51 protein-coding genes, 3 pseudogenes and 1 CRISPR repeat array (1 of these 55 running past the window's edge) are annotated in these 57,671 nt (G+C 40.6%); of the genes and pseudogenes, 29 read left to right on the top strand and 25 right to left on the bottom strand.

All coding sequences use genetic code 11. The features are described from left to right. From cas5e to HMPREF0494_RS06750, 15 genes and pseudogenes are all read right to left on the bottom strand, one after another. Window positions 1–270, bottom strand: partial view of a type I-E CRISPR-associated protein Cas5/CasD gene (cas5e, locus tag HMPREF0494_RS06815; RefSeq protein ID WP_007124218.1) — the 5' end (the start) only. It extends 441 nt beyond the left edge of the window; 270 of the gene's 711 nt are visible here — the first part of the coding sequence; its start codon is at window positions 268–270; its stop codon lies off the left edge, out of view. Then, entirely contained in the window at window positions 251–1,342 is a 1,092-nt protein-coding gene (cas7e, locus tag HMPREF0494_RS06810; RefSeq protein ID WP_040458877.1) for a type I-E CRISPR-associated protein Cas7/Cse4/CasC, read from the bottom strand. Before cas7e ends, cas5e begins: the two co-directional genes overlap by 20 nt. Before the next feature lie 2 nt (window positions 1,343–1,344). Continuing rightward, the gene (casB, locus tag HMPREF0494_RS06805) at window positions 1,345–1,932 is read right to left on the bottom strand and encodes a type I-E CRISPR-associated protein Cse2/CasB (protein ID WP_007124216.1); all 588 of its coding nucleotides are present in this window, start codon (window positions 1,930–1,932) and stop codon (window positions 1,345–1,347) included. Next, window positions 1,932–3,668 carry a type I-E CRISPR-associated protein Cse1/CasA gene (locus HMPREF0494_RS06800; RefSeq protein ID WP_148466422.1) on the bottom strand — a complete coding sequence of 579 codons (1,737 nt, stop codon included), beginning with the start codon at window positions 3,666–3,668 and terminating at the stop codon, window positions 1,932–1,934. The genes casB and HMPREF0494_RS06800 overlap by 1 nt, the downstream gene beginning before the upstream one ends. Continuing rightward, entirely contained in the window at window positions 3,661–6,390 is a 2,730-nt protein-coding gene (locus tag HMPREF0494_RS06795) for a CRISPR-associated helicase/endonuclease Cas3 (RefSeq protein ID WP_007124214.1), read from the bottom strand. Before HMPREF0494_RS06795 ends, HMPREF0494_RS06800 begins: the two co-directional genes overlap by 8 nt. 153 nt (window positions 6,391–6,543) lie before the next feature. Beyond that, window positions 6,544–6,877: direct repeats of the CRISPR family, unit length 28 nt; unit sequence GGATCACCCCCACATACATGGGGAATAC. A gap of 203 nt (window positions 6,878–7,080) precedes the next feature. Next, entirely contained in the window at window positions 7,081–7,818 is a 738-nt protein-coding gene (locus HMPREF0494_RS06790; RefSeq protein ID WP_007124213.1) for a DUF6994 family protein, read from the bottom strand. A gap of 146 nt (window positions 7,819–7,964) precedes the next feature. After that, window positions 7,965–8,516 (bottom strand): cysteine hydrolase family protein, encoded by a 552-nt coding sequence (locus HMPREF0494_RS06785; protein WP_007124212.1) that lies wholly within the window; start codon window positions 8,514–8,516, stop codon window positions 7,965–7,967. A 258-nt stretch (window positions 8,517–8,774) separates the two neighbouring features. Next, window positions 8,775–10,712, bottom strand: coding sequence for an RNA-directed DNA polymerase (locus HMPREF0494_RS06780; protein ID WP_007124211.1), 1,938 nt, complete (start codon window positions 10,710–10,712; stop codon window positions 8,775–8,777). Between the two features lie 1,398 nt (window positions 10,713–12,110). After that, a pseudogene (locus HMPREF0494_RS06775) lies at window positions 12,111–12,386 on the bottom strand (hypothetical protein); the annotation flags it as partial. 1 nt (window position 12,387) lies between these two features. Beyond that, the gene (locus HMPREF0494_RS06770) at window positions 12,388–15,363 is read right to left on the bottom strand and encodes a type III restriction-modification system endonuclease (RefSeq protein ID WP_007124208.1); all 2,976 of its coding nucleotides are present in this window, start codon (window positions 15,361–15,363) and stop codon (window positions 12,388–12,390) included. A 4-nt stretch (window positions 15,364–15,367) separates the two neighbouring features. Next, window positions 15,368–17,305 carry a site-specific DNA-methyltransferase gene (locus HMPREF0494_RS06765; RefSeq protein ID WP_040458876.1) on the bottom strand — a complete coding sequence of 646 codons (1,938 nt, stop codon included), beginning with the start codon at window positions 17,303–17,305 and terminating at the stop codon, window positions 15,368–15,370. 370 nt (window positions 17,306–17,675) lie between these two features. Then, window positions 17,676–18,041: an SEL1-like repeat protein gene (locus HMPREF0494_RS11765; protein WP_225430191.1), complete on the bottom strand. Its 366-nt coding sequence runs from the start codon at window positions 18,039–18,041 to the stop codon at window positions 17,676–17,678. Beyond that, complete coding sequence (locus tag HMPREF0494_RS11630; RefSeq protein WP_225430188.1) at window positions 17,932–18,279, bottom strand: tetratricopeptide repeat protein; 348 nt, start codon at window positions 18,277–18,279, stop codon at window positions 17,932–17,934. The genes HMPREF0494_RS11765 and HMPREF0494_RS11630 overlap by 110 nt, the downstream gene beginning before the upstream one ends. A gap of 10 nt (window positions 18,280–18,289) precedes the next feature. Then, window positions 18,290–18,535 carry a hypothetical protein gene (locus tag HMPREF0494_RS06755; RefSeq protein ID WP_007124204.1) on the bottom strand — a complete coding sequence of 82 codons (246 nt, stop codon included), beginning with the start codon at window positions 18,533–18,535 and terminating at the stop codon, window positions 18,290–18,292. Window positions 18,536–18,557: 22 nt separating this feature from the next. Next, window positions 18,558–19,439: a restriction endonuclease gene (locus tag HMPREF0494_RS06750; RefSeq protein ID WP_040458875.1), complete on the bottom strand. Its 882-nt coding sequence runs from the start codon at window positions 19,437–19,439 to the stop codon at window positions 18,558–18,560. A gap of 179 nt (window positions 19,440–19,618) precedes the next feature. On the opposite strand from HMPREF0494_RS06750, the gene relB reads away from it, so the two are divergent. Together relB and HMPREF0494_RS06740 are read left to right on the top strand one after the other, a co-directional pair. Next, complete coding sequence (gene relB / locus HMPREF0494_RS06745) at window positions 19,619–19,846, top strand: type II toxin-antitoxin system RelB family antitoxin (RefSeq protein WP_007124202.1); 228 nt, start codon at window positions 19,619–19,621, stop codon at window positions 19,844–19,846. A 2-nt stretch (window positions 19,847–19,848) separates the two neighbouring features. After that, window positions 19,849–20,124, top strand: a complete 276-nt coding sequence (locus HMPREF0494_RS06740; protein ID WP_007124201.1) for a type II toxin-antitoxin system RelE family toxin — start codon at window positions 19,849–19,851, stop codon at window positions 20,122–20,124. A 424-nt stretch (window positions 20,125–20,548) separates the two neighbouring features. Here HMPREF0494_RS06740 and HMPREF0494_RS06735 read toward each other — a convergent pair whose 3' ends face one another. Genes HMPREF0494_RS06735 through HMPREF0494_RS06700 form a run of 8 tightly spaced genes read right to left on the bottom strand, consistent with a single transcriptional unit; the run spans window position 20,549 to window position 31,446 of the window. Continuing rightward, the gene (locus tag HMPREF0494_RS06735; protein ID WP_007124200.1) at window positions 20,549–21,151 is read right to left on the bottom strand and encodes a hypothetical protein; all 603 of its coding nucleotides are present in this window, start codon (window positions 21,149–21,151) and stop codon (window positions 20,549–20,551) included. Continuing rightward, window positions 21,151–24,168: a type I restriction endonuclease subunit R gene (locus tag HMPREF0494_RS06730; protein WP_007124199.1), complete on the bottom strand. Its 3,018-nt coding sequence runs from the start codon at window positions 24,166–24,168 to the stop codon at window positions 21,151–21,153. Before HMPREF0494_RS06730 ends, HMPREF0494_RS06735 begins: the two co-directional genes overlap by 1 nt. A 9-nt stretch (window positions 24,169–24,177) precedes the next feature. Further along, the gene (locus HMPREF0494_RS06725) at window positions 24,178–25,440 is read right to left on the bottom strand and encodes a restriction endonuclease subunit S (protein WP_225430186.1); all 1,263 of its coding nucleotides are present in this window, start codon (window positions 25,438–25,440) and stop codon (window positions 24,178–24,180) included. Then, window positions 25,427–27,526, bottom strand: coding sequence for a type I restriction-modification system subunit M (locus tag HMPREF0494_RS06720; protein ID WP_007124197.1), 2,100 nt, complete (start codon window positions 27,524–27,526; stop codon window positions 25,427–25,429). The genes HMPREF0494_RS06725 and HMPREF0494_RS06720 overlap by 14 nt, the downstream gene beginning before the upstream one ends. Window positions 27,527–27,576: 50 nt before the next feature. Further along, window positions 27,577–29,868, bottom strand: coding sequence for an AAA family ATPase (locus HMPREF0494_RS06715; RefSeq protein WP_007124196.1), 2,292 nt, complete (start codon window positions 29,866–29,868; stop codon window positions 27,577–27,579). Between the two features lie 19 nt (window positions 29,869–29,887). Continuing rightward, the gene (locus HMPREF0494_RS06710) at window positions 29,888–30,541 is read right to left on the bottom strand and encodes a hypothetical protein (RefSeq protein ID WP_050759647.1); all 654 of its coding nucleotides are present in this window, start codon (window positions 30,539–30,541) and stop codon (window positions 29,888–29,890) included. A 13-nt stretch (window positions 30,542–30,554) separates the two neighbouring features. Continuing rightward, window positions 30,555–30,812: a hypothetical protein gene (locus HMPREF0494_RS06705; protein WP_007124194.1), complete on the bottom strand. Its 258-nt coding sequence runs from the start codon at window positions 30,810–30,812 to the stop codon at window positions 30,555–30,557. Window positions 30,813–30,849: 37 nt separating this feature from the next. Next, on the bottom strand, window positions 30,850–31,446 hold the full coding sequence (locus HMPREF0494_RS06700; RefSeq protein WP_155802464.1) for a hypothetical protein: 597 nt from the start codon (window positions 31,444–31,446) through the stop codon (window positions 30,850–30,852). Between the two features lie 431 nt (window positions 31,447–31,877). Between HMPREF0494_RS06700 and HMPREF0494_RS06695 the strand changes: the two genes are divergently transcribed. The 27 genes and pseudogenes from HMPREF0494_RS06695 (at window position 31,878) to HMPREF0494_RS06565 (ending at window position 55,309) form a co-directional block, all read left to right on the top strand. Next, the gene (locus HMPREF0494_RS06695; protein WP_007124192.1) at window positions 31,878–32,336 is read left to right on the top strand and encodes a sigma-70 RNA polymerase sigma factor region 4 domain-containing protein; all 459 of its coding nucleotides are present in this window, start codon (window positions 31,878–31,880) and stop codon (window positions 32,334–32,336) included. 81 nt (window positions 32,337–32,417) lie between these two features. After that, window positions 32,418–32,621: a hypothetical protein gene (locus HMPREF0494_RS06690; RefSeq protein WP_007124191.1), complete on the top strand. Its 204-nt coding sequence runs from the start codon at window positions 32,418–32,420 to the stop codon at window positions 32,619–32,621. After that, window positions 32,605–32,922 carry a hypothetical protein gene (locus HMPREF0494_RS06685; RefSeq protein ID WP_040458874.1) on the top strand — a complete coding sequence of 106 codons (318 nt, stop codon included), beginning with the start codon at window positions 32,605–32,607 and terminating at the stop codon, window positions 32,920–32,922. Before HMPREF0494_RS06690 ends, HMPREF0494_RS06685 begins: the two co-directional genes overlap by 17 nt. Beyond that, window positions 32,919–34,058, top strand: coding sequence for a DUF2800 domain-containing protein (locus tag HMPREF0494_RS06680; protein WP_040458873.1), 1,140 nt, complete (start codon window positions 32,919–32,921; stop codon window positions 34,056–34,058). The genes HMPREF0494_RS06685 and HMPREF0494_RS06680 overlap by 4 nt, the downstream gene beginning before the upstream one ends. Before the next feature lies 1 nt (window position 34,059). Then, on the top strand, window positions 34,060–34,611 hold the full coding sequence (locus HMPREF0494_RS06675; RefSeq protein WP_007124188.1) for a DUF2815 family protein: 552 nt from the start codon (window positions 34,060–34,062) through the stop codon (window positions 34,609–34,611). A gap of 55 nt (window positions 34,612–34,666) precedes the next feature. After that, window positions 34,667–36,602 (top strand): annotated as a pseudogene (locus HMPREF0494_RS06670) (DNA polymerase). A gap of 84 nt (window positions 36,603–36,686) precedes the next feature. Continuing rightward, the gene (locus HMPREF0494_RS06665; protein ID WP_225430182.1) at window positions 36,687–37,073 is read left to right on the top strand and encodes a DUF7768 domain-containing protein; all 387 of its coding nucleotides are present in this window, start codon (window positions 36,687–36,689) and stop codon (window positions 37,071–37,073) included. 2 nt (window positions 37,074–37,075) lie between these two features. Further along, window positions 37,076–39,331 carry a phage/plasmid primase, P4 family gene (locus tag HMPREF0494_RS06660; protein WP_007124184.1) on the top strand — a complete coding sequence of 752 codons (2,256 nt, stop codon included), beginning with the start codon at window positions 37,076–37,078 and terminating at the stop codon, window positions 39,329–39,331. A gap of 213 nt (window positions 39,332–39,544) precedes the next feature. Then, window positions 39,545–39,826, top strand: a complete 282-nt coding sequence (locus HMPREF0494_RS06655) for a VRR-NUC domain-containing protein (RefSeq protein WP_007124183.1) — start codon at window positions 39,545–39,547, stop codon at window positions 39,824–39,826. Next, on the top strand, window positions 39,807–41,162 hold the full coding sequence (locus tag HMPREF0494_RS06650; RefSeq protein WP_007124182.1) for a DEAD/DEAH box helicase: 1,356 nt from the start codon (window positions 39,807–39,809) through the stop codon (window positions 41,160–41,162). The genes HMPREF0494_RS06655 and HMPREF0494_RS06650 overlap by 20 nt, the downstream gene beginning before the upstream one ends. Next, window positions 41,159–41,626: a hypothetical protein gene (locus HMPREF0494_RS06645; protein ID WP_007124181.1), complete on the top strand. Its 468-nt coding sequence runs from the start codon at window positions 41,159–41,161 to the stop codon at window positions 41,624–41,626. Before HMPREF0494_RS06650 ends, HMPREF0494_RS06645 begins: the two co-directional genes overlap by 4 nt. A 123-nt stretch (window positions 41,627–41,749) precedes the next feature. Next, window positions 41,750–42,151 carry an HNH endonuclease gene (locus HMPREF0494_RS11760; RefSeq protein ID WP_455583562.1) on the top strand — a complete coding sequence of 134 codons (402 nt, stop codon included), beginning with the start codon at window positions 41,750–41,752 and terminating at the stop codon, window positions 42,149–42,151. A 119-nt stretch (window positions 42,152–42,270) separates the two neighbouring features. Further along, window positions 42,271–42,813, top strand: coding sequence for a P27 family phage terminase small subunit (locus HMPREF0494_RS06635; RefSeq protein ID WP_007124180.1), 543 nt, complete (start codon window positions 42,271–42,273; stop codon window positions 42,811–42,813). Then, the gene (locus HMPREF0494_RS06630; RefSeq protein WP_007124179.1) at window positions 42,813–44,039 is read left to right on the top strand and encodes a site-specific DNA-methyltransferase; all 1,227 of its coding nucleotides are present in this window, start codon (window positions 42,813–42,815) and stop codon (window positions 44,037–44,039) included. The genes HMPREF0494_RS06635 and HMPREF0494_RS06630 overlap by 1 nt, the downstream gene beginning before the upstream one ends. A gap of 72 nt (window positions 44,040–44,111) precedes the next feature. Beyond that, on the top strand, window positions 44,112–44,732 hold the full coding sequence (locus HMPREF0494_RS06625; RefSeq protein WP_007124178.1) for a hypothetical protein: 621 nt from the start codon (window positions 44,112–44,114) through the stop codon (window positions 44,730–44,732). A 2-nt stretch (window positions 44,733–44,734) separates the two neighbouring features. Beyond that, the gene (locus HMPREF0494_RS06620) at window positions 44,735–44,941 is read left to right on the top strand and encodes a DUF5049 domain-containing protein (protein ID WP_007124177.1); all 207 of its coding nucleotides are present in this window, start codon (window positions 44,735–44,737) and stop codon (window positions 44,939–44,941) included. A 67-nt stretch (window positions 44,942–45,008) separates the two neighbouring features. After that, window positions 45,009–46,607 (top strand): terminase large subunit, encoded by a 1,599-nt coding sequence (locus HMPREF0494_RS06615; protein WP_040458871.1) that lies wholly within the window; start codon window positions 45,009–45,011, stop codon window positions 46,605–46,607. A 28-nt stretch (window positions 46,608–46,635) separates the two neighbouring features. Next, a complete protein-coding gene (locus tag HMPREF0494_RS06610) occupies window positions 46,636–47,901 on the top strand; it encodes a phage portal protein (protein ID WP_186433499.1) in 1,266 nt (421 codons plus the stop codon). Next, window positions 47,898–48,569 (top strand): head maturation protease, ClpP-related, encoded by a 672-nt coding sequence (locus HMPREF0494_RS06605; RefSeq protein WP_003671987.1) that lies wholly within the window; start codon window positions 47,898–47,900, stop codon window positions 48,567–48,569. Before HMPREF0494_RS06610 ends, HMPREF0494_RS06605 begins: the two co-directional genes overlap by 4 nt. An 18-nt stretch (window positions 48,570–48,587) precedes the next feature. Then, entirely contained in the window at window positions 48,588–49,766 is a 1,179-nt protein-coding gene (locus HMPREF0494_RS06600; protein WP_007124174.1) for a phage major capsid protein, read from the top strand. A 16-nt stretch (window positions 49,767–49,782) separates the two neighbouring features. Next, complete coding sequence (locus HMPREF0494_RS06595) at window positions 49,783–50,061, top strand: head-tail connector protein (RefSeq protein WP_007124173.1); 279 nt, start codon at window positions 49,783–49,785, stop codon at window positions 50,059–50,061. Beyond that, entirely contained in the window at window positions 50,061–50,444 is a 384-nt protein-coding gene (locus HMPREF0494_RS06590) for a phage head closure protein (RefSeq protein WP_003671993.1), read from the top strand. Before HMPREF0494_RS06595 ends, HMPREF0494_RS06590 begins: the two co-directional genes overlap by 1 nt. Continuing rightward, a complete protein-coding gene (locus tag HMPREF0494_RS06585; RefSeq protein ID WP_003671994.1) occupies window positions 50,431–50,844 on the top strand; it encodes a phage holin family protein in 414 nt (137 codons plus the stop codon). Before HMPREF0494_RS06590 ends, HMPREF0494_RS06585 begins: the two co-directional genes overlap by 14 nt. Continuing rightward, window positions 50,841–51,719: a GH25 family lysozyme gene (locus tag HMPREF0494_RS06580; RefSeq protein ID WP_007124172.1), complete on the top strand. Its 879-nt coding sequence runs from the start codon at window positions 50,841–50,843 to the stop codon at window positions 51,717–51,719. Before HMPREF0494_RS06585 ends, HMPREF0494_RS06580 begins: the two co-directional genes overlap by 4 nt. A 92-nt stretch (window positions 51,720–51,811) precedes the next feature. After that, window positions 51,812–52,045, top strand: a complete 234-nt coding sequence (locus HMPREF0494_RS06575) for an SHOCT domain-containing protein (RefSeq protein ID WP_007124171.1) — start codon at window positions 51,812–51,814, stop codon at window positions 52,043–52,045. Window positions 52,046–52,080: 35 nt separating this feature from the next. Next, on the top strand, window positions 52,081–53,739 hold the full coding sequence (locus tag HMPREF0494_RS06570; protein ID WP_007124170.1) for a recombinase family protein: 1,659 nt from the start codon (window positions 52,081–52,083) through the stop codon (window positions 53,737–53,739). Next, window positions 53,732–55,309, top strand: a complete 1,578-nt coding sequence (locus HMPREF0494_RS06565) for a recombinase family protein (protein ID WP_007124169.1) — start codon at window positions 53,732–53,734, stop codon at window positions 55,307–55,309. Before HMPREF0494_RS06570 ends, HMPREF0494_RS06565 begins: the two co-directional genes overlap by 8 nt. 65 nt (window positions 55,310–55,374) lie before the next feature. Here HMPREF0494_RS06565 and HMPREF0494_RS06560 read toward each other — a convergent pair. Together HMPREF0494_RS06560 and HMPREF0494_RS10995 are read right to left on the bottom strand one after the other, a co-directional pair. Next, window positions 55,375–55,628, bottom strand: a pseudogene (locus HMPREF0494_RS06560) (MarR family transcriptional regulator); the annotation flags it as partial. Window positions 55,629–55,639: 11 nt separating this feature from the next. After that, a partial coding sequence (locus HMPREF0494_RS10995) for a lectin-like domain-containing protein (protein ID WP_007124166.1) occupies window positions 55,640–57,671 on the bottom strand: 2,032 nt, incomplete at its 5' end.

Here is a 57,671-nt window from a genome sequence, read left to right as displayed (position 1 = left end):
GTAGGATAGACTCCGCTTTCCATTTTTCTGGTTATACTCGATCGTTTGAAAATCAGTTAAGGTCCGGCCCGGCTGGTCAATCCGAACCGCCATTTTCAACTCATTTAACTGTTTGATTCGGGAGTCATTCCGTCGGTAACCCAGCGCGGCTGCGATCAAACCGATAACCGCGCTTTTAGAGGGACAGTGATAACTTGTTCGCCGACTAAAAGTTGCTTCGTTACCGTACGATTGTAATGGTCCCGCCAGCTTAATCGTTAAGGTTTTCATCGCTAACCCTCGATTCAATGACTTCGGTAATCTTACTTACTAAGTCATCAACATCAGCCGCTTTTGTACTAATCTTTGATTCTTTATTCGTCACTACAACACTAGCAAGCGGCGTTTGGACAAACTGCTGGGTATCTTGATATTCTTTTTCCAACTTCGCCACTGATGGCTGCAGGTAGCCATGACGGGACTTAACCGCTTCTTCAAATGCTGAGACAAGGTTAACTGGCGTATCTTCCCGCACCGTCACCAGGACGTATTGCGGAACCGTCTTGTTGGCAAAGCTGTTTTGCTTCCCCGTAGGCATAGATAGGACAAAATCCTTCACAAAGAGTTGGAGCCCCTTAACAGCTGTATCAACATCTCCAAGGCTTTGAACTAACTCATTGACGTTAACGTTAGCATACCGGTACAGTGTAGCTGAGTCGTATTCAATCGTCCCAATCATTGCCGAGCCGGATTCGTCATCGGCCTTTTCATCATCAACTGCCGTGTAGTAGTCATACTCAGGGACAATTTCATGAGTCGAAATGGCATGGGCAACCTGGCAAGCAGCGTCAACGTTTAACGATGGATCATCCGCAACCATGCGGCCAAAAAGTGCCATGTCTAGCGAATGATCACCCTGGAGGGCTTCCTTTACCGCCTTACTATCCAACTCGTCATTTTGGCGAACATACTCAGCCAGCTTTGCAATCTGCCCGTGGCTCAGCATTAACAGTGCTTTCGTCTGGTTAGTTTTCTTATCGAGTTTAATCTTAGCCTTATTAAAGACGTCCACAGCCTGCGCCATTGCTTCATCCGACGATAAGTTTGAATCCTGCTTCTGCAATTCATTTGCTAATAACAGCGGGCCACGCATTGTCCGAATACCGGCTAACCATTCCGCATCCGTACTCTGTTCCTTAAACATCATTCTAACGGCACGTTTCCAGCTTTGCGAAGAAACCCGTGACCGGACTACGCCCCCGTAATATGCTGTTTTTGGTGCACCGGTATCGTCCCGGTTGATGTTCGATGAAGGAACCGATTGTAAAACATTAATATCAACATATAAATTAGGCTTGCTCATAGTTATTCTCCTTTTTCAGCGATTTGTTTTTCCGAATGCCAGTAGTATTGCTGCCCCCACTTTAAGCTAACCTCGCGGGCGCTCTCATTACTAAATTGAAGGTAGTAGAAATCTTGACCAAGTTGAGCAAAGTTAATCAACTCTTGCGATGTGTGACTCTTCAAAATTGAGGTAAGGTGACCAACCGCGTTAATGACACTGCCGGGGTTAGTATTCCCGAGGACGTTTTGGACCCGGCGATCAATTGCCGCGCGGGTCGTCGGGTCATTATGCAGCTTAGCTAGGGCTTTAAAAAGGGGCTTCCCATCGTGATCCTTGTCCGCATATTCACAGCAGTCTTGATTTCCCTGCTGGTAAACAGCGTAACAATGTAAGGCCGCAAAAACTGCCTGTTCAGCAGCTGTTGGTCGCCCGGTTGTACTTAAGTCATTCTCTTCCAAAGCATCTAATAGTAATGGCCACACAACCGTTGCTTTTTTGTTCAAAATATCATTAGTATTTCGCAGTGCTGCTAACACCGCCTTGTTGGGATTACCATTCCCCCAAATTTGATGAATAATCCGGCTTGTAGCAGTTTCAATCCGCGCCATTAGCTCTTTCCTCCTTTAATTCCCAGCACCTTGTTGACAGAAGCTCTAAAGATCCGGTAATAGGTAAAGATATTGTGCTGGTCACCATCAGCATTTTTGACCCTTCCCCGAATATCCTGCGGAGTTGCTGAGTTCAATAATTCGTCAGCCGTTTGCACGGCGATCTGCTTAGCTGTCTGTTTCCAAAGGTTAACTTTCTCATCACGTTCGTCATTATTGGTCAAACCAGCCAGCCATTCTCGGAAGGGCTGGTTTAGACGTTCGTAAAAACGCGCGGATACTCGATTGGCAAACGCACCGTCATCTTTTACACCACGAAGCTCCATAATGTGATTTGCAAAATACCAGACAAGCGCACCAACTTTTTCAGTCATCTCAACAGTGTTCTCAATAAGCTTTGGCCACTGAAGGCGCTTAAGCGGGTTGGGATCAAATAAGACATCAGCATTAATTTGCATTTCGTCAGCAAATTCCGCGGCGGGTGATTGCGACGTTGCGTTACCATCGTTAATCAGGCCCACTGTGGTGAGGTGCAGGGCCAAATCAGCAGGAAGCATTTTTGTACTTCGTAGCATGTGGAGCCAGGTGACTATTCCCGGTTCGCGCTGACTATCCTTTTGAGTATCGTCCTGCTGAACACTAATATACTGACCAAAATTACGCCACATCGCCTTGCCCAGTGAATTCAGCCAGCGTAAATTTGGTTGCCACTCATTGTCCTTCTTATTAAATTTCCACGTAGTCATCGGTTCCAAAAAGGCTTCGTGATTATTGAGCTTTGGCAACCCTGCACTAAAAATCAACGGTCGTCCATTATCCCACTCAATATGGATCACCCGTGACCAAAGTGTGTAAAGTTCAGCCAGGTTTCCCGGTACGATTCCTGTTAGTCGAGCTTGAATGTACTCTTCGATTGGGACTTCCCAGGCTGGGTGCTGATCCATGCTTTCAGTCTCTGAGTTAACACCCTGAGGAATCAATACTAAGTTCAGCATCAGCGTTTCAAAAAGGTTGCTCCCAGTCGCAAAAACTGGATTAAGGCCGTACAGCCAGCCAGGTGAAACAGGAAATTTTTCCTTAGCAACGACCTTGGTCTTATCAGTGACCGCCGTAAAGTTTTGGTAGGTAATCAGCCAGCGGGCTAACGATGCGAGCGAAAGGTCATTTTTATGCGGTGATGTATTAGGCGAGAAAATATCCGGCTTGTTATTACTTTCTGAAATCGTCCGGTTGATCTGCTTAACCGCCACGGTTCCCTTCCCCTTGGCAACGACTTTATTTTTCGGCACTAGTGAATCGTACTGGGCCCGCGTAGCCTGGTAAAAAGGATGATCTGCGTCCAAAAGGTCAAAGCGGTCAGCGTACTTTTGCAGGTAGCGGGTCACAATCTCTGTAAAATGCTGTGCATGGTACAGGTCTTTCCAAGTTTGCCGCAAACCATCTTCATCGTCATCCTCAAAAGTTTTCCCTTCAAAAGGCACCGGTTGCATCGTTTGCCCATCAATTTTCAGCCACTCATATGGCTCACCATCTGCAGTGTAGCGCGAGTACACCGTAGTCAGGATTGCAAGCAAGAAACGCAAAAGCGCCAGGTCCTGTGATTTCATCTCACCAGCAAGTTGCCGATAGTGGACAGCGTTTGTAAATAGTTGTTCTAGTGATACGGTCCGTTCCCGGTTATCTTCGTCAACTACCTTGATCCAGGGCTCGGTCACTAAATTGAAACTTTTATTCATTTTCTTCTTCCTTTTCATACTGCAGGCCCAATTTGGACGAATAGTTAAGCTGCCATCCCAGCAATTCAGTAGATAAGTGTTCATCTAACGGCAAAGCAAGCATCCCCTTTAACCACCGGCTGTCTTGCCAGCTGTGATAATACTTCTCCGTCCGCCGTTCCAATTCGTTAATCGCCTTCGTAATATCCGGTGTTATCCGGTTAGGCAAACGGATTACTTGCTGTGCAATCTCACTTTCATCAACATCGTCCATACTTCTCCCATCGACCAGAAAATCACCGACCGACGTATGCTTAATCATCACTACTTCAAGTGTTTCTTTAATATCACGAACGGCTGCTTCTGCTGCTGCATCATCGTTTGCTATCCCTTGCTGCTCACGGTCGAGCCATCCATAGAGATTCTCATGGGCTTTAGGAGGAGCGATTTGGTAAACTTTCGCTTTCCTTTGGGCAATTTTTTTATTCTGTTCCGCTTGTGCCCGCGCTTCTTCAATCCCAGAAACTTCTTCGTCCGTTGCGGGGTCATAAACCGCCTGAACTAACGGGGAAATATCAGCTGGTAATTTAACAACTTCCGGAAGAAAGTAATCGGTCTTCATCAGCCAGTATTTTTCGTAAATCGCTTCGTTAGCATCGCCGTAGTCACCAAAGGCATTAATTCCCAATACATAGGTAGTTGGCGTTGCAAGGCTGGCCGGCCGCTGAATGTCATGGCGGTGCAATCGCCCCATCCGTTGGAGAATCAAATCAACCGGCGCAATATCGGTAAACAGCACGTCAAAATCAATATCTAACGATTGCTCTAGTACTTGGGTCCCAATTACAACCAACTTTTCTGGCCTCTCAACGCCCTTGCCGATCTCAGCTTGAAGCCGTTCTTCGAGCTTGGTCCGGTCCGGTGCCAGGAAAGCAGAATGCAAGACAATTTGTGGTAAGTCAGCTGGCAACAGGCGGGAAAGCTCCTGAGCTCGTTTCACGGTGTTGACGATTACCCCCGCAACGCCACCATTCTTAATGCTGTTAACAACCTGATCTACTAGCTGCTGATCATCACAATCTAGGCGGACTACCTTAACCTCCTGGGATTTAGTAGACTTCGGGAACTGATCGAATTGCTTTACTTCCGGTCCGTCGAGGTAAGTCAGTAGAGGATAAGCTTGACTATCCTGCCAGGCATTATCGGATTGTCCAAGTTGATGGCCATATTTACCTCGGTAATAGGCTTCTACTAACTCAATTCGTTTTTCCTTCGGTAGGGTTGCGGATAAGGCAATTACCGGAATGTGATAAACCCCTAGCCACTGTAAGGCCCGCATTAAGTAGGAAGACATATATGTATCGTAGGCGTGAATTTCATCAATAATGATAATTTTACCGCTGAGGCCCAGGTGCCGGAGAAAGAGGTGCTTTTGCTTTAAACTCATCAATAGCAGGTGGTCAATCGTTCCAATTGAAAAATCAGCTAACATTGATTTCTTGCCAGAAAACCAACCGTTAACCACCACTGAGCTTTGGCTGTCGATATTTTGGGCGTTAGGGAGACTCTGCATTTCATGATTAAACTGGGCCTTCCCGTGCATTAAGCGGATGGGCAGGCTAACGTTCTCTTCCTTAGCTAGTTCGTCAACCCATTTGTCAACCCGACTGAACATCGCGTTACTCGTTGCCTGGGTTGGCAAGCCCATAAACAGGCCGGCAGATCCGGTTATAAAAGCAAGCTGTTCGGCAGCCGTTAGGGCAATTTCCGTTTTGCCAATTCCCATCGGCGCCTCGACAATAATGATCCCCGGGTCGGCAATTTGACCAATTACTTCTGACATCAGGTGTTGAACTGGCCGCGGGCTGAAGTGCCAACGCTTATTGTATTGCTGATCAACATCAGGAATCATTTGCGGTGTCCAATGGCCGCTAATATCCCAAGTTGTAATTGCTTGTTCAAAGCGCTGCTCCATCTCTAAATCGATGAAGTCTTGGTCAAGGCGAATCAGTGGGAACATTACTTGGCTCTGATCAGTACCCAAAAATTCACTAGAGGCCATCCAGTCGGCCATAATCAGGAGTCCCGTTAACAAAACTGCCTGGGACTGAGTAATTTCCGGAACTTCTTCTAAGCTGGCAAAGCCGGTTAGTGACAGGCCATAGTCTATCAATTCATGCTGCGTTTGTAGCCATTCAGACTGCAAGTCTTCATTTCTATCGGATTGAAGATAGTTAGCGGTGTACGGGGCAAGCTGGTCACTCATCGAATCAAAGTACTCACCAACAGGTTTACCGTGATGGGCGCCAATAATTGCACCGACAGATGTGTTCAGTCCTGATGTTTCTAAGATGGTCTCGCCAGCTAATGCGTGAGGGGATTTACTTCTGAAGGCCGGTTCATATTCCGCAAGTTTTTCAAAACCGCTTCGCAGGAGCTGCTCTATCAGCTGATCGTCCAGTTCATAATCACGATTATAGGAAGGCTTAGTTTGAAAAGCCGGCGTGGCCTTGCCAATATCATGAAAATAACCGACAAAGTTAACCAGTTGTTCAATTTCAGACGTCGTCAGATCTTGCTGTAAAACCTGTCGTTGGCTGTCATTTAACCAATGGGTGTATAACCAGTTGATAACATTTTTAGTATCAACCAAGTGCGCAACTAGTGGCAGCCAGAGTTCCTGGCCCTCCCGATTTTCCTTCTTTGCCCATAATGAAAGTGCCTGTTTTGACAGCTTGCCCATTTTATAACTCCCCCATGAAAACGTTTCACAGTAATTTTAGCAAGGACCAAACCTAAATGCAATGTGAAGGCAGGCACTAGAAGTTTTATTATTTGATACCCCCATGTGCATGGGGAATACACGACTTTGCCGTCTAAAAGAAGCTCTTTGAAGGGATCACCCCCATACACATGGGGAATACTGGGGATGGCCTTTCCCTTGTGGTGAAGGTTCGGGATCACCCCCACATACATGGGGAATACATCAAGCGGGGTGACCAACCAGCAGTTGGTAAAGGATCACCCCCACATACATGGGGAATACGAAGAATTAAAGCAAGGGCAAGACTAGTTACATAGGATCACCCCTATACACATGGGGAATACCGATGAAGTTCTCACAAAATGAACTAGAAGCCAGGATCACCCCCATACACATGGGGAATACACTGGTGGCGATGGTGGCCCGGGGGCCGATAAAGGATCACCCCCATACACATGGGGAATACACTAAAAGATCCCTAACAAATCAAGCTTTTGATCTAAGTATACCTCAATCTTTATTTAGTTTGCTGATCTAGCATACCGCTTCTTGATTAATTTCTATGAAGTTTTATTTCGCCCATTTTTGTAATTAAATGTGAAAGATATTTAAACCACTGCACACTAATTCGAACTAAGTTATCACTCAAGTGCCCTTTGGGATTTCCTCTTAATTAAAATATCCCCGTCGAATTAGAGACATCAATGAATCCATATAGACTGGTACCGAAGCCGCTAGCGTTTTCCTATCAGGAATTCTTTCAATGATTTTCGTTTGCTTGCTGGTAATGTCTAAAACGTTATATTCTTCATCGACAAAACAATTAAGCTGAAAGCGATCGATAAATGCCGGAAAACTATGCTGAAATTGCGATAACCATAGGCCAGTCAGCTCTTTTTCATACGCTGGAGATAGCAATGTTTTTTCGCCAGCAAAGTACTCTTTTAAGTCGAATAACGTTAAATCAATTCTATCCCCATACACCGAATGCCGGAGAGTGTTAATCGTGGGTAGTTTATGTCTGGGCCATAGGAAATGTAAAGATACTTTGCTCCGAACCAGTTCATATGCCCTTATCCAATCCTCAAAGGCAGGATAATATTTTTTCAAGCATTTCCTACCACAAATAATGTCTGCACCTAAACGAATTTTGTTTTTCCCGATAGTATCAACCAAGCAATATCCACTACCCTTCTTAGCGATGGGTAATCCATACTTGATACTCAATGCAGAATACAAAGTCCGATCACCTAAATCACTATCTTGATATAGCGCTTCCTCTACCTTATTCACGTAATTAGGAAATTGCTTTTTCAAATCTTGGTAAAAATCACTGTGGTAAAACAATTGAAGCCTGCTGATGTTATGTTGATATCCTTGAAGTTTAACTTTTTGATTACTATCCATTATCTTTATACTATTGCGGTCCAGAAATCCTGCTACTTTTGGCTGGGTGTTATTTTAATTAGCATAGGAAAAACACGGACATTGATTTCTAAAATTTCAAAATCAATGTCCGTATTTTCGCATCTTAACTTTTACTATTTTCCCTTCTATTCAACAATGGTGGCGCCGAGGCTGCCCTTGAAGTGGTCAAAGGCCCACTCATCACCGTGTGGCGTGAAAGTAGCAACGCCGCGCTTCGGAATCGTCAGCTGATAGTCAAGATTGTAGGCACCAATGGCCGTATGGAGGACGCAGATGTCGGTGCAGACGCCGCTAATCCACAGGTTGGTAATCCGGCGCTCACGCAGGTAATTATCCAGGTTGGTGTTTTGAAAAGATGAGTAGCGATTTTTAGCAAACTGGTAGACCCGTTCGCTGTCCTGATGGTCCTGGAACCATTCACCAACTTTGCCGTAGAGCGTACGTCCCGGCGTTTCAACAATATTATGTGGCGGAAAGAGCTTAGATTCCGGGTGAAAGGGGTCGTGCAGGTGATGAGCATCGATAGGAAAGATAACATAGTCACCATTGTTATAGAAGTGCTCCGCCAGGTCCGCAAGATAGGAATCAAGCTGCTGGGCAGGTTTGCCAACGGTCAGCGCACCATTATCGGCAACGAAGTCATTAGTGTAGTCAATAATTAATAATGCTTTGGGCATAATTGGGCCTCCCAAATTTTTATTATTAGTTTAGCACTTTTACTCTGGTTAAAGACAGAGTTCCACCAGTTCAAAAGTAATGGTTCCACGCGAATAAGAGGACGGATTACAGGTTAGCGACCTTGTTATGAAAAACAGTACGGTCTTCTGGCATTCGATTTTCAGTTGGCTCGCCTTTCAAAAGGTGAAGAGCGCGATATGTACCCCCAATAGTTGGAAATCGACTCTGGGGGTATTGGTACGCTTTAACTACCGACATTAAATATCATTACTTCTATACATATATGAGTAATTAAATTTCACTTCTTGTTTAATAAGTTTATAAAAGAAATTATCTACTATTTGGCCTTTTTTATCTCCACTGCTAATGTCTTCAGGGTTAGACATTTCATTACAAATAGAATAGTTCATAACCTTATTATAATTTGTATGCTTCTCATAAAATGAATCTACAGACTGCTGAAAGTCCATATTGTATTTATATAGAGATAAAACATAATATCTGACTAACCAGTGATTATTAGTAAATAAGCCTGGGCCAAGTTCTACATCTAAAAAATTTTGCAAAGCTTGTAACGTCATTTCTATATTTTGGGAATTGCTGGTTAGATGGTCTAAATAATTAGACAGCAATAGTAATGCGGTAAAATCATCAATGCTTATGTAATCGCTATTCTTTTCTTCACTTAATAATAAGCAGATATACTTATTTGGTAAATGTATTCCAACCCTTTTAAGTAATAATAACTTAATATATGCCTCTTGATTATAATTATTTTGAATATCGAACTTTATAGACTGAAGCACTTTATTAAAAAAATCTTTTTGATTAAGTTTGATGAATAAATATCTCTTAACAACCGAAGTATTAACTTTTTTTTCGATAGATACTAGCCTATCAATTAGCCTTATCAAATAGATACCTCTTCTCGAATCAAGTAAGACCCACTCGAACAGTATATCTAGAATAGATGCTTCGTTTTCTTCACCCCTTAATGTTAATGCATGAAGTGTATTTTTCAGCATCTTCTCTTTCTTACTTCTAAATAAATCATTAATAAAAAAATTGATTCCTGTAAATACTAGTTTACCCGTTCCTTTAATGTTTTGCTTTTCTTCACGATTAGCTAACTTTAAATAGTCTATAAGAATTGTTTGAAGTTGATTTATAGATAGTGCTTCTTCTTTCTCAAATCTATCAAAATAGTTTAAAAGTAAAGAGTCTTGGTTAGTATCAACATAGGATATATTACTAGTCTTATCGACGTTAATATTTAGCTCATACTTATCTGCTATAATTTGTAACGCTTTTCTAATTGTAACAAGATCTTCATCATAGTTATAACCAAAGGTAAAATCATCAACATATCTATGAAAGCTAATTTTATGATTCTCCATTTTCCCTAACTCTCTTCGTAGTTCCTCATCAATATAGGCCATACAATATTCCATTATTATTCTTGTGACAAGGCTACCAGTAGGGACACCATGGGTTTCATCATTCTGCTCTAGTTCAATAACTTTGTCTAAAAGGTTACCTAATAGTGTTTGATGATGGTATCTTTTAGTAATATTTTTTGAATTAATGATCCAGGCTATTGAATGTGTATAAATAGTATGATAAAAACTCGAAAAATCTGCCTTATAAAATTTTGTATACCCATTTAATAGATTTTCTTTTATTAGCTTTGTCTTCCTGTATGTATAAGGATTAACATTAAAAAAGCGCGACGTACTATTAATATCCCCAATTAATTTTGAAATAATGCTTTCTCTATTATTAATTAATACTGAAACAACCGTCAGATAAGAATAAAGATTCGGAAATTTCAGTTTTCTTCTCACATTATCACTTTTAGGAATTGTAAATACTATAGGTGTCGTTGAAGAAGCGTTAGTACGAACAGCTTTTTTGTCACTTCTATAATTATCACCTTTTATCTCAGTTATCACCTTTCCGTCTTCATAGGGGCTTTTATAGGTAATATATTCCTCAGATTTTACTAAGTCATATATTGTTTCATCATTTAATATATTTAAATTAAATGACTCGGGGTCAATTACATCGTCCTTACCATAAAAATTAGATGCTTTTTCTATCCCATAAACACTTTTATTTTGAAAATCAAAATAGCCATTAATTATTAAATACTTCCAGCTGAATATTTTTTTATAAAATTGCTCTTGTTGAACCAATGTGTTTTCCTCCCCATGTTATAAAATAAGGCCATCGCTTCTTCTCAAATTTCTGTATCAAGTCTTTAGATTAACTTTATTGATAGTGTCCTGTCCTTAAAACTGAAATATTCCTAGTCTAACCCCTCACTTTAGCTCATCTGTAATTCCAACTTAATATTAATATATAGTACACCTATCTCAATTCATCAGTGAGCCTTATCTCACACTTTCCGTCAACTGAGTCTCCTTCTAATAAGCTATTACTTAGTGGGATTTGTACGTTCGATATACTCTTTTCCGAAGTTTTAAAGTATTTTTAATGGCGTTACCTAGCAGGCCCTGTGGTGACGTAATCCTATCTCTAAAAATTGTTAATTTAATGTTTGCACTTTACATTTTAACAGCCGATCGTGGCGAAAAGTTAGGCTTGCAAGGCAACTTACTTTTAGTTTTGAAGGCTAGCGCTACAATATCGTGTTTTTCTTCCATAAAGGAACTCCCCCTGTACTGAATTTTATATTTTAAGTATAGGAGGATCATTCGACCGTGCCTAGACATACTGTTATTGACTACTTACATTAAACACTCGACCTCCTACCAAAAAAAGCAAAAAGTGTACTAATCCCCATCATTCAGAAAGGGAAAAGTACACTTCTAATCTATCAAGGATGTCGTCACCTCAGCATTTATTAGATATTTATATGTGCTTTCAAGGTCGGTTACACTCTCCACATACAGTGACTGGTTTCTGCCAATTGCACATTGAGGATAATCGGCTATGCGTCGCAGCTGACTATGTCTGTGTAATGGTAACTTTTATGTCTGCACAACCATTGTGCACCATGGATTTAAAAATTTTCCGCATTATTCAGTGGTAAGAGTGCTAAATGGTCTGTGAAAATGTATAATTAGGTATATTAGTCCAACTTGTCTGCGAAAATAAACTATTTAAGTACAAAGCTTTTCAATATGGTAAAGGCTTATTATTAATATTTGTCTTAATATATTCCAGCTCTTTTTGTACTTTTCACTAAAGTCCTCAAGATCTAATGAAATTACGTCATCCATATATTTTAAGTTCTCAGGAGCAGATGTCCAGTCGTTAGTAGTTACTAGTATATTTTTCTTTGCTTTTGACTGTTTAAATTTCTCAATAAATACCCTTCTACTCTGAGAATCTCTTAATTCTTCTTGAATTGAGTAAAATAAAACAAAATCACAGTCATCACCATATGAAAATTAAATATCTTGATTCCATTTAGTATTTTTAACATATGTCCCATTATCAATATTCTCTTTACTTAATTCATTCAAATAGAAATAAGGGATATCCCCTAACCTAGAATCAACTTTAGCTCGTTTCATACCGCCAACTACAATTATGCCTTCATGCATTGCCTCATTATTTCTAATATTCTTCAATGTAAGGAAGCTTACTTGCTCTATCAACTTAGCAACAAAATTATTATATTGCGGGTTTTCCCGATCATTTGCTGGATGTAGTTTCTCACGATACTGCGAGATTCCAGTTGCAATCCGGCCATTCTTATCATTGTAATAAACATACTCTAGTGGAATCCGATAAACATCCAACGTTTCTGAGCTAACCCCGTCAATCTTAATTGGCAACTTGGGCTTGGCACCAGTTTTCTCTAACTTTTCCTTTTTAGCTAATTCAATTAGCGACAACATCTCAACTTAGCTCCCCATTTTCCAATTTATTAATTAAGTCATGCACTTCTTGTTCGCTAGTTGCCATCCGGTAATAAACCCCTGACTCCTTAAGATGATCAAAATACTTTTGTTGAATAATATGAATCTCTTCGTCACCTAGACGCATGTTTCCCGCTTTAGTTTCAATCACTAAGTAAATCGGCTTGTTACCATGCTCAATCTTAAAGATGAAGTCCGGTGTCGTTGTTCCATTATCAAAACGTGGAATTTTAATAGCTCTTTTGGGCAGCTTCCCAAAAACACTAATCTTAGGACCATACGATCGATTTAATATCTTTAATTCTGGATCAGCACTGTCGTAACGCAGCGGTGGTCGATCATATAAATACTTCTCATCAGAAGTAGAGTTAGACTGATAAACACCCAACACACTAGCTGGTACTGAATCCACAAATTCATGCTTTTTAGCATTGTAAATCGAAGTTGATGCCGAAAAAGCTAGTGGTTCGTAACTATATGAAGTCTTAATTCGCTCATTGATTTGATTGTTAAAAGTTCGAATCAGGTTGCCGAGGGTCTTCTCATTAATATAATTGGTATTATTTCTCAGCCTCTTAATTGCCTTAATCATCAGGTTATTCAGCAAATTAACTGGCAAGTCAGTTTGCTTGGCCAAGGTTTTGAGAAATTTGCCATAGTTCATGGTCAAATATTCAGCACTATAATCCGCTTGCGTCTCTTTGACAGCAGCATTGCCACTAGTAGTATCAACTTCTTGATGAACCATTTGTGGACGCTGCAAAACAAATACTTTATTGTCACTGTCATTGAAAACATTGCGAGCAACTGTTTCAGCATCCTGGTTGACCGACGGATCAAACTTGATCATTTGGCGTTTAGATAACTGCAACCATAAGTTCTTCAATTGTTGCCAATTTTGCTTGCGTAACTTAACGGTTGTACTATCTTTCGAATTTTTATCTCGAACCTTATCTTTGGCAACCTTGCTTTGCTGTTCAAGTTCTGGATAAAGTTGACACAAAGCGTCATAACCTGACATAGTTTGTCCATCCAATTCGACATTGTTTTTGAACTTGTTGGACCGGGTAATAACGTTATGCTCATCAAGATCGTCAAGTAACTGATCCGCATCAAATTTAGGATCAGTTTGTTGCTTAGCCTTAACAATTAACTTAATCATGTCGCCAGTTAGTTCTTCTTGGTTTAATTGAATTGGAGAGTCAGCATTAATTTCACCGACTAATTTTTGAGCAAAATCACGCTCATCATAACCAATTAAGAAAGAAAGACGGCTCGGCCATTCATCCTGATTTAGGCGATGACCAGTTTCATCAACGGGCAGCCGCAAACCACGACCGACTTCTTGAATCTTACTGATTTCTGAACCTGAAGTCCGCAGTTTGGCGATCGTGAAGACGTTTGGGTTGTCCCAGCCTTCCCGCAGCGTCCACTTGGAAAAGAGGAAGCGCCGAGTCAGCCAATTACCATCTTTATCTTTAAAGCTCAGTAGTTTTTCCTTGTTGCTTAAAATGTCTTCCACTTCAGCCTGAATATCAGCGTCTGAGCTGCCACGATCCTCACTGAAGTAGCCCGCATAGACGTCCTGATGTTCGGACTGAAGGCTCTTTAAGGTTGCTTGTAAGAATGAGCGATATTCTTGTTCACGATCATCTACGGTTAATTCATAATGATCAATTCGTTTCTTGAGCTTCTCAATTAAGATTCTTTCAAAGTGCTGAGCCAACCAACCTTTGCTGTTGTTTTCTCCACGGAAGCTAGAAATACTATCGATAAAAAATAACGATAGAGTTTTGATTTTTGGTGGATTGACTCCTGAGTTTGGCCGTAAGAAGTTTTTCTCTTCTGCATCAAAATGGCAATCCAACGCCTGTGAGATGATTTCATCCTGGTAATTTTGGGCAAAAGTATCAGGAATGAGCTTCATGTCTTTTGATAAAGCTAGTCCATTAGATAACTCTCGATCAGTTCCACCTGCGTAAGTAATATTACCTTCAAAACCTGCATCAACATCAGCGAGATTTTCGCCAACGCTTAAAGAGTATTCCTTCTTACCCTTAGCAAGAATCAGCTCTTTTGCCTTAGCCTGCTTAACCTTATACAAGTTGTTTGCCTGCTCTTCCGGCATATCTGGGTAGTCAATATCAATTCCCTTGACTAGGCCTTGGTTAAAACTATCAACAGCATCGAGATTGAACTGTGGTTCACCACGGTAATAATCGACTTTTGTAACTTTATTTTTGCCACGCCCAGTTGTTGTTTCTGGGAAAGTTGCACCAAAGCGCACAATCAGCTGTGGCTTCATCTCCTTGATATCTTCATAGAACTTCTTCCCGCGTGGGAAACGTTGGGGTTCATCCATGATTACCACTGGCCGGGTTGCAGCAATGGCTTTAATTGGTGAAGTTTCCCCACCTAGTAAGGTTTGATCATAATCATCGCGGTACATCGACTTAGAGTGCAGCATCCCCTGGTTAACCAGTAACACTTCAATTTGATTAGCATTCTGCCGTGTGGCTTCCACAAATTCGGATAATTGAGCTGGGAAGTTTCGTCGCCCTGAGCGCGCACTAAAATCACCCGCGTTAATAACGTTCAGTTGAACTCGGGTATTTTCATAGAATTCACTAAAGTACTGCTTAGCGTAGTCACTGGTAATGAAGTTACGGGTACCTTCCTTAATACTTGGACTGGGAACAGCAATAACAAACTTAAATAGTTTATACTTTTGATGGAGCTCATACATCATCCGGGTATAAACATAAGTCTTACCGGTACCAGTCTCCATCTTGATATCAATATTGGCTTTATCGTTGTGACGGTACCTGATTAAAGGATTGGCATAAATATAGTTAGCATTCGGATCATTGGACATGGTATCCATGCCGGGAAAAGCTTTATCAATCGCAGCTAATGCGTCAGTTTGGTGTTGTAAAGTCTCTAGTTTAATCTTCATAGCATTAGTACCTCTTGATTAAATTAACTTTACTGTCTAACTGCTTTAAGCCATTTTCTAATTCACGCATTTCTGCAACATTAAAGGAATAGCCAAAGATAACGACACTCTGTACTTCCAGCTGGTGGGTACCTAGTTGATTGAGTAATTCCTTGGTCTGATTGGCTCTCCAACCTTCATTAATTAGGTAAAGGCGACTATCGACTAGGTGTGCCTGATAATTGCCAAAATGTAGTGTTTGAATATCGGTATCGAAGGAATAGCCATCTTGAGCAAGCCAGGTTGTTAAGATGGTTTGCTCACCCCTAGCACAGCCTGAGACATTCAGGCTGGCACTGGAAAAGCCTTCCACCATGTTGGTAAAAAGATTAGTATTATTTGGATCAAAGTCATCAATATCCTCAAGAGTTTGCTTAGTCGGCTTCACTACACGATAATGCTTGAAACTCCCGTTAAAGTCCTCAGGAAGGGTTAAATCGTTGTCCGCTTTAATCTTCTTGGCAGCACGACGGATTCGTTCACGAGAAATTTCGTCAATGGAACGAAAGCCTGCATCGTATGCTGCCTTACCACCCTTAGTTGGGATTTCTTTGCCATCGCTATTTGTGTGGTAGGTCTTTTCTGGTAGTTGAACCATGATGAACTTGCGATGACCACCATCTTCTGCATTAAGTTGCATCACAGCATCAGCAGTAGTGGATGAGCCGGCAAAGAAGTCTAAGATTGTTTCGTAGCCACTACTAGTACTAAGTGCAACTATTTTCTTGATAAAAGAAGTTGGTTTAGGGGTACTAAATATTTTTTCATTAAAAAGACTTTGAATCTCTTTAGTCCCGTCAGTTGATGTTCCAACATCTTCCCATATAGATTTTGCAGTTTGACCTTTATCCATCACTTCAAAATAAAATCGCTTTAATTGTGGCTTCGATGTGCCATTTTTTCCAAAAATTATTCTATTATCCCTTAGCAGATCTTCATACTCATTAGGACCAGTCCGCCAGCATCTTCCTTTCGGAGGCAGAAACTTTTTGTGTGTATTTGGGTTTTCAATTTCGTAAGTCAAGTTAGGACGAATTCCGGGAGAATCAAATGGATCTGCCTTCCATACTCCTCTTAAATCATTGTCCGGATTACTAAAACCATTCTTGGACAAAGGAAGCTTGAAGTTACCTTTATTATCATTAAAGATCTTAAAGTTTTTTGAGTATACGAGAGTACTATTATGATTTAACGAAATAATAGCGTCATTAGAAACGGATTTCCTTGAATTCCAAATTATGTTACTAACAAAATTGTCTTCCCCAAATATTTCATCGCATATTTCTTTTAAGTTAGACAATTCATTATCATCGATTGAAATGAATATTGTTCCTTGATCAGATAATATTCTCTTAGCCAGGACAAGTCTAGGATACATAAATGTAAGCCAAGCCGAGTGACTGGCTTTACCCTGAATACTTTTCATACGTTCAACTTGCTCATCAGTTATTCCAAACATATCCTTTAATTGGTCATCACTATATTCAAAAGAATCAGGATAAACGAATCCATCGCTCCCCGTGTTATATGGGGGATCAATATAAATTACATCAATCTTGTTGGCGTACGATGTTTGCAGGTGCCGCAATACTTCAAGGTTGTCACCAGTAAAGAATAGGTTCTTACTGTTCTTCCCCTCACCGTTATTCTGTTCCTCATCCGGTACAATCACACTCGTCGGCATTTCACCCGCTTGCCGCCGGGCATAATCTTTACCAATGAAATTCAGCTGGTAACCTTCGCTAAGTTCATTAATATTCTTATCCTTCAGTTGAGACTTGAATTTATCTAAATCAAAAGACCCATCTTTAGTAAAAAATTCTGGCAGCTTTTCCTTAAGTTCACTTAGGAATGCTGAATTAGGCTGAACATTCTGGTTAAACTTTTCGCTATCCCTAAGCAAACTCAACACCACCTTTCAGTGATGCAGACACACAAAAAGAGTCTACTAACTCCTTAAAACTCAGTAAACTCTGTGCAAATTGCTTGACAAAAAGACGTTGTCTTAAATAATTAACGTGTGTTGTGTTGTGTTGTGTTGTGTTGTGTTGTGTTGTGTTGTGTTGTGTTGTGTTGTGTTGTGTTGTGTTGTGTTGTGTTGTGTTGTGCATAATCACAAAGTTCCCCCAATGCATTTTGATTTTAAAATATTTTGCCGCTATTAATTATACCGAATACTCCTTCGGCCTCACAAGTTTCTGAAAATCTAATGTACGCCATTTGCAAACAGCATATAAATTGCTTGAAGCATGATAAACTTTTTCCATACTCATTCAATCTAATTGAATTCCATCGGCAATTTCATTATCAAATTCGTTAACAATTGCGGAGCGCAAATCCTCAATCTTTTTGGCCAGTGATTGCCAGTTAAATTTATCATGGGTACGATCGTAATATGAGTAAGTAAGTGCTTCGTTAATGTATGATAGGGCTGCAAAAATATCTCTTGACGTTCCAATTCCATTAAATAGACATAAAGCCAAGCGATAATAGATATCCGCTTTAATATCATTATCATTATCGCTATCATCATATGCTAGCTGGGATTCCGCCTGCTGGTAATACCGGTATGCCAGCAGCGGCTGCTTTTGAACAAAATTTCCCCAGTAATAGGCATCCCCCAACCTTGTAGGAAGCATTTGCATTGCCATTGATAGAAGCCAGGTTAAAGCAATAAAAAGCATTTTCAGGGTCACGGTTCCCAGTCCGACCATAAGCGTAAATATAGCCGAGATTACAAGCCGCTTGTGGGTGACCTAGGTCTGCAGATTGCCGATAGCATTTTTCTGCCTTATCATAATCGCTTTCCCGATAAGCCTGAGCACCAATATTTAGCAGTTCTTCGGCTTTCTTCTGAATTTCAATTTCCTTATTCATGAATATCCCCCTAAATCGATAACAGAATCAAATTGAGTAAAATATCTACCATAAATGCAACCACAGCGATAGTCAGCCAAAAGGTCACTTTTTTGCCCTCATTCTTAAAAGCTTTCATAAACACTCTCATCATAACCAGTGACCCAATTATGTTAACAACATGACTAGTTGCCTCGTTTTTGATCCAAATTTCACTAAACAGCAGCAACATAACTGCCGTGATTGTCCAAATTAAAATCCGCCGTTCCTTGCCCATTGACTACTCCTCCAAAATGATTCTAATCCTTCTCCAAATAAAAACTCTTTAACCGGTAAGTCGTCACCGGTTCGACATAGTAATTATACTTAGCAACCAAGTTACAAATCTCATCACCGTTAATCAGCGTAATAATCCGGGTACCTTGTCGCGCCGTCTTCACGGCGTCCCGCGTAAATTCCGAATTCGTGATGAAAATTCCAAACTCAGCATTATACTTATCCATCGCGCCACGGAACTTATCAATTTCTGGCGCTGAAACTTTGCCCTGCCAACGCTTTGCCTGTAATGCTACCCGGGTTGTTCGATAGTCGTCTGAACGGACGTAGCCAAACCCGTCGAGACCTCCATCAGCAACATACGGAGTACCAATGTTATCATCAACATCGATTCCCATCCTCTTCAACAAGCCACGACAAAATAGCTCAAACTTCTTGGGGTTCATATTCTGCAAAGCGTCAAGAAGTTGCTTGCGCCATGAATCTTCTACACTATCCTCCGCCGTTTCATCTTCTACTTCAGTGACAACATCCTTTTGAACCTTAGTGTTTCCTGAAACCTTATTTATAAACGGACGAACATCCCTAGCTGCATTAAAATTCGCTAGGTCTACATTCCGTCCTTTTTCGGACAACTCTAAAACGTGATTGTCATCCGTATGAATATAACCTGTAGCAATCAGGTACTTAACTGCAAAGTTTGAGGTATAGGCAAACGGCTGATACTGTTCCCCACTCTTCTTTAAAATTTTAACCTCATCAACAGTCTTTTCCGAAATTGCATCTGAATTATCACGAATTTCCTGCCGAATATCTTTGCGGGTCACCTGACCACCCAAGCGGTGCATCGCCTTCAAGATTTCCTTCATTGTCAGATTTTCAATATTAATTTGTCGATTAGCCATTGTGCCTTCCCCATTCATCTATACTTATTCATTTTAATATTAAGAAATAACCATGAGCTTTGCAAATACAGATTGTAATCAATGTTTCGACCTCTATTAATATTACTCAAGCACATTAGAACGCATTTGCATTCTGATGTGCTATAATCTAAATAAACTATTTTAAGGAGGATCCACCAATGGCAACTTCTACCAAGTCAACTACCATCCGTTTTGATACTAATGTACTTAATTTAATCCATAAGCAGGCAGAGCTAGATGGTGAAACCCCTACTGACTACATGCGAAAGGCTGTCCTAGAAAAGCTGGAAGATAGTCTGGATTATCAAGATGCCGTTAATAACATCCGCGCATCACAGGGTCAAACTGTAAGTCGAGACGACGTGATGAAACAGCTAGGGCTTTAGCAATGAAATATACGTGGAATTTCAATCAAAAAGCCTTTAAAGATTTCAAAAAGAATCTTGATAAACCTGTGCAACTCCGAATCATTAAATGGCTCGACTCACATATCGAGGGGAGCAATAACCCGCGTGTCTGGGGTAAAGCACTGGAAGGAGACTTCGGCACACTTTGGCGATACCGTGTGGGAAGCTATCGGATAATTGCTGACATCCAAGATGAGATTTTTACCGTCGTTGTCGTAAAGGCTGGAAAAAGAAATGACGTTTATAAAAGAAGATAGTAAAAGTGGGTCAATTCCATCACTCCAGGGAATTGGCCCACTTTTCTGTCTAATAAGTTTTAATTCCTCTCTACTACCGTCACTCTCTCAGCGGTTCGGTTTTAGCCAATCACTTGTCGCTCTCACTCCTCGTTCCTGGACACCTATCGCAGGGAGCGTTTCTAAGCTTTCACGCTCCTGTTAGTCGCGTTCAAGCACGGTTACGGATTCAACATGCCACGAGCTGTTGTGGTCAATTACACATTACCGAATAACCGCTTCGCTCACCAATTATCTTTGCTTAATCCAAAACATTGTATTTGTTAACTCAATTGCATAATGCCAAGTATTGCCTTGCTTTTGAGATGAGTAGCAATTTCCAAATTATTAGTGATTTGCGGGAACGCATAAATTCTAAAAAATGATTTAAGATGTTTGCGGAAACCTAAATGCCAAGTTTCATTTGAAGTATTAACCCCATAATTGTAATTGCAACATCTGCCCCTTTATCCAATACAAAAGAAATGATAGGTTTTACCTTTTCCCATTTTTTCTTTTTTGATATTTTCTCATTATTTATTTGTTCTAGCTCATCAATTTTTGCCTTCAGTTCTTCGGTCTCGGCCTCATTTAACCCTGGCATTTCCTCTATTTGCTTCCTAGCATCCTTAAATGAAAGATTTATATTAATGTCATTGGAATTTGAAACAGGTACATTCACACTAATATCCTGTGATATCTTTGAATTTTGAGGAGTTGGAAAACTGCAAAGGTACCCTTCTAGTCTTCCCTTCATGATACATAAGTTGCTAAGATACGATTCTTTCCCCAGATAATTATAAGAAAAGCCGTCAGCATGACTGTACCCATACATACTTTTCCCAAATCCTGGTATATATGTTGAGTACTTGCCATCGATCTTTATATGAATGCTCTTCATTTTCTCTTCATCATCCGACTTAATGGCTTCTGCAATGGCCTCTATATCTGGCTCAACTATCTGGACTAAATCATCTCTATTTTCAATTGGATGCATAATTTCATTCATTATTGTTTAACCTTGCTTTCACGTAGTGACTTGTATATTTCCTCAGCAAAAGTCCCCAAAACTTCCTTCTTAATATCATTATTATTAAGCAGCAAAGTGAAAAAGTCTTTATTGTGTTCAAGCCCCTCAATCAACATATCGTCAATATGATCAAAGTAAGATAGTTCAAAGTCATGCTCATTATTATTTTCGGCACTGCTCCTTAAGTTATCTGACTTCATCATTAGATCCCTAATTTGAAGCATGGATTTAACAGCAACGTCCTTATCAAAATTAGATCCAGTGGTCTGATTAATTTCTTCAATAATTGCGGATAGTTTTTTCTTTTTATCCTCACTAAGCACAACATCATCCGCCATCGGCAGCTTTACCACTGGATTTGATCGTTTCGTGCCTACTACATGTTGACCTGTCTTTTTCTGAGTAAACTTGCTGGCTTTTATTTTCCCAGTCAGGTCATATCCCTGTCCTGGTCGACTAATATTTACGTACTTCATTAAATAAGATACATAATTATATAATTTCTGTAATTCTTCATCTTTAAGGCTAGATACTTGCAAAAGGAATTCATAACAGCGCACAAAATGCTTTAATGTAGTCAAAACTTCACGTTGAGAATTTTCGTCTAATTCTTCTATCTTCTTTTCCGTAGCGCCAAAGTAGAAATTAAGGTTTTTCTTATCTCGACTTTGAATTTTTGCTTTATGAAGAATAATATTTGCACCCTCAACATTTTGCGGATCAATTATATAAAATCCGTCAATTTTCTCTACTAAGTTATAAACTAATTGCGGATTAACCGTATCCGCTAATAAAGTAGTAGTGTAATAAGGAGCAAAAGCGGCCTCAATATCCTTATAGTCATTAACAAAATCCAACACAAATGGAGTCTTTTCATATGGCGGGCAGATACGATTTAAGCGAGAAAGGGTTTGTACTGCATTAACTCCGCGCAATTTTTTTATGACGTACATAGCAGATAACTTAGGCTGGTCAAATCCTACTTGATATTTATTAGCCACTAACAAGAAACGATATCCGGATTTATTAAACTCTTTAGCCGTACGATCTTCTGGTAAGCCATTCATCGAAGCTTCTGTAAATTCTTCTTTATTGTCATCTGAGTTAACCTTACCCGAAAATGCAACAAGCATCCCCATATCATCATAATGATGGTCGTTAATATAATTTTCAAATGCTTGTCGATACTTAACTGCTGCTTTACGAGACGACATAATAACCATTGCTTTAGCTTGATTACCTAATTCTGACATCACATGTTCTCTAAAATGGTCAATAATAATTTTTGTTCGTTGAGCAATATTTTGATCATCTAAATCTATTTGCTGAGCTATTTGTCGTTTGGCATCAGCTGTCTTTAATTCTGGGTCATCAGCAATCTCTTTATTAAGTTCATAGTACGTTTGGTATGTTGTGTAATTAGCTAAAACATCCAGAATAAATCCTTCTTCAATAGCCTGCTTCATACTATATAAATGGAATGCTCGATAATTTCCATGTTTATCTAAACGCCCAAAAAGACGAAGAGTAGTCGGTTTAGGTGTTGCTGTAAAGGCAAACATACTTACATTCTTTTGTTTTCCCGAACTTTCTATTTCTTGTACTAATTGATCTTGAACATCTTGCTCATAAAATTTGTCGGATGAGGATAAGGCTTCGGTTACGGCCATCATATCTTTGCCAGCAGTTGATGAGTGCGCTTCATCAATAATAACAGCGAACTTCTTATCTTTCAGTGCAACATCAGATGAATTACTATCATCTTTAATCAAGTCGACTACATATGGGAATTTTTGGATTGTAGTAACCACAATTTTAGTGTTGCTTTCCAATGCTAGCTTAAGGTCCTCAGACGTGCATCTATCATCCATGACACGAATAAGGCCCGCTTTGTGTTCAATACCCATTATTGCTTTTTGCAACTGCCGATCAACGACCACCCTATCCGTCATAATGATGACATTGTCAAAAATAATCTGATTATCATTGTCATGAAGACTAGCTAATCTATGTGCAAGCCAAGCGATAGAATTCGTTTTTCCTGACCCTGCTGAGTGCTGAATTAAATAATTCTGGGATGTCTTATTGATCTTCAAATCAGCTAAAGTTTTGCGGATCACATCCAACTGATGGTATCTTGGAAAAATTAATTGCTGGCGTACCTTTCTCTTTCCAGTTAGTGGATCTCTATTTTCCTTGGTCTCAATAAAGATAAATTTAGTAATCAATTCAACTAAAGTTTCTTTTTTAAGGATATCTTCCCACATATAAGAAACACTATATTTGTCAGGAAACTGTGGATTCCCAGCACCAGAATTTACACCTTCTCCCTTGCCCATATTGAAAGGCATAAAGAATGTTTTTTCATTTGCCAGCTGGGTAGTCATGTAAACCTCTTCAGTGTCCATAGCAAAATTTACTAGGCAACCTGCTTTGAAGAGAAACAAACGATCCTTTGGATCTCGAGTTGTACGGTATTGCCTGATTGCATCTTCATAATTTTGCCCTTGACTATTGCTTTTTAGTTCAAAACTAATTGTGGCAAAACCATTTATGAAGATCACGAGATCAATTCGTTCTTTGTTTTCTTTATCAGCATATACTTCTTGCATTACCGAAAAGATATTTTCGGAATATAGTTTTGAAAGCTGAGGATTAAAGTTAGTAGCTGGTTTACTATAGAGCAAAGTCAAATGTTGATTGTTAACATCAACACCATGTTTTAATGCAGAAAGCAGACTTCCTTTCTTACTAAGAATACATTTATTGATAGTATTTATAATTGTCTCTTCAGTATCCTCTTTGAATTGCTTAGTTAATTCTTCTAATTTTTCTGGCTGAGTATCCTTTAGAAATTGAAAAAGTAATTCTGGATCCATAGCAAACTTTTTATCAAAGTTACTATGATCCCTTTCGACATATCCATCTTCTTCAACCAAGTGATTAATTATTTCTTGTTGATATTCATATCGTTCATTTATTTGTCCCCGCATCATTAATCATCCTCATATTTGTGGTACTTGTTTCTTACCAGTTACATATTCGAAAATAAGTGAATTTTTGTACTTTGTAAGCAAGTCTAATTGTCTATTCTTTTCGTTAATTAATGCTCTAATTTCAGCACATTTTTGGTCTAGATAGTCAGAAATATCTTTTTGCTCATTCTTAGTAGGCAGTGGAAATTTTAAATTAGCAAGAGTTGACCACCTAGTGTCAGCAGTTCGTACTCTAATTCCCTTTGCTAATGCATTGAAAACTCCTAGATATGCACAACACCTTAAATAATATTTCAAATAGTTTTTGTTTTCAGATGAGTCCATAACGTTCAACACAGGTGAAGCCTTTCCACGCGAATCAGAAATTCCAATTGCTCCAGCAAATCCATCCATAGCGTGCACTACTAGATCTCCAACGTCTACTCCTTGGTAGCCAATTTCTTTTGTTGATATAGTGAAACCATCAGTACGCCGTTTTTTTCTAAGAGTTACTTGTCCATCACGAAAACAAGTAATTACCTCATCATCTTTTTTAGTTGGTCTATCCAGCAGGGTTAAAATAAATTTACCCTTAACAACATTCCATTTTTCGGGCATTGTACCTATCCACTCAATACCACTATCTTTCGTTGGTACATTTGAATCTAATCCTTTTGTTACCACACGGATAATGAGACTGTGCTGATATTTCTTCAATGTATCAATCTCATCATTAATCTGAGACAAAAGTTTATCAATTTTGCCACATTTTTTATCGAGAAAATCGGTAATTCTCTTTTGCTCCTTCATTGGTGGGAAAGGAATTTTTATCTTTGATAGTATACTAAAATTTAGTATCTTTCTTACCCCTCCCCCCATATTGTGGAATGCTTTTACTGAATCATAACTTTTTAGCAAATATAATAAATACTTCTCATTAATATTATTCTTCGCTCTAATAACTATATATGCTGAAGTAATGGCACCTGGGAAAGTTACAAAACCTACTCGTTGAGTAACAAAATCAAAATTCAAATTTAATCCATTGATAACTATATCTTTAGGTTTTACAACCTTATAATTTTCAATAGTTTTTCTTAAAGATGAATCTTCTTCAATACTAAAGTTCTTTTTCCTAACGATAGTCCCATACGTAAACTTCAGTGCTACTTTTTGGGAAATATTATTATTTTTCTTTCTTACTTCCTGGGATACATAATAAATCGGGACAGAATCCCAATTATCTGGGATTTCACCAACCCATTTTATCCCACTATCTTTATTTACTTGCATTTGCATCACCTGTTTTATCAAACAAATTATTCATCTCCACAGAAATTGATTGTTCCAAATTATCAATCATATTTTGTAGCTTCTCTACAGACTGTGGCATCTGATATCTATAGAAGTATCTAGTAAATGGGATCTCCGCACCTGTTTTAATAACGGGTTTCTTTTTACCCAAATCTTCTTCAAAAAAGGCTTTTGCATCTGAAATAAAAGGTAATACCTCTTTAGCCATATATTGTTCAATTGGAGTTTTAATATTAACGATTTCTGTATCAGCAGTATCCTTATCATAAATAATATTGCCCTTTTTATCGTTTTGAATTTCAGCAGATTTATCCATCTGTGATAGTCCATCAACTACCTTTTTAAGCAACTTCTTATCAATAATGTTTGAAAGTAAATTTTCTGCAACTGGTGCAAAAGATTCAGGTGATTTATAAATCTTATCTGAAATGTTATCCCTGAGAATAGAAATCAATTGATCATAGATTGGCTTGTTTTTCTTAAATTTAGTTAACTTCTTTACATCACGGGCGGATAGCTTTTTGTTGCTCTCCTGTAGTTCATTGAATTTAACAGGATCAAAAAAGCTGTTCAAATTAGGGAGCATTTTTTCAATACGTTGTTCTGTAATAGCATAGCTACGTTGCAGTGGCTGCATGACAGTGTATTCACGATAAATGAATTCAGTATTGTCATGAATTTGTGAGATATCATTCTCCACGAAGTCCGTATATAACTTAGTAATTTGCTCACGATTTTCTTTTGAAAACTCGTTCTTTTTCTTTCCCAAAGGTTTCCTGAGTTTTTCATAGATGTTCGTTGCATCAATAAATTGAACTTTACCTTTTCGCTTCTGACTCTTGTTTTTGCTTAGAATCCAAATATAGGTTGCTAACTCTGTGTTGTAGAAAAGGTCAGTCGGCATCGCCACAATAGTATCTAGATAATCATTTTCCAACAGCCAACGACGTACCTGCGATTCACCAGAAGCAGTATTACCGGTAAAAAGCGATGAACCATTTTCAATGATAGCCGCTCTCCCGTTATCATCTAATTTGCTTAAAGCGGATTGAATAAATAGTAATTGGGCATCATTAGTCTTAGGCAAGCCTGCCGGCCAACGGCTACTCTCCCCTTTTAAATATTCTTCTTTAACTGACTCTTCCTGACCTTGCTTTGCATCTTTCCCACCCCAAGGAGTACCAAATGGTGGGTTTTCTAATACAAAGCGCATTTTTTGATCCGGAAAGCAGTCTTCCTTCAGGGTATCTGCATGTTTAAAATTATCGATATTTTGATCTTTGATTAACATTTCAGCTAGTCCAACGGCATATGATTGACCCATTAATTCTTGACCAAAGAGATGCACATCAACAGTAGGATTCAAATGCTTTAAATAGGTATATGCTGTCGATAACATACCACCGGTCCCACAAGCTTGATCCAAAACAGTGACAACCTTGTTATCTTCTAAAATATCTTCACTACCTTCGGCAAGTAATAAAGAAACACAAAGTCGGATGATGTCACGGCCAGTGTAAAATTGCCCAGCGTCAACGTTCTGATAAAAACGGGCAATTAAATTTTCAAAGATGTATCCCATTTTGATGCTATCAAATTTAGCAACACTTAAATCAAGCTCAGAGAATGCTTTAACTACGTTATATAGGCATCCACCTTTATCCATTTTGTCAATGTTACTTTCAATATCTAAATTTCGGAGAATTTCTTGAACATCTGCCGAAAAGCCAGCTAAATATGATTTGAAATTAGAATTAATATTATCAGGATCATTACATAATTCTTGCAGATCGAATTTACTAGTGTTATAGAATTGAAATCCACTAATCTTGTACATCGCCCTAGCTGGGTATGTTGGCATTGCTTCATATTGTGCCAACACTTTATCTTTTGTCGGCTCTAACGCACACTCAAATCTCCTGATAATAGTCATCGGAATAATGACATCTCCATACTTATCAGGCATGTAGGTACCACGTAACTTATTGGCAATAGACCAAATAAAGTTCGCCTCACTAGTAATATCTACTGGTTGTTCATCCCAAGAAGTATCAATCTTTAACATTTATTGCTTTCCATCCTTTACTATTACTCTACAACTAGACAATAATTTTATTATGCTTCCTCAAGCATCATATTAAAGTGCTGCTCTTGTCCCATGCAACTGAAGATCAATTTAAATATTTTTCTATACTGATCTATATTCTCATCTGAATCACTATCAACAAAAAGTAAGTCATCATGAATTCCAGAAGTAGTAGCTGATACATGAGCTAACATTGACGATACCAGTTGATATCGTTCTGTGCCGTCATCTTTGCCTGAAAATTCATCTCTATGGTCTATCAAAACCCTCTTTCGTATATCATCACCTGTATAGCCGCAAATTTGTAGAAAATAATACTCTAAAATACGTTGAATAACATTCATTAATGAAAGACAACTTTTTGTTTCTTTATATTCCTGCCATAAAGCAGTGTAGGCATTTTTGATAGGATTAACATTCACTTTTTGAGTAGGACAATTTGGATCAATTTTTTCACACAGCTTAATTTCTGAACAATTATCATGCTTTGTGATCAAATAAAACGAAACATACTTATATTCTTTCGCACGAAGATAAGTTATATCTCTTTGAAAAAATGCATTATGTGTAAAAATAAAAATTTGTTTAATTAAGTCACCTGAAGCTAAACCTTCCCGATTATCAACATTATTTCGACAAATCTCGATTAATTTACGTATCTCAGAACCGATAATAAACATAGTCCCACTGTCCATGCTGGTTACTGGATCATCAATGATTACTATTTTCTTTTTAATTTCTTCGGATGTACTATTTTTTCCATATACTTGCTGCAAAAAGTACATGAAAGCGATGAAATTACGTTCACCCTCGCTAAGATTTTTAGCAACTTGACCAGATTCAGTTCTTACAATTTCATAATTACGAGTTAGTGTACCTGACACTTTCTGTTTGGGAACAAGTCTAAATCCTTGAAATCCAGAATCTTTAAGCATCAAGTTTATATGATTCATTGCCGTTTCAGTTTCAACTGTTTGCTTATTAAGCCGTTCTATTTTCTTCTTAAAGCTACTTATACTATCAAGAGCTGTTTGCACCACATGCTTTTTATTTTGGATGCTTTTATTAATTTCTTTATTGACTAAATCAAATTCTTCTATATCATCATTTAATATGTTAGCTAGGTATTCGAAAACCTCATTCTGACATTCTTCACGCTTTTGATTACGAGAAGTTACAATTTCATTATTCTCAGTTATTGAATTATTGAATTTTTCAATTATTTTAGAAAGACCCTCCAACAAGGGAGTCACTTCTTCTAAAGCTACGATTTCTGATGGCTTTTTTATTTTCAATTTAATTTTTTCGATATTCGATGCAATTGTTGACTTAATTAGTTGAAGCTTATCATTATATTCTTCTATTTTAACAGCAGGGTATAATGGATCAGGCTTTTTCTCTAATGGTATAAATAAATTATTTGCGATTCCACGATACCTTTTCAAGAAATCACTTAACTCTTGTATGCTATTTTCATATTGCTCATCAAAGCTTTTAATAAATTCTGATTCAAAATCCGAATCCAGTGGTTGGGAACAATATGGACACCTACCATCCGCTTTTGTGTGAAATTGCTCATGTCCCCGTCGTGCCCATTCTGTTGCACCTATTTTCTTCAAAAAATCAGCCAAATTCGTGTTAGAAGAATTTACAATTACTTTAGATAATACTTCATTGCCAGAAACATTGTCTAAACTAGTAATGTCTTGAATTTCATTAAACATTGGATAAGGTCGTGCAGATTTAGAATAAGCGATCGAATACAACTTACTCAATCGCTTTAAATCATGTTCTTTGGCATTATGTTTTCTTACTTCATCAAGGAAAATTTGCTTTGAACTACGATATCCGCTTTGTGTTTTAACAAATTGTTCACGAATTGATTTTGACTTTTTCCAGCATTTTGACTTTAGTCGTTCTTCTAATTTATTATGTTTACCTTCTAATTCTTCTATGCTTAAATTTGCATCATTAATTTCTTTCTTGCAATGTTCTTCCCTTTCTAATAACGAAGCAATTTCTTTTTCAATGTCAGCATTCTTTTTATTCACGGTAAAGACGCCCGGTAGTCCATTATATTCTTTGATATTTTCGTCAATATAATTTTGGTCGTATAGTAAAATCTCATAATCATTTTGGTTGTTGCTATACTTAAAAGTCACCCCATTGCCTGACTTTATCGTTTTGGCAATAGTAGATTTTCCTGTACCATTGTTGCCAAAGAAATAATTAATAAACGTTGGATGGATTGCCGGTGAATTCTTCTTAAAGGTAGCATCACTTATAGCTACACTTGTGATTTCTGATCTCAGTTTTTCCATGTTATATCTCCAAAATAAGTTAATCAGGACGCGGCATCACAGTTATGCCAGCCTTGTCAAAAGCGTTAAAAATATTGATCTTATGCACATACCATCCTGTTAAATTCAAATCTGTCAGCATACAATCTGTATTAATACCAAAACAAGAAGCATTTTGCTGGTCACCCAACTTGTTCTGTTCAAATGACCCTAACGAATGAAAAAGCACTCTTATTACATTTTCTTCTACCAAAACGCCAGTTATACGGCAATACCATGCCGACTGTGAAAGACTAGTTTTACCATAATATTCAGTATTCCTTCGACAAACAATAGCAGGGAAGGTTTCCAATTTTTCCTTTCCTTGATCAGAAAGTTCTGAACATGAATTAAATATTTCGATAGGAACCATATTGGAAAGCAGTGACCGATTCGCAGGAATTATTGCAGAACCACCAACTAATACATCCGTAACTAATAATTGATAGTAAACTTTGCTAAATGCCTGAACAGCCATTAAATCCTCAGTTTCATAATTCTGAGATGACGAATCATGAATATTAAGATTAATAGTCCCGCCTTGATTGTTTGTAATGTTGATGTTTTTTTGACCATTTTGTTCTAATTGATTAAGCGGCATACCACTTATTTTAGTAGAGGTTATATCATTATTCTGAATTAAATCATTACTCAATTATTTTCATCCCTTATAATTTAAGATTCATTGTTCCGTTATTTGTTACATTAACATTATGGTCACCATTTTGGATTATGTTCGTTTGATGATTGATCATCGTTTGTCCATCTTTTTCTTTTGAATCATTGCTTTTCTGTCTTTGATTTGTCTTTTCTATTACATCAGCTTCTGCGGAGTCTTCCGTAGAAGCTTTTTTGTTTTGTCTAGTTTCTTCATTAATTGAATAATTATCTTCATGCCATTCAGTCACAGTAATATTTTCAGCCATAGATTGACCAATCCTAGAATCAAATCTCCTTGGTTTTCTAGCTTTTTTTTTGACCTAACTGGTCTAAAGTTGCCATTCCATTCTGATTTTTCCCTTGCCTTTCGACCAAAATGAAAAAAAGTATTCCAACTAAAAATGGTTCTAACTCAAATTTATCAGTCTTTAGCAATTGATCCTTAGTTAATGCTTGTTTGTCACTTTTTACATAAAATAAGCACTTATCTCCAATAGTATTGTCGCACCTAATGATCTCCAGGATTGCACTCACAAGCCACCCACCGACATCGCGATTAATATGTTTGTTCGTGAATTCCTTCATTCTAGACAAAACCAGTGAGTGGTCTTTATGTATAAGAGCTTCAAATGCATTTATTACCGCTCCATTGTTGAAGGGAAGATTTATTGTTCCTTCAATTTTTCCTTCTTTGTATTGTGAAGTATCTTTCACAGACCCAAAGTCATAACTACCTGTAAATGTGTAAATCAGATCCTTCATCACGATTGAGTCCGAATGTTTATCGTGACCACCAGACCTATGAGATCTAGCAGTTCCATTTGGCTTTAAAGCTTGTAAAAGCAAAAAGAATAATACACACCCGCATAAATACATATTGCCATGATTTTCGTTTTTCAATTATCTATACCTTCAATTTCAAAAAGGTAACAAAAGTAAAGAAAGTAAAGCGATATTCCTGTTGACATCGACTAAAGAAACGACAGGTTAAAAGATGTAAAGAACTTAAACTTCCTTACTCCAGTTACACAGAGTAATATTCATAAAATTTTTAATTTGATATATATTTTTACATTTTAATTATATCAATTTTCTAATTATATATCTGCATATTACTTGTTTACCTATGTGGCTGAACAGCATGTGTTGCTCGATCAACAACTTTTACTAGCATGTACCTAACTGAATAACTTCCTGTAACAAGCCACTAGTAAGGCAAGTTGCAGCACCCAAGCGATTTTATCGTTTAGGTCTGTTTCTTATTGCCTTGTTAGTGGCTTTTGATATGCCTTCGATTCCTTCGCTTGGGAGATCCAATAGGAGGAATTTTTATGAAGAAATACTACGACGACCGTCACCAGCTCAATATGGAAATCTCAGATGCTAAAGATGGCAGTATGCGCATCAGGCTACATCAACCGACTGGGATTAAAGAAATCACGGTCACAGAAGCCGAAGGTAAAGAAATCATCGAACTTAATCGCATCGAGTACAACGATAATCACCGTGAAACTCGTCGTCACGTTTCACTCGAAGCCTACGATCCATACGGTGCTTTAGTACAAGACGATGCTGATCCATATCAATCCGTAATTAATAAGGAAGAAATGGAACAACTCCACCACAGCATCAATCAACTTAAACCTGCGCAGCAGAAATTAGTCATAAAAAAATTCTGGAATGATATGAAACAAGTAGATATTGCTAAGGACGACGGAGTGACCAAGATGGCGATCACTAAGCGTTGGCAAACCATCAAGCGACGCCTTAAAAAAATTCTTCAAAAATAATCGTTTACTTTTGCACTTCCCATGGCCTGTAAGTGTAAGGCAATTATTCCTTACCAATTTAACTAAGAAAGGATAGACGACATGGCTAACAAAATTTCTATTTCAGTAGCCAAGCATCCCCAACAAGATGGTGTTGTCAGTATGCGTCAAATCACAATCCGTGAACGGCTGCTGCGTTTACTACTCGGTCAACCACACCATCTGATGGTGATTACACCTGGCAAAGATGTTCAGCAACTAGAAATTAACGAAGTAAAGGATGATTCCTATGAGCGTAATGAATGACCTTGATTTGAAACTCAAGGAGCTTGAAAAACAAATCGACCAAACCAAAGAAACCGTTCAGTCCATCCGTCAATTGTTATCAAGCAACGAAAATGAAGTTTCAAGTGATGATGAGCAACTAAAGTGTGACTCAATTGAAGACAAAGTAACGGTTCGCAAGATGCTGGCAAGGAAGAGTGCCGAAGGTTATACCGACCAAGTTAAAGAATTGCTCCATAAGTTTGGTGCCGAGAAGCTTTCTGACGTGGATCCCAAAGATTACGAAGATCTTTACTACAGTGCGGAGGGATTAGGACAATGAGTTCACCAACCCACCACGCATTATTATCAGCTTCCAGTGCTAATCGTTGGCTAAGTGCTCCACCACTCCCACGACTAGAGCAATACTTCCCCCACACTACTTCTAATGTAGCTGCTGAAGGAACGGCTGCCCACGCACTGGGAGAATATAAGATCCATCGATTACTCGGTGATGAGTTTAAACGCCCTACTTCCGATTACCAATCAGATGAGATGGAAGACCTAACCGATGATTACGCTAGCTATGTTCTGGAACAATATCACAAAGCTAAAGAATACGCACCCGACGCCACCATCCGTGTGGAACAGAAACTGGACTTCTCCAAATATGTCCCAGAAGGCTTCGGCACTGGCGACTGTGTGATTGTTTCCGATCACCTGCTCCACATTATCGACTTCAAATATGGCAAAGGTGTCCGAGTGGAAGCCAAGAACAACCCACAAATGAAACTCTATGCCATTGGTGCCCTGGAAATGTTCGGTAACTTGTACAACGTTGATGAAGTTGAAACGACAATCTTTCAACCTCGGATGGCCAACATCAGTACCTGGACTATTAATGCTAAAGAACTAATGCATTGGGCCAATACCGAATTAAAAACAAAGGCCGAACTCGCCTTTACTGGCAAAGGTACTGTCCATTATGGTCCTTGGTGTCAATTTTCCACTTGTAATGCGGTACTGCGAGCACGTTTTGACTATCATCACAAGCTCACCCGCTTTCAACTACGGTCACCGAACTTGCTAACAGATAGTGAGGTAACCGAGGTTCTCGAGCACATCGATGATTTGAATCGTTGGGCTCACGAAATTAAAGACTATGCCGCTGACCTAGCCATTAACAATGGTAAGCAGTGGCCTGGTTACAAAATAGTCGAAGGTAGGTCTGTCCGCCATTACAAGGATGAAGCTGCCGTAGCAAAAATTGCTGAAGAACATGGCTACCATGATATTTACCAAAAGAAGCTATTACCGATTACAAAACTAGAAAAACAGGTCGGTAAGAAGAAATTCACCGAACTGTTTAGTCAAGAAATTGTTAAACCTGCGGGTAAGCCAACTCTGGTGCCAAATTCCGATCAACGTCAGAGTATTAGCAAATCTAACCCACAAGATGAATTTAAGGAGGAAAAATAATATGTCACAACAAACTAAGGTCGTTACCGGTATCAACACTCGTCTCTCTTATGCCAACATCTGGGAACCTAAGTCTATCAATGGTGGTAAGGAAAAGTATTCAGTTAGTCTAATCATCCCCAAGTCCGATCAAAAGACGGTCACTGCCATCGAAAAAGCTATCGATGCTGCCATCCAGAAAGGAATTGGAAAGTTTGGTGGTAAGAAGCCTAATAAGGCCACTCTCAAGCTACCTCTTCGAGATGGGGATTTGGAACGTGATGATGTTGCCTACCAAGATAGTTACTTTATCAATGCTAATTCGATCACGGCACCACAGATTGTGGACAAGCATGTCCAACCAATCCTTGATCGTGATGAAGTTTACAGTGGCTGCTATGCCCGAGTATCGATTAACTTCTATGCTTTTAACACCAACGGTAACCGTGGAATTGCCTGTGGCCTGGGTAACATCCAAAAGATCCGTGATGGAGAACCACTAGGTGGCCATGCTAGTGCTAGCGATGACTTCACAGCGATTGATGATAGCAATGACGATGATTTCTTAGCTTAAACCAAAAGATGGGCAGTCGACTTTGACTACCCATTTTTTGTAGAAAGGATTCCTGATGAAGCAAATTTCAATTGATATTGAAACTTATTCCAGCACCAACCTAAATCAGACTGGCGTCTATCGATACGCTGATAGCGATGATTTTGAGCTTTTGCTCTTTGGTTATTCTACCGACTTTGGCCCCGTCAAGGTGGTGGACTTAACCCAGGGTGAAAAGATTCCACCACAGATTATTGAAGCCCTAGATAATCCCAACATTATTAAGAGTGCTTTTAATGCTCAATTTGAACGGGTCTGTCTGTCACGCTTTGTTGGTCACCGCTTAAAGCCAACTGGTTGGCATTGTTCTCGCGTTTGGTCTGCCACTCTCGGCTTGCCATTATCACTACGAGATGTTGGAAGCGTGTTAGGGTTACCACGGCAAAAGATCACTGCTGGTAAAGAGCTTGTGCGCTACTTCTGTACACCTTGCAAACCTACGAAGGCCAATCAAAATCGCACTCGTAACTTCCCCTACCATGCTCCTGATAAATGGCAACAGTTTAAGCAATACAATCAAGCGTGACGTCGAGGTTGAAATGGAAATCACCCAGAAGCTCGAATGCTTCCCCGTCCCACAGAATGAATGGGAAAACTATTGGATGGATCAAGACATTAATGATCGCGGTATCCGGATTGACCAACAACTGGTTAACAATGCGATCAAATGTCAAAACGTCTTCCATGACCAGTACTTACAAACTGCTAAAGAATTAACAGGTCTAGCAAATCCTAACTCTCCATTACAGCTAAAAGACTGGCTCCAGCAGCAAGGCGCTAAAACTGATTCACTATCCAAAGCATCGGTGGCACAGCTACTACAAACCACTACTGGTAAAGTTCATCAGATATTAGCACTCCGCCAGCTGTTATCTAAATCCAGTGTCAAAAAGTACCAGGCCATGCAAAAAGCTATGTGCCAAGATGGTCGTGTTCATGGCCTTTTGCAATTTTACGGTGCTAACCGGACGGGTCGATGGGCTGGTCGCCTTGTACAAGTACAAAACCTTCCCCGTAATTCGATGCCAGACCTCGAAGAAGCTCGTAAACTAGTTAAACAAGGCAACGTAACAGCACTCGCAATGCTTTACGATTCCGTACCAGACGTCTTATCACAATTGATTCGTACTGCTTTCATCCCTAGCAAAAATCATCATTTCTATGTAGCTGACTTCTCAGCGGTTGAAGCACGGGTGATTGCCTGGCTATCTAATGAAGAATGGCGACAAGAAGCCTTTGCCAAAAATGAAGATATCTACTGTGCATCCGCCAGTCAGATGTTTGGTGTCCCGGTAGTCAAACATGGCATCAATGGTGAACTCCGTCAAAAGGGTAAAATTGCCGAACTCGCCCTGGGCTATGGCGGTTCCATTGGTGCCCTCAAAGCCATGGGTGCCACTAAGCTTGTCTTAACTGATGATGAATTACCGCCACTGGTTCAAATGTGGCGTAATGCTAGTCCTCACATTGTGCAGTTTTGGTGGGACGTTGATAAAGCAGCTAAAGAATGTATTAAAACGCACCTCCCGCAAACTACCCACGGAATGAAATTTATTTATCGCAGTGGTTGCATGTTTCTTCGTTTACGATCGGGACGTTATCTTTGCTACCCCAAACCAAAGATCGGCACCAATCGCTTTGGTTCTGAATCGATTACCTTCATGGGAATCAACACCGTGAAAAAATGGGATCGAATTGAAACCTATGGGGCCAAGCTGGTAGAAAACATTGTCCAAGCAACTAGTCGTGACCTGCTAGCTGAAGCAATGCGGCGGTTAGAAGCTACTGAGAATACGGTGGTAATGCATATTCACGATGAAGCCGTAATTGATGCCCCTTCCAATCGGTCACTTGACACCATGGTTCAGCTCATGACCGAAGTTCCAGACTGGGCCAATGGCTTAATCCTCAACGCTGCTGGTTTTGTTAGCGACTTTTATAAAAAAGATTAATTTTAATGGTTTACTTTCTGCCCTCATCTGGCTTATTGGTGAGGGCTTTTTTAGTTCTCTAATTTAATGAAAGGATCTGAATCTATGTCAGAAGCAACCATAGCAATTACCAAGCTGCGCCAAGATAAACTGAATCCACACTACCGACCAATGATCTTTGTCATTGCGCCGTTTACAGAAGTAGTAAAGAGCGATGCTAAAAGTACCATGACAGTGCGCTCTTACTGCCGTTTTATCTATCAACATGGTGGCATCCCCGTTTGTCCACAGCTTTACCTACCTCAATTTATTAACATGCACCATTCACGCGAATTTCAAGTAGCCGCCTTTATTAACATTGTGCTACTAACTAAATGCGCCGAAGCCTGGTCATTTGGTAAGCCAACACATGATATGCGCTACTTCATCCGCTTAGCCAAACGTAAAAATAAAAATATCCGCTACTTTAATAACAAAATGGAGGCTAACTAAAGATGCATTTTACTTTATCGACGGCAGCTAATTTCGGTCAGGCTAGCAATACGATCTATCCTCATCAACAAGCTATCACTAATGCACAGGAATTAGAACAGGCAGTCCACTATGACCATGTCTGTGGTCAATTTAAAAATAACCAACGCACCATTGCCAACTTCATCAAAGCTGACTGCCTAATCATGGACTGCGATAATGATCATTCTGACGATCCGACTACTTGGATCAAACCCGCAAACATTGCTAACTATTTCGATGATGTTTCCTACGCCATTACCTTGTCACGCAACAACATGAAAGCCAAGCACCATAAAGCACCCCGACCTAAGTTTCATGTCTACTTTCCGATTACTGAGATTACGGATGCTAAAACCTATACTGAACTAAAGCACGAAATTCAAGAATACTTTCCCTACTTTGATGACAATGCGCTTGATGCGGCCCGTTTTGTCTTTGGTGTGCCTAGTACTAAAGCCATCTGGCATGATGGTAGCCAAAATGTGGACCAGTTCATGGTGGCCCAACGTTACTTTGAACAACAAGGAGTGGGGGAAATTCATGAAGGCCAACGTAATGCAACCCTCTCTCACTTTGCTGGTCGCATCATTATGCGCCTTGGCAATACTGCTGAAGCCCAGCAAGCATTTCAAGAGGAAGCTGCCAAGTGCGATCCGCCACTAAGCAAGCAGGAATTAAAAAACATCTGGCACAGTGCCACCAAATTTGGTCAGCGCATGGCTAGTCAAAAAGGTTATATTCCACCTGAAGAATACAATCAGCCCAATGACGATCTACAACCGGATGATTACTCGGATACTGGTGAATCTTATGTCTTTGTCAACAACTGCAAAGAGCGGGTTTGCTATACCAACCAATCAGGTTTTATGTGGTTCGATGGGAAGGTTTGGCAGGAATCGGAACCTTTAGCTCTCGGTGAAGTCCAGCGCTTTACCGATAAACAATTAACTGATGCTCAGCTTCGTGTCACTAATAGTTATAAGAAGATTCAGCAAAATGGTGTGACATCCGCTCTGCAAGCAATGGGTAAAACAAAAGCTAGTCGTACTTTTAATGATGAACAACTAGCCGCATTCAAGGATTACGAAAATGCTAAAGCTTACGAAGCCTTTATTCTCAAGGAACGCAGCACTCGAGGTATTAACGGGATCTTAACCAACTCCCGACCAAAGCTCGTCAAAGAGATTAATGAGTTTGATGCTAATCCATTTCTGCTGAATACCCCGACCGGTCCTTTCAATTTAAGGAAAGGGATGCATGGTCAGCAAGAAATTCAAGCTGATGAATTAATCACTAAATCCACATCCTGTGTTCCTGGCAGTCAAGGAGCTTCACTCTGGCAAGAAGCACTCACTACTTTCTTCTGTGGTGACCAAGCGTTGATTAATTACGTCCAAGAAATTGTGGGTCTGGTGGCGATTGGTCAGGTGTACCTGGAAGCTCTGATTATTGCTTACGGCAGCGGGAGGAATGGTAAGTCAACCTTCTGGAACACCATCGCTAATGTACTCGGCACTTATACCGGTCACCTCTCAGCTGATGCCTTGACCACTGGTGTCCGGCGAAACGTCAAACCAGAGATGGCCGAAGTAAAGGGCAAGCGGCTAATCATCTCCGCTGAACTAGAAGAAGGTAAGCGACTGAACACTTCCATCGTCAAGCAACTCTGTTCAACCGATGAAATCTATGCCGAAAAGAAATACATGAAACCTTTCTCCTTTACGCCCAGCCACACCATCGTGCTATACACCAATTACCTGCCCCACGTAGGTGGTAATGATGAAGGAATCTGGCGACGGTTAATTGTGATCCCCTTTAAAGCTACGATCGCTAAACGCAATGATATTAAGAATTACGCCCAGTACCTAACCGAAAAAGCTGGGCCGGCAGTCTTGCAGTGGATCATTGAAGGCGCACAGCGAACCATTCAGCAAAATTACCAGTTAACCACTCCAGCTGCCGTAACCAAAGCGGTACGAGCCTACCACGCTGATAACGATTGGCTAGGACATTTTCTTAATGAGAATTGTGAACTTAACCCCAGTTATGAACAAAAGTCAGGCGATCTTTATCAAAAGTATCGCGAATATTGCCAAGGCATCGGTGAATATATCCGCAGCACAACTGACTTTTACACGGCCCTCAAAAATGCTGGCTTTCAACGTCAACACAAACAAAACGGTCGTTTCATCAAGGGATTGCGATTAAAAGTTGATGATGATGAATTTCTCAGTTGACTGTCATCGACTGTCACACTTTAAAACTCTAAAAGCTTGATACATCAGTATTTACCAATCCTAATGACAGTCATGACACTCTTTTACCTTACTTGTATATAGGGATAAAAATAGAAAAAAAGAGGTATAGAGAAGAGTAGTAAATCAACTGACACGACCGTCATTAATCCTGACGAATCACTGATAAATCAACGTTTAGAAAGGATTTTACAAATGTTAGAAAAACAAATCGAAACTGCTTTTGTCAAAGCTACTCACCAACGCGGAGGTCTTTGCCTAAAGTTCATCTCGCCATCTATGGCCGGAGTACCTGATCGATTGGTCCTCCTGCCTGATGGTCACATGGGCTTTGTGGAGATGAAGGCTCCTGGTAAACATCCCCGCCCGTTGCAAGTGCAAAGACTCAACCAGTTAAAACAACTTGGTTTCCAAGTCTTTGTTTGCGATCAGCTTGATCAGATTGGAGGAATGCTTGATGCAATACAAACCGCATGAATATCAACAATACGCCACTCAGTTTATCCTGGATCACCCAGTTGCTGCCATTCTGCTCGACATGGGCCTAGGTAAAAGCGTTATTACTCTGACGGCTATCAAGCAGCTCATCCAGGAAGAAAAGGTTCACCGGGTCTTAGTTGTAGCCCCACTAAGAGTTGCTAAACAAACCTGGCCTGAAGAAATAAATAAGTGGGATCACTTAAAGGACCTCACCTATTCGGTCGTTACAGGTCCCAAAATACAACGCATTAAAGCTCTGCAACAAAACGTTGACATTTACATTATTAATCGGGAAAACTTAAAGTGGCTAATCGAGTCCTCCGGCGCACCCTTTAATTACGATATGCTGGTAATTGATGAGCTATCAAGTTTTAAATCTTATCGCTCCCAACGCTTCAAAGCCCTCAAACGAGTACGGCCATTAATCAAGCGCGTGGTTGGTTTGACTGGTACGCCATCCTCCAATGGATTGATGGATCTGTGGGCCGAATTCCGCGTGCTGGACATGGGCCAACGACTTGGCCGCTTTATCTCATCTTACCGGATGAACTACTTTGACCCCGACAAGCGAAACATGTATCAAGTGTTTACCTACAAACCCAAGCCTGGCGCTGAGCAAAGTATCTACCGTGCCATTGATGACATCACCATTTCTATGAAGTCTAAGGACTACTTGAAGCTGCCACCATTAACTATGAACACCGTTCCGGTAAAAATGAGTGATAGTGAGCAGGCTATCTATGATGAGCTTAACGCCCAGCTAGTAGTTTCAACCCAGGGCAAACAAATCGATGCCCTCAACGCAGCCAGTCTATCGAATAAACTTTGCCAGATGGCAAATGGTTGTGTCTACGACGACCAGCAGCAGATTGTTCAAATTCACCAGCGAAAACTCGATGCACTCGAGGATTTGATTGAAGCTGCGAATGGCAAACCAGTACTCGTTGCTTACTGGTTCAAACACGATCTCTCCCAGATCAAGCAACGATTCACTGCTCGCGAGATTAAAACTGTTAAAGACATTCAGGACTGGAACGCTGGTAATATTCCATTGGCATTGATTCATCCTGCTTCTGCCGGACATGGTCTCAACCTGCAGGCTGGTGGTGCCACCTTGATTTGGTATGGATTAACTTGGAGTCTGGAACTCTACCAGCAAACTAACGCTCGGCTCTGGCGGCAAGGACAGCGTCAGACAGTAGTCATTCACCACATTATCACCGAAGGCACTATTGACGAAAACATTCTGGCGGCTTTAAAACGTAAAGACAAAACCCAGCTAGCTCTAATCAACGCAGTAAAAGCCAACCTGAAAGGAAGTGTTGTGGCATGAGTATCATGTGGAACTACTTAGACAAACGACGAGCGACCGTCGCAGCCTTGAAAGACTACAATGGAATGCAATTCATCATTGATTCTTACCAGGACGACTTGAAGTTAGCTAAGCAACAGATGATTGGTGTCAGTTCTCCCCACTATGACTTTGCTCCGGGGACCACCAGCAAGGACAACCCAACTGAGCACCGATTGATTCATTGCATCAATCAGACTGCTAAGCTAAACGAACGTTACCAACAAGCCCAACAATACTTCAAGTGGTTTGAACCAGCCTGGCAAGAGCTGTCTAAGGATGAACGCTTCGTCCTCGATGCTTGTTACCGTGCTCCTGACCAGTCGATGAATCAAGGTCTGGCCATTCTGATGGACAAGTATTTCATCGCAAAGACCACCGCCTACAATCGGAAGAACCAAGCCCTTGATCACCTTACCCTCCTGCTTTACGGTGCCCATCATTAAGAAGGTAAAATCGGGAACAAACACAGTGCTTATCCATGTTACGATGGTAGTGTAGAAAATTAGGACAAAGGCATTTGCTTTATAACATTGGGGCCTGGCAGATTACACTGCTGGGCTTTTCTTATGCTATTAGAAAGGAGGAACGTCATGCCTTATTCACCCAAGAAGCCGTGTCGTTACCCTGGCTGCCCACGGCTAACTCACAATACTTATTGTGACGTCCATGCTAAGCAAGTCAGTTCTCACTACAATCGTTACCAACGACCAAAACGTAGTCGTCCGCGCTATCATCGTGGCTGGCCAAAGATCCGTCAACGCTACTTGCTCCACCATCCCTTCTGTGAGATGTGCCTGAGCCAAGGAAGGTATACCCAAGCCACCGAGGTCCATCACGTTCTGCCTCTGGAACACGGCGGCACCAACGAGTTCAAGAACCTGATGGCATTATGTAAGCCATGCCACTCCCGCATCACCGCCCAGATGGATGATCGCTGGCATAAAAAGCCACGTCGATATCATTACTAAACCACGGAGGGGGCCATCAAATCCTAAAAAATTTTTCGCGCGGGAGCGGGCCTGGGCCTTCGTGTACAAAAAATCGAAATCAAACGGGGTATTAACCCCTGCCGGAAGGAGGGAGAGATTTGGCTAAAGATGGTACGAATCGTGGCGGATTCCGGGTCGGCGCTGGGCGAAAATCTAAATCACTGCACGATAAGCTCGAAGCTGGTCAAAAAGCAACTGTTATCGATTTGCCTGAACCAGCTAATCTGGAAGGACACGTGATGCCGCCAGTCAAGAAATACCTCAAGGCCAAACAGAAGAATGGTTTAGAATTTGACGCCGCTGATATTTTTAAAGAAACCTGGGAATGGTTGGTCGAACGTGGTTGTGAAAAGCTAGTTAACACTCAGCTGATTGAACAATATGCCGTTAGCGTTAGCCGGTGGATCCAGTGCGAAGAATGTATCTCTAAGTTTGGTTTTCTCGCTCGCCACCCTACCACTGGTAATGCAATTGCTTCACCATATGTTTCCATGAGTCGTGACTACATGAAGCAATCGAGCCAATTATGGTTTCAGATTTTTCAAGTGGTTAAAGAAAACAATGCCACGACTTATCAAGGATCAACACCACAAGATGATGTCATGGAACGACTCTTAAGAAGTCGGAAAGGAATGAACTAATGAAATTTGTTAAGAAGAAAATAACGGACCTCATCCCCGCGGATTACAATCCACGAAAAGACTTAAAGCCAGGTGATCCTGACTACGAAAAGCTAAAACACTCAATGAAAGAATTCGGCTACGTTGATCCAATCATCTGGAACCAGCAAACTGGTCGCGTGGTTGGCGGACACCAGCGGTTAAAGATTCTCCAGGATGAAGGGATCAAAGAAGCCGAGTGTGTTGTCGTTAATTTAAATGAAGACAAAGAAAAAGCTCTCAACGTTGCCCTCAATAAAATCAGCGGTGATTGGGATAAAGACAAGTTGGCCTTGCTAATGACTGACTTACAAGCCAGCGACTTGGATGTTTCCTTAACTGGCTTTGACGAGAATGAGATCTCAGACCTTCTTAGCACCGCTGACGATACGCATGATGATGATTTTGACGTTGATAGCGAATTGGATAAACCGACCTTTTCAAAGCCTGGTGACTTATGGCACTTAGGTAAACACACTTTATTATGTGGTGACGCTACTAAAACAGAAAGCTACCAGAAATTACTGGGTGATCATAAGGTCAACCTAGTATTAACCGATCCTCCATACAATGTCGATTACTCTAGCAAAGCTGGCAAGATCAAGAATGATCATCAAGCCGATGACAAGTTCTACCAGTTTCTGCTTGCTGCTTTTCAAAATATGAATCAAGCAATAGCTAACGATGCCAGCATCTATGTATTTCACGCCGATACGGAAGGCCTTAACTTCCGCCGTGCTTTCCAAGATGCTGGTTTTTATTTATCCGGTTGCTGTATCTGGAAGAAGCAATCATTAGTACTTGGTCGCTCTCCCTATCAGTGGCAACATGAACCCGTACTCTATGGATGGAAGAAAGATGGCAAACACGAATGGTACACCGGGCGAAAGGAATCCACCATCTGGGAATTTGATCGCCCAAAGCAGAGTAAGGAACACCCAACGATGAAACCAATCCCACTACTAGCCTATCCAATCATGAATTCCACCATGTCCAACTGTACCGTTCTCGATCCATTCGGTGGTTCCGGTTCAACTCTGATTGCATGCGAGCAAACTAATCGGATTTGTTACATGATGGAACTCGATCCTAAATATTGCGATGTGATTGTGCAACGTTATATTGAACAGGTTGGTTCAAGCAAAAACGTTAGTGTGGAAAGAAATGGTAAAACTATTCTTTACAGCAAAGTAAAGAAGCCGGCTTAAATCGTCGAAGTTCCTTGCTATCTGTACCCTTTAGAGTGATGTATACAGTGATCAAACAAGGAGGTACAGAAGATGGAAATTAAATTTAATGTACACGGCCAGCAACGAAAAGAATTGGTGACGAAGCTGGCTGACTATACTCATCGAAAGGCCGAATATCAATACACACCTACCTACGCTTATCAGATTGGCAAGTACACTGTTAACAAAGATGGAGTCCTAACATCCCCGGATGAGATCCCGGCCAATTTACTCGATTATCTTGAACAGCAAGGCTTCCACCCTACTGAAATAATCAAGTTGAACCTAGCCTACCAGCGAGATAAGTTTACAGATCAGGCTCTTGATAACCTGCGCCACCTAACCTGGGCTAAGGGGCAGTTAATTAAGGATGCTTGCCAGCTGGAAGCCCTCCCCTTAAACGTCGATGAAAAACAGGTATCCTTCGATTGGTTTAAAGAAGTGAAACTTGACGATGCTTTGGCTTATCAACAATTTGTCGACAAGCTGGTCCAATATGCCATCAGCCACCAGCGAATCATGTCAGAACCACACGAAGAGAGTAATGAAAAATATGCTTTCCGCTGTTTCCTGCTACGCCTAGGATTTATCGGTCCCAAGTTTAAAGACCAACGGAAAGTATTGTTACGCAACTTAACTGGATCAGCTGCTTTTAAGAACCAGGGGGACTAATCATGAATCGAATTAAGGACGAATTAGCTAAACGTAACCGAATCCGCCAGCAGGTCTTAAAAATCCGCAACACTGGTGAAGCCAATATGTTTGATGTGGAAAATGTCAAAAGACTGGCATACTACTATAACTGCCATGACTTAATCGATTACTTGAATACTGACCGCGCCGGATACGTAAATTTGATATTAACTGGCAAGTTTAATTAATCATCAATCAAGCATTGAGTTAACACTCAGTGCTTTTTTAGTACAATTGAAAGGATGTGATGCCCTCTTGCGAAAACTAAAAGATTACAAGCCAACTAGGTTCATGGCCAAGGACTCTACTTATAACAAAGACGCAGCTGATTTTGCAGTTTCATTTATCGAATGCCTATGCCATACCAAGGGAACCTGGGCGGGTAAGCCTTTTGACCTCATTGACTGGCAGGAAAAAATTATTCGCGACATTTTTGGCATCTTAAAACCTGATGGGTATCGTCAATTCAATACTGCTTACGTCGAAATTCCAAAAAAGCAAGGCAAATCAGAACTGGCGGCGGCTGTTGCTCTACTGCTTTGCTGCGCTGATGGTGAAGAACGTGCAGAAGTTTATGGTTGTGCTGCTGATCGCCAGCAGGCCGCCATTGTTTTTGACGTCGCCGCTGATATGGTGCGGATGAACCCAGCCTTAAAAAAGCGTTGTAAGATCCTCGCTTCCCAAAAACGGCTGATCTACGAGCCAACTAATAGTTTTTATCAAGTCCTATCTGCTGATGCTTATTCCAAGCACGGTTTCAACGTGTCAGGAGTAATTTTTGATGAATTACACACTCAACCCAATCGTAAACTCTACGACGTCATGACTAAGGGTTCCGGCGATGCTCGAACGCAGCCGCTCTACTTTTTAATCACGACTGCCGGTAATGATGAACACTCTATCTGTTACCAGGTTCATCAAAAAGCAATCGACATCATGAAGGGCCGTAAACATGACCCCCGTTTTTATCCGGTTATTTACGGTGCCGGGCGTGATGAAGATTGGTCGAGTCCTGAAGTTTGGAAGAAAGCTAATCCCTCCCTGGGTATTACCGTCAAGATGGAGAAGGTTAAGGATGCTTATAATTCAGCTAAGGAGAATCCGGCTGAAGAGAACACCTTCCGACAACTACGGTTAAATCAGTGGGTGAAGCAAGATGTTCGATGGATGCCGATGGACAAATGGGATGCTTGTGCCTTTCCTGTTGATCCCGATGAATTACGTGGCCGCGATTGCTATGGTGGTCTTGACCTGTCATCAACTACTGATATTACGGCTTTTGTACTGGTGTTTCCTCCTAGAGATGATTCAGAAGGTTACACCCTGCTACCTTACTTCTGGATTCCCGAGGATAACGTTGATTTGCGGGTTCGCCGTGATCATGTCCCCTACGATATTTGGAAGCAGCAGGGATATCTACAAACCACGGAAGGTAATGTCGTCCACTATGGCTTCATTGAACACTTTATTGATGATCTGGGAAAGAAATATCACATTCGTGAAATTGCCTTCGATCGGTGGGGAGCTGTCGAAATGGTTCAAAATCTTGAAGGTATGGGATTCACCGTGGTCCCATTTGGCCAGGGATTTAAGGACATGACGCCTCCAACTAAAGAACTAATGCGATTAACTCTGGAAAAGAAGATCGCTCATGGCGGTCATCCGGTCTTGCGTTGGATGATGGATAATATCTATATCCGCACTGACCCAGCTGGGAATATTAAACCTGACAAAGCTAAGTCAACTGAAAAAATTGATGGTGTAGTGGCCACCATTATGGGACTGGATCGTGCTATCCGAAATGAGGATAATGGTGACTCTGTTTATGATGGTCGAGGTCTATTAATGTTGTAATTACGAAAAACTGAAAGGAGTTGATGCCATGAGTCTATTTAATAAATTGTTCCATACTAATAAAGCTTCACCCCAAAATACCCTATCCAGCACCATGTCATTTTTCTTCGGCAGTTCGATGGCTGGCCAAAATGTGACCGAACGCACCGCAATGCAGAATACAGTAGTTTATGCTTGTGTGCGAGTCTTGGCTGAAGGATTAGCTGAACTGCCACTCCGCATTTATCAATACACCAACGATGGTGGTAAACAGCGAGCAATTAACCACCCGCTTTATTTTTTGCTTCATGATGCGCCAAATCCAGAAATGACCAGTTTTATCTTTCGTGAAACCATGATGAACCATTTATTGCTGTGGGGTAACGCCTATGCACAAATCATTCGAAACGGTCAAGGCGAGATCACTGGGCTCTATCCTTTGATGCCTGATCGAATGGACGTTAACCGTGCTGCCAACGGTGAAATCTACTACACCTATACTCGCAACTACGATGATTACCAGGCAAAAAATAAATCGAAGCAAGTAATTCTCTTGTCCGATGAAGTCCTTCATATCGCAGGGTTAGGATTTGATGGCTTGATCGGCTACAGCCCTATTGCTATGGCTAAGAATGCGATTGGATTATCCATGGCTGCCGAACAATATGGAGCCACTTTCTTCAAAAATGATGCCACGCCTGGTGGTGTTCTCGAGCACCCTAATGTAGTTAAAGACCCTGAACGGCTTCGGAAAAGTTGGCAGTCACAATTTTCGGGATCTAATAATCACAGCATTGCTGTCTTGGAAGAAGGAATGACTTTTCACCAGCTTTCCATTCCACCCGACCAAGCGCAATTTCTTGATACTCGAAAATTCCAACTCGACGAAATTGCCAGAATTTTTCGTGTACCACCGCATATGGTTGGTGACCTAGATCGTTCGACTTTCTCAAATATCGAGCAACAATCACTAGAATTTGTAAAGTACACCCTGAACCCTTGGTGTATTCGCTGGGAACAAGCTATGAATCAACAGCTACTGTCCGCTGATGATCAACGAAAATATTTCGTTAAGTTCAACGTTGATGGCCTTCTGCGCGGTGACTACGAAAGTCGCATGAACGGCTATGCCATTGGGCGCCAAAATGGCTGGTTGTCCGCAAACGATATTCGGGAACTTGAAGATCTAAACCGCATCCCTACTAATGAAGGCGGTGACGAATACTTGGTAAATGGCAATATGCTGCCACTTAACCAAGCCGGTAATTTCTATAACACGCAAACAACCAAAGAAAGTGAGGAACCAAAAGAATGAAACGTTTCTGGAACTGGAAACAAAATGGTGATCAGCGGCAACTAGCTATCTCTGGGGTAATTGCTCCTGATAGCTGGGTGCATGACGATGTTTCACCACAGGTATTCCAAGACGAACTTAATGAAAGTCAGGATCCAATCGATCTCTGGCTGAACTCCCCTGGTGGTGATTGTACCGCTGCCAGTCAAATTTATACCATGCTGATGAATTACCCGAATGAAGTCAATGTCAAAATCTCAGGTATTGCGGCATCTGCTGCTTCGGTAATTGCGATGGCTGGAACTACTGTTTCAATGGCTCCTGCGGCTATGCTAATGATCCACAATCCACTGACTATTGTCGGCGGTCAAGAAAGAGATCTCGACCACGCTGCGCAAATGCTAGCTGAAACCAAGGAGTCGATCATCAATGCCTATGAGCTGAAAACCAACCTGCCCCGTGAAAAGATTTCAACAATGATGGATAACGAAACTTGGATGAACGTCAATAAAGCTATCGAATTAGGCTTTGCTGATGCCATGCTGGGTGACAATAAGAATGTCACAGATTGTTACTCGTATTCCGATAAGCAATCTGACCTGGTGTTATTGAATAAACTCAAGCCTAAAGCAAAATCTACTATTTCTGTAAAGTCGCTGCAAAAGCGGCTTTCTTTGTTATCACACTAATTTAGGAGGAACTTACCAATGAACAAGATTACTGAATTACAAGAAAAGCGTGCCCGTATTTGGAAGCAAGCAAAGTATTTCCTGGACACTAAACAAAAAGAAGTTGATGTACTTTCTGCTGAGGACAACGCTACCTACGAAAAGATGGAACAAGACGTCGTCAACTTGGGTAAGGAAATCGATCGGCTCCATAAGCAAGCCCAAATTGAAGCAGAACTCAATCAGCCCACAACTAAAGCCCTTACTAATACCCCGACTGCTGGAGAATTACCAAAGGGTCAGGATGCTTATGCGCAGAACTTTTGGCAAATGATGCGTGGTCATGCGGTCGTTGATGCACTAAAAGAAGGTACGGATCCAGATGGTGGCTTCCTAGTGCCAAATGAGTTTGAAAATCAACTGATTCAAAAGCTTCAAGAAGCCAACGTCCTGCGAACCATCAGCCATGTCATTCAAACCAATAGCGGTGAACATAAGATTCCGGTTGTTGCGAGCGAAGGAACAGCTGCTTGGCTCGAGGAAGAAGCAGCCTACACAGAATCTAATACTCAATTTAGTCAAGTATCCCTCAGTGCTCACAAATTGGGGACTCTGATCAAGGTATCGGAAGAACTACTGAATGACTCCGCCTTCGACTTGATGTCCTATTTATCTGATGAATTTGGTCGTCGACTTGGTAATGCTGAAGAACAAGCCTTCCTAACGGGTACCGGCACTGGCCAACCAACTGGTATCTTAACCGACACTAATGGTGCGTCTGCGGGATCCACAGCTGCTAAGGCCGATACATTGACTTTTGATGATTTGATCGAACTTTTCTATTCCTTAAGAGCACCATACCGTCAAAATGCTGTTTTCTTAATGAATGATGATACCGTGAAAACCATTCGCAAAATGAAGGATAACAATGGTCAATATATCTGGCAGCCTTCTGTTCAAGCTGGCCAACCAGATCGAATCCTCAATTGCCCAGTTTATACTAGTCCGTTCATGCCATCCATGGCCGCATCTAATAAACCAGTGCTCTTTGGTGATTTCAATTACTATTGGATTGCTGATCGTCAAGGTCGAACCTTTAAACGACTTAATGAACTTTATGCTGTAACTGGTCAAGTCGGTTTCTTGGGCTCGCAACGAGTAGATGGCAAAGTCATCCTCCCAGAAGCCATTAAAACTCTTGCCATGGCTGCTAAGTAGAAAGGACTGATGAAATGTGGCTGCTATTACTTTGGCCGAAGCAAAAGCCTACCTAAGAGTTGATAACACTGTTGAAGATGACCTCATCACAAAGTTGATTGGATCGGCGACTGCTACCGTCGAAAATGTCCTTCGTCAGCCTCTATCAGCATTTGATTCTCTCCCTGATGATATTCATACCGCGATTCTCTATACCGTAGCTTACCTTTACGAATATCGGGAAACGGCTGATTTTGATGCCATGATCAAGTTTCTTCGGGCTATCTTGTCCCCTTACCGGAAGGAGGAATTTTAATGCAACAGCAAAATAAACGGGTCAGTAAGATTGCTGATATTGGTGAACTAGATCGCCGCATTACGCTGATGAAAAAGAAATATGTCGGCGAAAATCCTAATACCGGAATGTCGATGTACAAGGATGTTCGCTTAGGCGATGTGTGGGCAAAAGTTTCTGCCCTACACGGTCAGGAATACTACACAGCGGTCACGGTGAAATTGGAAAAACAACTGTCATTCATCATCCGATACCGTGATGATGTTGACGAAGAAACCAACATTTGGTTTGAAGGTCGTGGCTACAATATTGGCTTTATTGATGACGTTAAGTACAACCATGAGTATCTGGAAATTAAGGCTGAATATTCGAGAGGAGTTGATGATCCGAATGAAGACAACTAGTTTAACAGTAATTAATTCATGCTTTGGTGCAATTGGGGCTTTCCTCGGCTGGTTCTTAGGCGGACTGGATGGTTTTCTATATGTTCTACTCATTTTCATGGTAGTGGACTATATCACCGGAGTACTTTGTGCCATTAACGAACATAAACTCTCCAGTGAAATTGGCTTTCGTGGGCTTACGCGCAAAGTGCTAATTCTATTATTGGTCGGTATTGCACATTGCCTTGATATTTACCTATTAAAGAATGGTTCAGCGATCCGTACTGCTACAATTTTCTTCTATATCTCTAATGAGGGCATTTCATTACTAGAAAATACCAGTCGCTTAGGTCTACCTGTGCCCGATAAGTTAAAGAGTGTCCTCCAACAATTACATGATAAGGATGGTGATCATCAATGATTTCTGGAATTGATGTTTCTGAATGGCAAGGCCATGTGGATTTCAATGCAGTCAAAGCAAGTGGTGTTAAATTCGTTCTAATCCGAGCTGGTTATGGTCGGTCAGCAAGCCAAGAAGACCGTTACTTTGCAGAACATTATACCCAAGCCAAAGCAGCTGGTTTACAAGTGGGTGCCTACTGGTATTCCTATGCCGTTTCTCCCGCTGATGCAGCCAATGAAGCCCGGGCCTGTTTAACCGTCCTTGGTAATCGTCATTTTGATTTTCCAATCTACTTTGACTTAGAAGAAAAGTGGCAGTTTGCCAATGGTCGTAACTTCTGTGATAGCTTAGTGAAAAGCTTTTGTAGTGTTTTGGAACAAAACGGTTGCTATGCCGGACTGTATATTTCGCGATCACCACTGCAAAATTACATTTCACCTTCCGTCGCTCAACGCTATGCCGTCTGGGTGGCTGAATATGGTCCGTGTTGTAACTACAATGGTAATTACGGAATCTGGCAACATTCCTCTACTGGTTCTGTTCCAGGTGTCAATGGCAACTGTGATCTAGATTATGCCTACATTGACTACGCAGCTGTCATTAACAAAAAGCAGCCAGTTACCAGGAAGAACCCTGATGAGCTAGCTATTGAAGTCTTAAATGGTCAATGGGGTAATGGTACCGATCGTCAACAGCTCTTAACCGCTGCTGGTTATGACTATGCGGTGGTCCAAGAAAAGGTTAACCGTCTCTTGAACCGTAAGTCAGTTGACCAAATTGCACGCGAAGTTATCCGAGGATCCTGGGGAAATGGTAATGAACGAATCAACCGCTTGAAGCAAGCCGGCTATGACCCCACCCAAATTCAAAAACGAGTTAATCAATTATTGTAACTTTTGCCTGTGGACTCCGGTCTGCAGGCTTTTTTCTTTTACCATGGTTTACTTTTCTGCTTGTTCTGGCTTATCAGTGGAGGTAATTAAATATGGTAAAGAAAGTACAACCAGTAACCCATCAACCACTAATAACAACAAATAAGAATATTAGTTCCGAGCAATTATTGAACGATTTACACTATCAACAATCCAAACAGATTATTCAAAGTCTGCTCAACAAGGGGTTAATCTCGACCACTGAATTTGAAGACATTGATACCTTAAATAAACAAACATTTCCGTCATTATTGGGGCCCGGAAGCGTTGATACATCAAAGTTCTAGAGCTAACATACCACACTGACGAAAGGAGGGTTACCATGTCGACCATTACTAAAATTCAAAGCTACCAACGTGATGTTAAACAACTCCGGGTGGCAGCCTACTGTCGGGTTTCAACGGACAACATTGAACAGTTGGAAAGTCTTGAAAATCAACGTATTCATTACCAAGAATACATCAGTAATCATTCAGACTGGCAATTAGCTAAGGTCTATTACGATGAAGGAATCTCAGGCACCCAACTAACGAAGCGTGATGCTTTAAAAGAACTACTGGCAGACTGTCATAATCACCGAATTGACCTCGTGGTTACAAAGTCAGTCAGCCGCTTATCACGGAATACTACCGACTGTTTACAAATAGTTCGAGAACTGCAGCAGTTGAACATTCCAATTATCTTTGAAAAGGAACACATTAATACTGGAGCAATGGCTAGCGAATTATTTCTATCGATTCTCAGCAGTATCGCTCAGGATGAATCTCATTCCACTGCAGGAAATTTACGCTGGGCAATTAGGCAACGTTTCGCTAGTGGCAAATTTCGAGTATCTTCAGCCCCCTACGGATATTCAATTGAAGATGGCAACTTAGTCATCAATCGGGCTGAAGCCAGGATTGTGCGAGAAATCTTTCAACAATTTTCAAAGGGAATGTCAGCTAGTCAAATTGCTAAAGGATTGAGTCATAAACACATACCAACAAAGCGTGGTGGACAATGGCGAAGTAACACCGTGATTAACATCTTACGAAACATTAATTACACCGGTGATATGCTCTGTCAAAAGACTTATCGTGATGATCAATATCACCGTCATTTTAACCAAGGTGAACTCACCCAGTACTTAATTGAGGACCATCATCCTAGTTTGGTTAACCACGAAACTTTTAACCGGATTCAAGCTTTGCTTAAAGATGCGGCTCAAAAACGCCATATCGAAACTGATAGCCATAAGTATCAACATCACTACCTATTTTCTGGAAAAATCATCTGTGGTAATTGTGGAACTACTTTTAAACGGCAAACACGCCCAAATAAAATCTGCTGGGCTTGTCAAAGGCATCTAAAATCGGCTAAACAATGCCCAATTAAGGCAGTTCCCGAAGCAAGTCTAGAAGTGGCTTTCTGTAATATGATGAATAAACTCGTTTACAGCAGGAAGTTCTTATTACAACCACTGTTAGAAAACTTGCAAGTGCAGGTTAACAGTGACACCCACGGTCGACTAAATTCTTTAACCGAACGGATCAAAGCAAATAACCATAAAGCTGAAACGTTAACCGAACTGATGCAATCAGGACTGATAGATAAGTCTATCTACGTAAACCAAACGGCTCAGCTCGAACAGGATACCTACCAGTGCCGTGAAAAGGCCAAGGAGCTCCACAGTAGAAATACTGATTCGGCTAACAGTTTTGAAGATGTACGATCCTTACTACATTGGTGCCAACAAGATCAAGAACTATCAGGATTTGATAAAACTCCGTTTCAGGATTTTGTTCAACAGATTGTAGTACATAGTTCAATCGTAGTTTTTAAGCTAAAATGCGGGCTGAAGTTAACAGAGAAGTTAACCAAGGCTGTCACTATTAACAACCACTTCTATCGCAATATCATCAGGCAGCGTTTCAACGAGCCCATCAAGCAAGCCGAATATTTATACAGCATTATCGAAAGTGAAGGTGATTTAATTGGGTAAAGTACGCATTATTCCTGCCCATCAGCAAAAAGGAAACAGTGTCCATCATCAACGTAGTCCGCAACCTTTTGAAAAGCTCCGGGTAGCTGCTTATTGCCGTGTTTCAACCGACTATGATGAGCAGGCTAGCTCCTACGAAACTCAGGTAGCTCACTACAAAGAGCTAATTCAAAAGGAACCCACCTGGGAATTTGCAGGTATCTATGCTGATGATGGAATCTCCGGAACCAACACCAAGAAACGGGAACAATTCAATAAAATGATTGCAGCCTGTAAAGCCGGTAAAATAGACTTAATTGTCACCAAGTCAATTAGCCGATTTGCTCGAAATACTATTGATTGCCTGAAGTATATCAGAGACTTAAAAGCCATCAATGTTGCAATCTTCTTTGAAAAAGAAAATATCAATACCATGGATGCCAAAGGTGAAGTTCTGATTACCATCATGGCTTCCCTTGCTCAACAAGAAAGTGAATCCTTATCGCAAAACGTCAAAATGGGGATTCAATACCGTTACCAACAAGGTAAAGTGTTTGTCAATCATAATCACTTCCTCGGTTACACCAAAGATGCTCAGGGAAATCTAGTAATTGAACCAGAGGAAGCCAAGGTCATTAAACGGATCTTCTATAGCTACCTAAACGGAATGACTATGAAACAAATCGCCGATTCGCTCAAAGCTGATGGTATCTTGACCGGTGGCAAAACAAAAAATTGGCGCTCTAGCAGCGTGGCCAAAATCCTAAAGAATGAAAAATACATGGGTGATGCCCTTTTACAGAAGACTTACACCGTTGATTTTCTTAATAAAAAACGGGTGAAGAATGAAGGCATCATGCCACAATACTACGTGGAGAATGATCACCCGGCGATTATTCCCAAGTCTGTTTTCATGCAAGTACAGCAGATCATTAAACAACGACGTAACGGAATCACCACTAAAAACGGTAAGCATAGACGTCTGAACGGCAAATATTGCTTCTCTCAAAAATTATTCTGTGGTAAATGCGGTGATATTCTCCAACGGAACATGTGGTATCGACCAGAAAAAGTAGCAGTCTGGCGCTGCGCCAGTCGGATAAGGAGAAGTAAAATTGGTCGCCGCTGCATGATTCGTAATGTTAAAGAACCCCTTCTAAAAGAAGCCACTGTTGAAGCTTTCAATCAGTTAATCGAAGGCCACGAGTTAGCCAGTAAACAGATAAAAGCAAACATCATGAAAGTCATCAAAAGCTCCAAAGGACCAACACTTGACCAGCTCGATAAGCAACTAGAAGAAGTGCAGATGAAATTAATTCAAGCTGCTAACCAGCATCAAGACTGCGACGCACTAACCCAGCAAATCATGGACCTGCGGAAGCAAAAAGAAAAAGTCCAAAGTCGTGAAACTGATCAACAAGCCAAACTACACAACCTTGATGAAATCAACAAATTAGTCGAATTGCACAAGTATGGCTTAGTTGACTTTGATGAACAATTGGTTCGTCGTTTAGTAGAAAAAATCACCATCTTCCAACGCTACATGGAATTCACGTTCAAAGATGGTGAAGTAATTAGAGTTAATATGTGAAATTTATGGTGTACGGCACTCAGCTATTTTGGCTGGGTGCTGTTTTTTAGTTTATTAATTTTGGCAGATTGAATTAAATTATCTTGAATCAGTCGCCAAGTGTTTCTGGAAATTAGTGTGCGCGTAACCATGAACGCATCAGCTAATTCACTAGCAGTGGCTTGTCCGTGTTGTTCCAGATAGATTAATTTTCCCACTCACGCATTGAGAAACCAGTTGTGGTCAGCCCTTGCATTAACATCTGGTATGCTTGTTTCTGAATAGCCTGTAGGGTTGCTAAGCTCTCAAACAGGATCTTAGTTTGCCGATGATTTAGCATATAATATCATCCTATTCTTTGCGCTGCCGCTTAGTCATTCCAAAGAGCCCTAACAAACTACTCATGGCTAATAGTAATAAGCCACTCAGCGTCATGTGTTGTTGATCAGTTTCACCAGTTTGAGGCAACCGTTGATCCACAAAATTAGTAGCCGCTGCTTGACCAGCCTGAACCGGCTTTGTTGGCGTCGCTGGTTGACTTGGGTTAACTGGTTTTGCTGGCGTCGCTGGTTGACTTGGGTTAACTGGTTTTGCTGGCGTCGTTGGTTGAATTGGATTAACTGGTTTTGTTGGCGCATCCTTGGTATAAACCACCGTGAAATCAAGATCACTGGAGTCACCACTCACAGTTTGTGCCCCAATTTCAGCTTGATCTGGCGTATAACCCTTAATAACTGGGCTAGTCACTGCCGCAAAGCTTTGATCAGCTGACCAAGACCCATAGGTCTTTTCACCTGTCACCGCATCAGTTGAAACTTGACGCGTAAATTCAACCGGCTTGGCCACATAATCATCATGAGCTGTCGTACCATCTTTGTAGACGTAATGGATAGTTTCATTAATCGTCTTGCTTTCAGTTGTAATAGTTGGCGCATTCTTGGCATAAACCACCGTGAAGTCAAGATCGCTAGAATTAGTGTAGACAGTTTGAACTGCAACGCTTGTCAAATCAGAGTTTGGGGCATCATTACTGATTACCTTATAGCCATCAACTTCTGGATTAACTACATCTGCGAAATCGGTACTGTCTCCTTTTGTCCATCCAGCTTCTGTTGGCACACCATTATCATCCAACGTTGCAGTCTTTGCTTTAGTTGAGTAATACGTTGTTGTTGTGTTATCAACTGGATTAGTTACTGACACAAATGTAATTGGATCTGCCGTATATCCTATTGCTACTTCTTTACCATCTTGGTCAATATACTTAATGGTTTCACTAACTGTTTTGCTTGTTTGTGTGTACGCTGGTGCATAGACATAAATAACCGTCCCATTATCTCCAGCTTTTGTTAGAGTACCCGTCGCTGGCAAACTTTTTGCTCCAGTGGCAGTACCATCATCCATTCTTACAAACTTATAATTGGGAATTTCTAATTGTCCTGTAGTATAAGTACCATTAACATTAGCGCCATTTGGATAAGTAACCTCACCTTGAGCAATTTGATTACCTTTTGTATCAACATACTTAACATTAACTGTCGCTGCTTGCTTAAAATCAAAACTCATTATTTCAAATTGCTGTAAATTCTTAGCACCACCAGTTGATGCACTGACAATCATTGCCATTGCTTGATTAGAATTCGAGACAGTCGTAGTCCAAGTTAATATCTTACCGCTTGTTTGGGTATACTTGATTGTTAATGTTTTTGTATCTCCATCATAATCAACTGTAAAATCATGAAATTGGCCGTTTACGTCAGACTTACTTAACGCTTGGGAAGTTCCATCAACATCTTTAGCCCACCATCTTTGAACTTTTATTCCATCCTTAGTAGCAACTTCTTCATTTTCAGTATCAACCAATGTGCCATATGGAGCATTCATAGAATCCCCATTCCAACCAAAATCATTAGAGTTAGTTGAATCGATTTGGCTACCATCTTTATCAGACTGTGGAGCTTGATAACCATTTGACCATGTATCAAGCTTGAATCCCAGAGCATTTTGCAAGCCACCAATACCCAAGTTGCCACCAGCATTACCAATATCTGTGGTATTACCGTTATGAAAAGCAAAGCCAATACCGTCAGCTCCATTAGGATTGGATCCTAAATTAACCTTACCAGTTAAAGTAAAACTAGTATTCATATCAATTTTACTCTTGAGAGAGAAATTTCCAACTTTATTATATTCATCTGGTGTAATAGTCACAATACCAGTATTTTGATCATAAGTGGCTGATCCGTTTAATGAAAAGTAAGCAAGAAAATTATCCTTAGTAACATGTGTTAGAACTTCTTTATCAGTCGCCAAAGCCTTACTTGTACGTAATTGTTGCAATAATGTGTTGTAAGATATCTTAGTTACAGTTTGGCGTGTTTTA

It is taken from the genome of Limosilactobacillus antri DSM 16041 (assembly GCF_000160835.1).
Lineage (GTDB): Bacteria > Bacillota > Bacilli > Lactobacillales > Lactobacillaceae > Limosilactobacillus > Limosilactobacillus antri.
Note: the sequence above shows the minus strand (reverse complement) of the source record. Positions and strands in the feature narration are given on the sequence as shown.

What these genes read in the sequence shown, in the direction of transcription:
- cas7e (WP_040458877.1), bottom strand. Translation starts at nt 1,342, where the DNA reads ATGAGCAAGCCTAATTTATATGTTGATATTAATGTTTTACAATCGGTT.
- casB (WP_007124216.1), bottom strand. Translation starts at nt 1,932, where the DNA reads ATGGCGCGGATTGAAACTGCTACAAGCCGGATTATTCATCAAATTTGG.
- HMPREF0494_RS06800 (WP_148466422.1), bottom strand. Translation starts at nt 3,668, where the DNA reads ATGAATAAAAGTTTCAATTTAGTGACCGAGCCCTGGATCAAGGTAGTT.
- HMPREF0494_RS06795 (WP_007124214.1), bottom strand. Translation starts at nt 6,390, where the DNA reads ATGGGCAAGCTGTCAAAACAGGCACTTTCATTATGGGCAAAGAAGGAA.
- HMPREF0494_RS06790 (WP_007124213.1), bottom strand. Translation starts at nt 7,818, where the DNA reads ATGGATAGTAATCAAAAAGTTAAACTTCAAGGATATCAACATAACATC.
- HMPREF0494_RS06785 (WP_007124212.1), bottom strand. Translation starts at nt 8,516, where the DNA reads ATGCCCAAAGCATTATTAATTATTGACTACACTAATGACTTCGTTGCC.
- HMPREF0494_RS06770 (WP_007124208.1), bottom strand. Translation starts at nt 15,363, where the DNA reads ATGAAGATTAAACTAGAGACTTTACAACACCAAACTGACGCATTAGCT.
- HMPREF0494_RS11765 (WP_225430191.1), bottom strand. Translation starts at nt 18,041, where the DNA reads ATGCTTCCTACAAGGTTGGGGGATGCCTATTACTGGGGAAATTTTGTT.
- HMPREF0494_RS11630 (WP_225430188.1), bottom strand. Translation starts at nt 18,279, where the DNA reads ATGAATAAGGAAATTGAAATTCAGAAGAAAGCCGAAGAACTGCTAAAT.
- HMPREF0494_RS06755 (WP_007124204.1), bottom strand. Translation starts at nt 18,535, where the DNA reads ATGGGCAAGGAACGGCGGATTTTAATTTGGACAATCACGGCAGTTATG.
- HMPREF0494_RS06750 (WP_040458875.1), bottom strand. Translation starts at nt 19,439, where the DNA reads ATGGCTAATCGACAAATTAATATTGAAAATCTGACAATGAAGGAAATC.
- relB (WP_007124202.1), top strand. Translation starts at nt 19,619, where the DNA reads ATGGCAACTTCTACCAAGTCAACTACCATCCGTTTTGATACTAATGTA.
- HMPREF0494_RS06740 (WP_007124201.1), top strand. Translation starts at nt 19,849, where the DNA reads ATGAAATATACGTGGAATTTCAATCAAAAAGCCTTTAAAGATTTCAAA.
- HMPREF0494_RS06735 (WP_007124200.1), bottom strand. Translation starts at nt 21,151, where the DNA reads ATGAATGAAATTATGCATCCAATTGAAAATAGAGATGATTTAGTCCAG.
- HMPREF0494_RS06730 (WP_007124199.1), bottom strand. Translation starts at nt 24,168, where the DNA reads ATGATGCGGGGACAAATAAATGAACGATATGAATATCAACAAGAAATA.
- HMPREF0494_RS06725 (WP_225430186.1), bottom strand. Translation starts at nt 25,440, where the DNA reads ATGCAAGTAAATAAAGATAGTGGGATAAAATGGGTTGGTGAAATCCCA.
- HMPREF0494_RS06720 (WP_007124197.1), bottom strand. Translation starts at nt 27,526, where the DNA reads ATGTTAAAGATTGATACTTCTTGGGATGAACAACCAGTAGATATTACT.
- HMPREF0494_RS06715 (WP_007124196.1), bottom strand. Translation starts at nt 29,868, where the DNA reads ATGGAAAAACTGAGATCAGAAATCACAAGTGTAGCTATAAGTGATGCT.
- HMPREF0494_RS06705 (WP_007124194.1), bottom strand. Translation starts at nt 30,812, where the DNA reads ATGGCTGAAAATATTACTGTGACTGAATGGCATGAAGATAATTATTCA.
- HMPREF0494_RS06695 (WP_007124192.1), top strand. Translation starts at nt 31,878, where the DNA reads ATGAAGAAATACTACGACGACCGTCACCAGCTCAATATGGAAATCTCA.
- HMPREF0494_RS06690 (WP_007124191.1), top strand. Translation starts at nt 32,418, where the DNA reads ATGGCTAACAAAATTTCTATTTCAGTAGCCAAGCATCCCCAACAAGAT.
- HMPREF0494_RS06685 (WP_040458874.1), top strand. Translation starts at nt 32,605, where the DNA reads ATGAGCGTAATGAATGACCTTGATTTGAAACTCAAGGAGCTTGAAAAA.
- HMPREF0494_RS06680 (WP_040458873.1), top strand. Translation starts at nt 32,919, where the DNA reads ATGAGTTCACCAACCCACCACGCATTATTATCAGCTTCCAGTGCTAAT.
- HMPREF0494_RS06675 (WP_007124188.1), top strand. Translation starts at nt 34,060, where the DNA reads ATGTCACAACAAACTAAGGTCGTTACCGGTATCAACACTCGTCTCTCT.
- HMPREF0494_RS06665 (WP_225430182.1), top strand. Translation starts at nt 36,687, where the DNA reads ATGTCAGAAGCAACCATAGCAATTACCAAGCTGCGCCAAGATAAACTG.
- HMPREF0494_RS06660 (WP_007124184.1), top strand. Translation starts at nt 37,076, where the DNA reads ATGCATTTTACTTTATCGACGGCAGCTAATTTCGGTCAGGCTAGCAAT.
- HMPREF0494_RS06655 (WP_007124183.1), top strand. Translation starts at nt 39,545, where the DNA reads ATGTTAGAAAAACAAATCGAAACTGCTTTTGTCAAAGCTACTCACCAA.
- HMPREF0494_RS06650 (WP_007124182.1), top strand. Translation starts at nt 39,807, where the DNA reads ATGCAATACAAACCGCATGAATATCAACAATACGCCACTCAGTTTATC.
- HMPREF0494_RS06645 (WP_007124181.1), top strand. Translation starts at nt 41,159, where the DNA reads ATGAGTATCATGTGGAACTACTTAGACAAACGACGAGCGACCGTCGCA.
- HMPREF0494_RS11760 (WP_455583562.1), top strand. Translation starts at nt 41,750, where the DNA reads ATGCTATTAGAAAGGAGGAACGTCATGCCTTATTCACCCAAGAAGCCG.
- HMPREF0494_RS06630 (WP_007124179.1), top strand. Translation starts at nt 42,813, where the DNA reads ATGAAATTTGTTAAGAAGAAAATAACGGACCTCATCCCCGCGGATTAC.
- HMPREF0494_RS06625 (WP_007124178.1), top strand. Translation starts at nt 44,112, where the DNA reads ATGGAAATTAAATTTAATGTACACGGCCAGCAACGAAAAGAATTGGTG.
- HMPREF0494_RS06620 (WP_007124177.1), top strand. Translation starts at nt 44,735, where the DNA reads ATGAATCGAATTAAGGACGAATTAGCTAAACGTAACCGAATCCGCCAG.
- HMPREF0494_RS06610 (WP_186433499.1), top strand. Translation starts at nt 46,636, where the DNA reads ATGAGTCTATTTAATAAATTGTTCCATACTAATAAAGCTTCACCCCAA.
- HMPREF0494_RS06605 (WP_003671987.1), top strand. Translation starts at nt 47,898, where the DNA reads ATGAAACGTTTCTGGAACTGGAAACAAAATGGTGATCAGCGGCAACTA.
- HMPREF0494_RS06600 (WP_007124174.1), top strand. Translation starts at nt 48,588, where the DNA reads ATGAACAAGATTACTGAATTACAAGAAAAGCGTGCCCGTATTTGGAAG.
- HMPREF0494_RS06590 (WP_003671993.1), top strand. Translation starts at nt 50,061, where the DNA reads ATGCAACAGCAAAATAAACGGGTCAGTAAGATTGCTGATATTGGTGAA.
- HMPREF0494_RS06585 (WP_003671994.1), top strand. Translation starts at nt 50,431, where the DNA reads ATGAAGACAACTAGTTTAACAGTAATTAATTCATGCTTTGGTGCAATT.
- HMPREF0494_RS06580 (WP_007124172.1), top strand. Translation starts at nt 50,841, where the DNA reads ATGATTTCTGGAATTGATGTTTCTGAATGGCAAGGCCATGTGGATTTC.
- HMPREF0494_RS06575 (WP_007124171.1), top strand. Translation starts at nt 51,812, where the DNA reads ATGGTAAAGAAAGTACAACCAGTAACCCATCAACCACTAATAACAACA.
- HMPREF0494_RS06570 (WP_007124170.1), top strand. Translation starts at nt 52,081, where the DNA reads ATGTCGACCATTACTAAAATTCAAAGCTACCAACGTGATGTTAAACAA.